46 protein-coding genes and 1 tRNA gene (2 of these 47 cut by a window edge) are annotated in these 57,671 nt (G+C 63.9%); 32 read left to right on the top strand and 15 right to left on the bottom strand.

What is annotated here, in order from left to right:
* The 7 genes from HMPREF0762_RS04270 to HMPREF0762_RS04240 form a co-directional block, all read left to right on the top strand.
* Window positions 1-741: the 3' portion of a sulfate/molybdate ABC transporter ATP-binding protein gene (locus tag HMPREF0762_RS04270; protein WP_006362236.1), read on the top strand. 363 nt of this gene lie to the left of the window's left edge; the window shows 741 of its 1,104 coding nt (coding positions 364-1,104); its start codon lies beyond the left edge, outside the window; its stop codon occupies window positions 739-741.
* 22 nt (window positions 742-763) lie between these two features.
* Window positions 764-1,765, top strand: a complete 1,002-nt coding sequence (moaA, locus tag HMPREF0762_RS04265) for a GTP 3',8-cyclase MoaA (protein WP_006362235.1) — start codon at window positions 764-766, stop codon at window positions 1,763-1,765.
* 231 nt (window positions 1,766-1,996) lie between these two features.
* A complete protein-coding gene (gene moaC / locus HMPREF0762_RS04260; RefSeq protein WP_040619265.1) occupies window positions 1,997-2,497 on the top strand; it encodes a cyclic pyranopterin monophosphate synthase MoaC in 501 nt (166 codons plus the stop codon).
* A gap of 355 nt (window positions 2,498-2,852) precedes the next feature.
* Window positions 2,853-5,237, top strand: a complete 2,385-nt coding sequence (locus HMPREF0762_RS04255; protein WP_006362232.1) for a molybdopterin-dependent oxidoreductase — start codon at window positions 2,853-2,855, stop codon at window positions 5,235-5,237.
* Window positions 5,238-5,251: 14 nt separating this feature from the next.
* Complete coding sequence (locus HMPREF0762_RS04250; RefSeq protein ID WP_006362231.1) at window positions 5,252-5,869, top strand: 4Fe-4S dicluster domain-containing protein; 618 nt, start codon at window positions 5,252-5,254, stop codon at window positions 5,867-5,869.
* Window positions 5,870-5,881: 12 nt separating this feature from the next.
* Window positions 5,882-7,114 carry an NrfD/PsrC family molybdoenzyme membrane anchor subunit gene (nrfD, locus tag HMPREF0762_RS04245; RefSeq protein ID WP_006362230.1) on the top strand — a complete coding sequence of 411 codons (1,233 nt, stop codon included), beginning with the start codon at window positions 5,882-5,884 and terminating at the stop codon, window positions 7,112-7,114.
* A gap of 82 nt (window positions 7,115-7,196) precedes the next feature.
* A complete protein-coding gene (locus HMPREF0762_RS04240; RefSeq protein WP_006362229.1) occupies window positions 7,197-7,901 on the top strand; it encodes a TorD/DmsD family molecular chaperone in 705 nt (234 codons plus the stop codon).
* Here the strand turns inward: HMPREF0762_RS04240 and pdxR are convergent.
* The 4 genes from pdxR to HMPREF0762_RS04220 form a co-directional block, all read right to left on the bottom strand.
* Window positions 7,898-9,331, bottom strand: a complete 1,434-nt coding sequence (pdxR, locus tag HMPREF0762_RS04235; protein WP_006362228.1) for a MocR-like pyridoxine biosynthesis transcription factor PdxR — start codon at window positions 9,329-9,331, stop codon at window positions 7,898-7,900. The two genes, HMPREF0762_RS04240 and pdxR, sit on opposite strands and share 4 nt — an antisense overlap.
* Entirely contained in the window at window positions 9,315-9,923 is a 609-nt protein-coding gene (locus HMPREF0762_RS04230) for a MogA/MoaB family molybdenum cofactor biosynthesis protein (protein WP_084779348.1), read from the bottom strand. The genes pdxR and HMPREF0762_RS04230 overlap by 17 nt, the downstream gene beginning before the upstream one ends.
* 202 nt (window positions 9,924-10,125) lie before the next feature.
* Window positions 10,126-11,394 carry a molybdopterin molybdotransferase MoeA gene (locus HMPREF0762_RS04225; RefSeq protein WP_174222052.1) on the bottom strand — a complete coding sequence of 423 codons (1,269 nt, stop codon included), beginning with the start codon at window positions 11,392-11,394 and terminating at the stop codon, window positions 10,126-10,128.
* Between the two features lie 82 nt (window positions 11,395-11,476).
* Window positions 11,477-12,439, bottom strand: a complete 963-nt coding sequence (locus HMPREF0762_RS04220) for a class I SAM-dependent methyltransferase (RefSeq protein WP_115314279.1) — start codon at window positions 12,437-12,439, stop codon at window positions 11,477-11,479.
* Window positions 12,440-12,651: 212 nt separating this feature from the next.
* Between HMPREF0762_RS04220 and argS the strand changes: the two genes are divergently transcribed.
* From argS to HMPREF0762_RS04200, 4 genes are all read left to right on the top strand, one after another.
* On the top strand, window positions 12,652-14,373 hold the full coding sequence (gene argS / locus HMPREF0762_RS04215) for an arginine--tRNA ligase (RefSeq protein ID WP_040619012.1): 1,722 nt from the start codon (window positions 12,652-12,654) through the stop codon (window positions 14,371-14,373).
* 130 nt (window positions 14,374-14,503) lie between these two features.
* Window positions 14,504-15,214 carry an ABC transporter ATP-binding protein gene (locus HMPREF0762_RS04210; RefSeq protein ID WP_006362222.1) on the top strand — a complete coding sequence of 237 codons (711 nt, stop codon included), beginning with the start codon at window positions 14,504-14,506 and terminating at the stop codon, window positions 15,212-15,214.
* A 10-nt stretch (window positions 15,215-15,224) separates the two neighbouring features.
* Window positions 15,225-17,660: an ABC transporter permease gene (locus HMPREF0762_RS04205; RefSeq protein ID WP_006362221.1), complete on the top strand. Its 2,436-nt coding sequence runs from the start codon at window positions 15,225-15,227 to the stop codon at window positions 17,658-17,660.
* Window positions 17,661-17,853: 193 nt separating this feature from the next.
* Window positions 17,854-18,528, top strand: coding sequence for an MOSC domain-containing protein (locus HMPREF0762_RS04200; RefSeq protein ID WP_006362220.1), 675 nt, complete (start codon window positions 17,854-17,856; stop codon window positions 18,526-18,528).
* A gap of 81 nt (window positions 18,529-18,609) precedes the next feature.
* Here HMPREF0762_RS04200 and HMPREF0762_RS04195 read toward each other — a convergent pair whose 3' ends face one another.
* A complete protein-coding gene (locus HMPREF0762_RS04195; protein WP_006362219.1) occupies window positions 18,610-19,794 on the bottom strand; it encodes a pyridoxal phosphate-dependent aminotransferase in 1,185 nt (394 codons plus the stop codon).
* Window positions 19,795-20,269: 475 nt separating this feature from the next.
* Here HMPREF0762_RS04195 and trpB point away from each other — a divergent pair, with 475 nt between their 5' ends.
* Complete coding sequence (trpB, locus tag HMPREF0762_RS04190) at window positions 20,270-21,484, top strand: tryptophan synthase subunit beta (RefSeq protein ID WP_006362217.1); 1,215 nt, start codon at window positions 20,270-20,272, stop codon at window positions 21,482-21,484.
* A 151-nt stretch (window positions 21,485-21,635) separates the two neighbouring features.
* Here the strand turns inward: trpB and HMPREF0762_RS04185 are convergent, their stop codons facing one another.
* Window positions 21,636-22,094, bottom strand: coding sequence for a nitrous oxide-stimulated promoter family protein (locus HMPREF0762_RS04185; protein WP_006362216.1), 459 nt, complete (start codon window positions 22,092-22,094; stop codon window positions 21,636-21,638).
* 171 nt (window positions 22,095-22,265) lie between these two features.
* Here HMPREF0762_RS04185 and HMPREF0762_RS04180 point away from each other — a divergent pair, with 171 nt between their 5' ends.
* The 4 genes from HMPREF0762_RS04180 to HMPREF0762_RS04165 all read left to right on the top strand — a co-directional run bounded on the left by HMPREF0762_RS04180 (window position 22,266) and on the right by HMPREF0762_RS04165 (window position 27,417).
* A complete protein-coding gene (locus tag HMPREF0762_RS04180) occupies window positions 22,266-22,781 on the top strand; it encodes a ferritin (RefSeq protein WP_006362215.1) in 516 nt (171 codons plus the stop codon).
* Between the two features lie 115 nt (window positions 22,782-22,896).
* Window positions 22,897-23,793 (top strand): DUF2797 domain-containing protein, encoded by an 897-nt coding sequence (locus HMPREF0762_RS04175; protein ID WP_006362214.1) that lies wholly within the window; start codon window positions 22,897-22,899, stop codon window positions 23,791-23,793.
* A gap of 164 nt (window positions 23,794-23,957) precedes the next feature.
* The gene (locus tag HMPREF0762_RS04170) at window positions 23,958-24,659 is read left to right on the top strand and encodes an ABC transporter ATP-binding protein (protein ID WP_040619254.1); all 702 of its coding nucleotides are present in this window, start codon (window positions 23,958-23,960) and stop codon (window positions 24,657-24,659) included.
* A 10-nt stretch (window positions 24,660-24,669) separates the two neighbouring features.
* Entirely contained in the window at window positions 24,670-27,417 is a 2,748-nt protein-coding gene (locus tag HMPREF0762_RS04165; RefSeq protein ID WP_006362212.1) for an ABC transporter permease, read from the top strand.
* Between the two features lie 265 nt (window positions 27,418-27,682).
* On the opposite strand, the gene ilvC is transcribed toward HMPREF0762_RS04165, so the two are convergent.
* The 5 genes from ilvC to HMPREF0762_RS04135 all read right to left on the bottom strand — a co-directional run bounded on the left by ilvC (window position 27,683) and on the right by HMPREF0762_RS04135 (window position 34,681).
* Window positions 27,683-28,684 (bottom strand): ketol-acid reductoisomerase, encoded by a 1,002-nt coding sequence (ilvC, locus tag HMPREF0762_RS04155; RefSeq protein ID WP_040619008.1) that lies wholly within the window; start codon window positions 28,682-28,684, stop codon window positions 27,683-27,685.
* Window positions 28,685-28,880: 196 nt separating this feature from the next.
* Complete coding sequence (ilvN, locus tag HMPREF0762_RS04150) at window positions 28,881-29,363, bottom strand: acetolactate synthase small subunit (RefSeq protein WP_006362209.1); 483 nt, start codon at window positions 29,361-29,363, stop codon at window positions 28,881-28,883.
* On the bottom strand, window positions 29,360-31,213 hold the full coding sequence (gene ilvB, locus HMPREF0762_RS04145; protein ID WP_006362208.1) for a biosynthetic-type acetolactate synthase large subunit: 1,854 nt from the start codon (window positions 31,211-31,213) through the stop codon (window positions 29,360-29,362). The genes ilvN and ilvB overlap by 4 nt, the downstream gene beginning before the upstream one ends.
* Window positions 31,210-32,874, bottom strand: a complete 1,665-nt coding sequence (gene ilvD / locus HMPREF0762_RS04140; RefSeq protein ID WP_006362207.1) for a dihydroxy-acid dehydratase — start codon at window positions 32,872-32,874, stop codon at window positions 31,210-31,212. Before ilvD ends, ilvB begins: the two co-directional genes overlap by 4 nt.
* 334 nt (window positions 32,875-33,208) lie before the next feature.
* Window positions 33,209-34,681, bottom strand: a complete 1,473-nt coding sequence (locus tag HMPREF0762_RS04135) for a polysaccharide deacetylase family protein (RefSeq protein WP_156784556.1) — start codon at window positions 34,679-34,681, stop codon at window positions 33,209-33,211.
* Window positions 34,682-34,966: 285 nt separating this feature from the next.
* Between HMPREF0762_RS04135 and HMPREF0762_RS04130 the strand changes: the two genes are divergently transcribed.
* The 10 genes from HMPREF0762_RS04130 (at window position 34,967) to HMPREF0762_RS04085 (ending at window position 47,081) form a co-directional block, all read left to right on the top strand.
* Window positions 34,967-36,256, top strand: a complete 1,290-nt coding sequence (locus HMPREF0762_RS04130; RefSeq protein ID WP_006362203.1) for an LCP family protein — start codon at window positions 34,967-34,969, stop codon at window positions 36,254-36,256.
* A 246-nt stretch (window positions 36,257-36,502) separates the two neighbouring features.
* Window positions 36,503-38,077 (top strand): LCP family protein, encoded by a 1,575-nt coding sequence (locus HMPREF0762_RS04125; protein WP_009077211.1) that lies wholly within the window; start codon window positions 36,503-36,505, stop codon window positions 38,075-38,077.
* A gap of 248 nt (window positions 38,078-38,325) precedes the next feature.
* Entirely contained in the window at window positions 38,326-38,961 is a 636-nt protein-coding gene (locus HMPREF0762_RS04120) for a hypothetical protein (protein ID WP_006362199.1), read from the top strand.
* A 105-nt stretch (window positions 38,962-39,066) separates the two neighbouring features.
* Window positions 39,067-39,687, top strand: coding sequence for a hypoxanthine phosphoribosyltransferase (gene hpt, locus HMPREF0762_RS04115; RefSeq protein ID WP_006362198.1), 621 nt, complete (start codon window positions 39,067-39,069; stop codon window positions 39,685-39,687).
* Window positions 39,684-42,068: an ATP-dependent zinc metalloprotease FtsH gene (gene ftsH, locus HMPREF0762_RS04110; RefSeq protein ID WP_040619007.1), complete on the top strand. Its 2,385-nt coding sequence runs from the start codon at window positions 39,684-39,686 to the stop codon at window positions 42,066-42,068. Before hpt ends, ftsH begins: the two co-directional genes overlap by 4 nt.
* Window positions 42,069-42,155: 87 nt before the next feature.
* Window positions 42,156-43,463: a dihydropteroate synthase gene (gene folP, locus HMPREF0762_RS04105; RefSeq protein WP_006362196.1), complete on the top strand. Its 1,308-nt coding sequence runs from the start codon at window positions 42,156-42,158 to the stop codon at window positions 43,461-43,463.
* A complete protein-coding gene (locus HMPREF0762_RS04100; RefSeq protein WP_006362195.1) occupies window positions 43,453-44,028 on the top strand; it encodes a lipoate--protein ligase family protein in 576 nt (191 codons plus the stop codon). Before folP ends, HMPREF0762_RS04100 begins: the two co-directional genes overlap by 11 nt.
* Before the next feature lie 86 nt (window positions 44,029-44,114).
* Window positions 44,115-45,560: an MATE family efflux transporter gene (locus HMPREF0762_RS04095; RefSeq protein ID WP_040619005.1), complete on the top strand. Its 1,446-nt coding sequence runs from the start codon at window positions 44,115-44,117 to the stop codon at window positions 45,558-45,560.
* The gene (locus HMPREF0762_RS04090) at window positions 45,557-46,336 is read left to right on the top strand and encodes an ABC transporter ATP-binding protein (RefSeq protein ID WP_006362193.1); all 780 of its coding nucleotides are present in this window, start codon (window positions 45,557-45,559) and stop codon (window positions 46,334-46,336) included. The genes HMPREF0762_RS04095 and HMPREF0762_RS04090 overlap by 4 nt, the downstream gene beginning before the upstream one ends.
* Window positions 46,329-47,081: an ABC transporter permease gene (locus tag HMPREF0762_RS04085; RefSeq protein ID WP_006362192.1), complete on the top strand. Its 753-nt coding sequence runs from the start codon at window positions 46,329-46,331 to the stop codon at window positions 47,079-47,081. Before HMPREF0762_RS04090 ends, HMPREF0762_RS04085 begins: the two co-directional genes overlap by 8 nt.
* Window positions 47,082-47,252: 171 nt before the next feature.
* Here the strand turns inward: HMPREF0762_RS04085 and HMPREF0762_RS04080 are convergent, their stop codons facing one another.
* Window positions 47,253-48,278 carry a sensor histidine kinase gene (locus tag HMPREF0762_RS04080; RefSeq protein ID WP_006362191.1) on the bottom strand — a complete coding sequence of 342 codons (1,026 nt, stop codon included), beginning with the start codon at window positions 48,276-48,278 and terminating at the stop codon, window positions 47,253-47,255.
* A gap of 6 nt (window positions 48,279-48,284) precedes the next feature.
* The gene (locus HMPREF0762_RS04075; protein ID WP_006362190.1) at window positions 48,285-48,977 is read right to left on the bottom strand and encodes a response regulator transcription factor; all 693 of its coding nucleotides are present in this window, start codon (window positions 48,975-48,977) and stop codon (window positions 48,285-48,287) included.
* Window positions 48,978-49,251: 274 nt separating this feature from the next.
* On the opposite strand from HMPREF0762_RS04075, the gene HMPREF0762_RS04070 reads away from it, so the two are divergent.
* The 3 genes from HMPREF0762_RS04070 to HMPREF0762_RS04060 all read left to right on the top strand — a co-directional run bounded on the left by HMPREF0762_RS04070 (window position 49,252) and on the right by HMPREF0762_RS04060 (window position 52,474).
* Window positions 49,252-50,919 carry a formate--tetrahydrofolate ligase gene (locus tag HMPREF0762_RS04070; RefSeq protein WP_006362188.1) on the top strand — a complete coding sequence of 556 codons (1,668 nt, stop codon included), beginning with the start codon at window positions 49,252-49,254 and terminating at the stop codon, window positions 50,917-50,919.
* Entirely contained in the window at window positions 50,919-51,536 is a 618-nt protein-coding gene (locus HMPREF0762_RS04065) for a cyclodeaminase/cyclohydrolase family protein (RefSeq protein WP_006362187.1), read from the top strand. The genes HMPREF0762_RS04070 and HMPREF0762_RS04065 overlap by 1 nt, the downstream gene beginning before the upstream one ends.
* A gap of 86 nt (window positions 51,537-51,622) precedes the next feature.
* Window positions 51,623-52,474, top strand: coding sequence for a bifunctional 5,10-methylenetetrahydrofolate dehydrogenase/5,10-methenyltetrahydrofolate cyclohydrolase (locus HMPREF0762_RS04060; protein ID WP_006362186.1), 852 nt, complete (start codon window positions 51,623-51,625; stop codon window positions 52,472-52,474).
* 82 nt (window positions 52,475-52,556) lie between these two features.
* On the opposite strand, the gene HMPREF0762_RS04055 is transcribed toward HMPREF0762_RS04060, so the two are convergent.
* Entirely contained in the window at window positions 52,557-54,002 is a 1,446-nt protein-coding gene (locus HMPREF0762_RS04055) for a Sapep family Mn(2+)-dependent dipeptidase (RefSeq protein ID WP_006362185.1), read from the bottom strand.
* Window positions 54,003-54,123: 121 nt separating this feature from the next.
* On the opposite strand from HMPREF0762_RS04055, the gene HMPREF0762_RS04050 reads away from it, so the two are divergent.
* From HMPREF0762_RS04050 to tsaD, 3 genes are all read left to right on the top strand, one after another.
* Window positions 54,124-54,209: transfer RNA gene (locus HMPREF0762_RS04050), tRNA-Leu, on the top strand.
* 98 nt (window positions 54,210-54,307) lie between these two features.
* Window positions 54,308-54,865, top strand: coding sequence for a biotin transporter BioY (locus HMPREF0762_RS04045; RefSeq protein WP_006362183.1), 558 nt, complete (start codon window positions 54,308-54,310; stop codon window positions 54,863-54,865).
* A 142-nt stretch (window positions 54,866-55,007) separates the two neighbouring features.
* Entirely contained in the window at window positions 55,008-57,431 is a 2,424-nt protein-coding gene (tsaD, locus tag HMPREF0762_RS04040) for a tRNA (adenosine(37)-N6)-threonylcarbamoyltransferase complex transferase subunit TsaD (RefSeq protein ID WP_006362182.1), read from the top strand.
* Window positions 57,432-57,559: 128 nt separating this feature from the next.
* Here the strand turns inward: tsaD and HMPREF0762_RS04035 are convergent, their stop codons facing one another.
* Window positions 57,560-57,671 carry the final stretch of an FMN-binding protein gene (locus HMPREF0762_RS04035; protein WP_006362181.1) on the bottom strand. 245 nt of this gene lie beyond the right edge of the window, so only the last 112 of its 357 coding nucleotides appear in the window; the start codon falls outside the window, past its right edge — the gene reads right to left on this strand; its stop codon occupies window positions 57,560-57,562.

Genomic DNA, 57,671 nt, shown 5'->3' with positions numbered 1-57,671 from the left:
TCGCTCGAGGGGCTCGAGAAGCGTTTTCCTTACCGCCTGTCGGGCGGCCAGCAGCAGCGTGTGGCCCTCGCGCGCATGATCGCCGCGCAGCCGGGCATCCTGATGCTCGACGAGCCGTTCTCCGCGCTCGACGCGCATCTGAAAAGCGAGCTCGAGCAGGATCTTCTTGCTCTCTTCGAATCTTTCGAGGGAAGCATCCTGTACGTGAGCCACGATATCGACGAGGCGTTCCGCTTCTGCGACCGCATCGCGGTGGTAGAGGAAGGGCATATTCGCGAAATCGCTCCGAAGCGCGATATCGTGAGCGACCCGCAGACCCTTGCGACCATTCGCCTTTCGGGGTGCAAGAACACGACCGAGGCGCAAAAGGCAGGCGATCACGAAGTGTTCCTCCCCTCGTTCGGCGTGACGGTCCGCTGCGCGCAGAACGTACCTGATGACGTGCGATTTTTCGGTGTCCGCGCATTCCGCATCCGACGCGCGCGGCACGAGGGGCGCAATGTCTTCCGCGTACGCGTGGACCGTGCGAGCGATTCGCGTTTCGAACGTACGGTCATGGTCTCGTTCCTGGACGGCGCACCGATCTCATCAGGTGCGGCGGACGAGAGCGAGCGGTTCGCCCAGACCCATCTCCAGTGGAAGGTAGACAAATTGGCGACATGCGAGGCCGATGTGCCTTGCAAGGGCGACGAGCTGCTGATAGAAATACCTGAAGAGTTCGTATACGTCGTCACGCGATGATGGCGGCGGGTTGGGGGCGCATATGGTCGACTCTCATGGCAGAGTCATCGATTACCTGCGGATATCGCTGACGGATCGATGCAATTTCCGGTGCATCTACTGCATGCCCGAAGAAGGCGTGTGCTCGCTGGGGCATGACGCCATCTTGAGGCTCGAGGAAATCGAGCGCATCGTAAGCGTCGCGGCCGGCATGGGCATATCCCATGTCCGTTTGACAGGCGGCGAGCCTTTGGTTCGCAAGGGCGTCGTCGACCTGATCGCGGCCATGAAGAAGACCGAAGGCATCGAAAGCATCGCGCTCACGACGAACGGCGCGTTGCTGCCGCTCATGGCGGACGATCTCGCGCGCGCGGGCCTTTCCCGCGTGAACATCTCGCTCGATACGCTCGACCCGGTGCAATTCCGCACGATCACGAGGCGCGGCAACGTGGAAGACGTGCTCGAGGGGATCGACGCGGCCCTTGCGGCAGGGCTCGATCCGGTGAAGATCAATTCGGTCGTCGTGCGCAGCCTGGATCAGGATCTGTACGGCTTCGCGCGGATGTCCTTCGATCGCCCGCTGCACATGCGCTTCATCGAATACATGCCGGTGGGGGAAAGCGCCGGGTCGGACGGCACGGGCTGGGGCCGGGATGACGTGGTTCCGAGCGAGGAGGTCATCGGGCTCATCAACGCCCGCGCGCGCGAGGAAGGCGTGGAAGAGCTGGTTGCGGCCTGCGCCCATGCGCCTACGGGCTGGGGCCCGGCGCGTTACTATGAGTTTCCGGGCGCGCTCGGCACCGTGGGCGTCATCTCGCCGCTGTCGAAGCATTTCTGCAGCACGTGCAACCGCCTGCGCATGACGGCCGACGGCAAGATCCGTCCCTGCCTGTTCAGCGACGTGGAGTTCGATATGCGCGCGGCCGTGCGCGAAGGGACCGACGACGACATCCGGCGCGTGTTCCTGAACGCGCTGGGCATGAAGCCCGACGATCATCACGACCGCGTCGGCACCGAACGCACGATGTCGCAGATCGGCGGATAGCGATATGCGATGCGACGCATCCCCGGGCCGGTCGGCGATGGGGCATGCGCGTGCTCAAACAGTCCTGGGCTCGCACGAACGTGCCGCCGGCACGTTCGGCTCGTGCGGAACTGCGCGCGCTGCATGCGCCATCGCCGACCGGCGCACGCGGTATGATAGGAAACCCGCATTGCCTCTGAAGACGTTCGATACGAGGCTTTCGAACGCAGCAGCTGAAGGATAGGAGTCATGATGGCCGATCAGAAGCTTACGCATATCGACGAGAAGGGCGATGTGCGCATGGTCGACGTATCGGAGAAGGACGACACGAAGCGCGTCGCGGTTGCCGAGGGGTTCATCGCCATGCACGCGGAAACGTTGGAGATGATCACGAGCGGCTCGGCGGCGAAGGGCGATGTGCTTGCATGCGCGCGCGTCGCGGGCGTGATGGCTGCGAAGAAGACGAGCGAGCTCATCCCGATGTGCCATCCGCTCATGATCACGAAAGCCAAGGTCGAATGCCTTCCGGTGGGTCCGGGCGAGCGCGAGGACGGACGCGTCGGCATCCATGTGACGACGACCTGCGGCGTCACGGGCAAGACCGGCATCGAGATGGAAGCGCTCACCGCGGCGAGCGTCGCATGCCTGACGGTCTACGACATGTGCAAGGCCGTCGACCGCGGCATGGAGATCATGGATGTCCGTCTGCTCAAGAAGGACGGCGGCAAGACGGGTCTGTGGCTGAGGGGCTAAGCTTGGGGTTTGTTGCGCACATGTCGGCGATGCGGCAGGACATATGCGTGCTCGAACGATCTTGAGCTCGCGCGGACGTGCTGGCGGCACGTCCGGCCCATGCAGAACCGCGCGCATTGCAGGCGCTGTCACATCGGCGGCTTTTCAGAGCCGAGGGCATGCCGCCTTCGCGCAGTCTTAGCTGTCGGCTTTCGCTATCCCCATATTTTCTTGAATCACTTAACAATCCCCATTGATATTGTCTGAAAACGTTATCAAACTATGGCTTAAGATTATTAATCCCTAACTCTGCTATCAAAATATATAAGAGATGTAGGGATTAATATGAGGCGAAAGACGTTAAAGGGGGATAGTCATGAGTCTCACACGTCGTGGTTTCCTGGGGACGGCAGGTGCCGCCACGGCCATCGCTGCAGGGGCAGGAGGCGCTGCATCGTACGCCACTTGGCTCAAGTCAACCGACGCAGCCTACGCCGGTTCGGCGCAGGAAAAAACCGCATACACGTTCCACCAGTGGCACTGCGGTGGAAACTGCTCGCTCAAATGCACGGTGCGCGATGGCCGCTTGGTGCAGGTCGAGCCAAACGACTGGCCGGGCGAGAAGCGCTTCAACACGGTATGTCTGAAGGGCATTTCCGAAGTCCAGCATATCTATGGAGATACCCGCATCCAGACGCCGCTCAAGCGCATCGGCGAGCGTGGCTCGGGAGAATTCGTTTCCATCAGCTGGGACGAGGCTTTTGAAGAGTGCGCCACGCAGATCAAGGCCGTGCAGGAGAAGTACGGCAATCAGGCGCTTCTGTTCGATACCTGCCTCGAGCCGCGCACAGGCTTCACCTTCATCGCCGATTTTTTGAAAGGCCAGATCCAGGATGAGGATATCGAGGGCGTCGACGTCGGCATCGGCAATGGTTTCGATCCGGCGCTGGGCCGCTACGATAACCAAGAGATGCTTTCCACTAACAGCGTCGGCGACTGGGATAAATCAAAGACCATCATCCATCTAGGCACCAACATCATCGAGACCAACCTGGTCTACAACCGGTGGTTCATGGATGCCAAGGAAGCCGGCGCGAAGATGTGGTGCGTCGATCCCAATCACACCTCGACGGCCACCAAGTGCGATGAATGGATGCCCATCCAGCCCGGCACGGACTCGGCGCTGCTTCTCGGCATGATCACGCTCGTGCTCGACAACAAATGGTACAACGAAAACTACTGCCTCAAATACACGAGCTTCCCGTTTTTGATCGACAAGAAAACGGGAATGCTCGAGCGCGATCGGCAGAGCAAGGGCGCTCCTGAGGAAGGGTCGGGCCTCACGAACAAGTTCAAGGTCTGGGATGGCGGCGTCAAAGACCATGACGCATCCGCAACTCCGCAACTGGAGTTCGAAAACGAGCAGTACATCACCGTATTTTCGCAGCTTAAGAAGAACGCTCGGAACTATCCGCTCGAGTGGGCGGCCGAGAAGACCCATCTCGATGCCGACCGCATAACGCAGATGACCGACGAGTTCGCCAACAATCAGCCGGCCGTGCTCTCCATGGGCTGGGGCGGCGGCGATAAGTGGTACAACGCCGATGTGCTTGGCCACTGCGCCGCGGTTCTCTCGGCGCTGTGCGGAATCTTCGGTACCCACCGCGGCTCCGGCGCCGGCGGCTTCAGCCAGTGGATACGTACGTATGGCTGCGAATACGGCACGTGGGAGACCCCCGAGGATTGGGGTATTTCCGAGGGCGTCGAAGGGAATTACGAGCGTCGCGACGACGAAGCCGGCGTGCATGCCTGCGTCGCATTGGGGGATGCCTTCCTCATGCATTACGCCAATACCAAGAAGACCGAGGAGTGGCTCAAATCCCTCGACTTCGTCATGGTCGTCGATATCTATCACAACATGTCCGTCGACTGGGCCGACATCGTCTTGCCCGCCTGTTCGAAGTTCGAGCTCAACGAGGAGATCGGCTCTGTCAGGAATGCTCGCGACTACGTCGAGCTCCAGCAGAAGGTCATCGACCCGCTCTTCGAATCCAAGCCCGACTATGAGATCGAGCTCGGCCTGGCTAAAGCGTTAGGTTGCGATCAGTACCTGCCTAAGACCCGTCGCGAGCTCGTCGAGGCCATGCTCGATTCCGACGACGAGGCGCTTGCGGGCATCACGGTCGACGCGCTCATCGCCAACAATGGGCTGATGAGGCTCAATGTGCCCAAAGAGTTCTCGTTCGACAGGATCGAGGACGGCCTTCCTTCCCAGACCGGTCGCGTCGAGGTCTTCTACGACTGGATGGTCGATGACGGGCAGACGCTTCCTCTCTATGAGGATCCGAACGAAGCCTACGAAGGCAATCCTCTTATGGAGAAGTATCCGCTGCAGCTCTCCCAGACCCGCTCCAAGTTCTTCGTCCATGAGCAGTTCGTCGATGCCGCGTGGATTCAGCAGTTCTACATGACCACGCTCGAGATGAACGAAGAAGACGCGAAGGCGCGCGGGCTTGCCAACGACGATATCGTGCGCGGCTTCAACGATCGCGGTGAATTCAAGTGCAAGGTTCGCATCAACAATGCGATCCGTCCCGGCACGGTGCGCACCATGGAAGGCCAGTGGCCCAAGTTCATGGCATCTGGCTCCGGCCCCGTGCAAAACGTCACCAACGATAGCCGCAATGAACGTTCGATCTGGCTCAACGCGGCGCCCGTCACACCGTTCAACGACACGCTGATCCAGGTGGAGAAGGCATAGAAGGAGGCAGCATCATGACCAAACTGGGAATGGCGATAAACCTGTCCCGCTGCGTTGGCTGCCAAACCTGCGCCAACGCGTGCAAGATGTCCAACAACGTGCCGATGGGCATGCTGTGGAACCGCGTTTTGACCGAGGGATCCGACGTGCTCGACGGCGTCCAGGGAGCGTATCCCAACGTGACGCGCAAGTGGGTGCCGCTTGCATGCCAGCACTGCGAGAACCCCGCATGTCAGAAAGTATGTCCTACGGGCGCTACCTACAAGGACGAGAAGGGTCGCGTGGAGATCGACTACGACAAGTGCATCGGCTGCCGCTTCTGCATGGCGGCCTGCCCGTATAACGCACGAGTCTTCAATTGGTCCGAGCCCGATCATGATCCCGATTTTCAAACGGGCTACAGCAAGGTCCCGGTACGCCTCAAGGGCGTCATGGAGAAATGCTCGCTGTGCAAGGAGCGCTGCGACGACGGCGAAGAGCCGATGTGCGTCGTGTGCTGTCCCGCCAGCGCGCGCGTTTACGGTGATCTGGACGATCCCGATTCCGAGATTTCCAAGATCGTCGCGAAGCAGGACGTGACCGTCCTGCTCGAAGGCAAGGGTACGCGTCCGCAGGTAAAGTACTGGGAATAGGGAGGAGCAGAGATGAGATCGTTCAAGGAAACGAGCAAGGGCGTCAAGGCCATCCTCTGCGCCCTCGTCGTTCTGATGGTCATCGGCTTCGGCTGCTGGATTGCCCAGCAGGTATACGGCCTCGGAATCACGGGCATGAGCAACGGTACCTCGTGGGGACTTTACATCTGCCTGTTCCTGCTGTTCGTCGGCCTTTCCGCCGGCGGCCTGATCGTTGCCGCCGCGGGCAGCGTCTTTCATGTCGAGGATTACGAGAAGGTTGCGTTGCCGGCTGTCGTGACTTCGATTTCCTGCATCCTTGCAGCAGGCGCGCTTGTTCTGGTCGATCTTGGCGGGGCATACCGTATATGGCGCATGTTCACCGGGCCGAACTTCATGTCGCCGCTGGTGTGGGACATGAGCGTGATTTCGCTCTATATCGCGATGAACGTCATCGAGCTGGCGTTCCTGGTTTCGAAGAAGCCTGATGCCCGTCGCAAGCAATGGATCGCAAGCTGCGTCGCGCTGCCTGTCGCCTTCCTCGTGCATTCGGTGACCGCTTGGATTCTTGGTCTGCAGATCGGCCGCGATTGGTACAGTTCCATCATGGCTCCGCTCTTCGTCGTGTCGGCCATGGACTCCGGTCTGGCGCTGCTTCTCCTCGGTCTGTTCGCCCTCAAGAAGAACGGCATCTTCAAGACCCCTCGACGCATCGTTTCCAAGCTTGCCGTGCTCCTGGCGACGACCATCGCCCTCGATGCGTATTTCGTTGGGTGCGAGCTGCTCTCGTCCGCATTCCCGCAAGAGGAGCATGTCCTTATGACCCTTCATGAAATGCTTGCGGGCGCAACCGCTCCGGCGTTTTGGATCGAGGTCGTCTGCCTGCTCGTCGCGTTCGTCATGCTTGCATCCAGAAAGCGTCGCGCGAACATGAGGATCGTCGGCTGTGCGTCGGCGCTCGTCGTACTCAGCGTTCTCTGCAAGCGCATCTGGCTGCTCTTCACGAGCTTCATCCATCCCAACATCGCCTACGGGCCGGGCATTTCCAGCGGCTCCCTGAGCGCGCGCCAATCTGCGGGAGACGCCATCTGGGCTACGGCCAGCACCTATATGCCGACCATTCCCGAGATTTTCGTTGCATTGGCCGTTGTGTCGTTCGGTGGATTCCTCTTCATCGTTCTGACGCATGTTCTGGTTCCGAAGTGGCGCGAGGCGCATCCTGCCGCAGCCGCATCGCTTGATGGGGAAGTCGCTGCCGAAGCGTAGCCGCGTGCAAGGCGGGAGGGGAGCCGATGATGCGCGTTCAGCGGCTCCCTGCCTATATGGTTCGGCAGAAAGGTGACCGCTCATGTCTATTGAAGTGCTCGACGTGCTCGATCCCGCATCTTGGCATGCCTACGGCATGGTGTACGGGTTTGCGGGAAACGAGCTGCTTACACCTATGAATCGCTCTCATAATCTTCAAGGGCTCGATCCTGGTTTCTGGGCGACGATGCCTCGGCCGGAAACTGCCGACGGCATCGATGGGCTTGCACGCCTGGAGGCATATGCCGCCAAGGCCGCACTGCATGCGGGCGATGTCGATGCAAGCGTTCCGGGCGAGCTCGCTGCCTCGGTCGAATACGTTCGCCTATTCATCGGGCCGCCTAGCCCGGCGGCTAACCCTTGGGAAACGGGCAACGATCCCTTGAACGGCGGTAAGGTCGGGTATGGCCGCGCCACCGTCGCCATGCAGCGGCTGCTTTCCGAGGAAGGCCTCGAGCTTTCAGGACGGAGCAACCAGTACGAAGACCATATGGGCGTTGAGCTGCTGTATCTTGCGGCGCTGTGCGAGAAAGCGGCATCGCGTCTTGCAGGGGCGGATCAACCGGGGTCCGAAGCGGCAAAAGAGGTGGCAGGCAAAGTCGTCTGGTTCATACAGGCGCACCCGCAGGCTTGGATCGGCAATCTTCGCAAGAACGTCGATGCGGAGCGTCCCGACGGGTATTATTCAGCGCTGCTCGAGTATGTCGACGGCGCCCTTCAGGACCATAGCGCGTCGATCGCCGCCTAATACCATGCATGTGCAAGCTTGCTGATCCCTGCGGGTATGAGCTCGTCTTGTATGCCGGAATAGCCTATAAGGACGAAGTTCCTCATCGGATGGCTTTCCTCGGCCCAAAAGCCGCTTGTGCCGTATACGCGGACATCGTTTTCGCGTGCGAGGTTTATGAGCTCGTTCTGGTCGCGTCCCTCGTTGTCGCCGAGCAAGAGATGCAATCCTGCATCGACGCCCATGACGGTGACCTTGTCCCCCATTTCTCTCTCGATGGATTTGACGAGAAGATCATGGCGCTTCTTGTACATGGCCACCGTCGTGCGGACATAGCGCCTCCAGGCGTCTGATGCCATGAACAGGGCGAGCGTCTTCTGGCTGAGCCAAGGAAGGGAGCAGAAATCGAAACGGCTGCTTGCGTCCCAGTGTCGCTGGAGCTTCTTCGGCAGCACTATGAAAGAGATGCGAATCGCCGGCGTGAACACCTTCGACATAGTTCCAAGATAGATCACGTGATCAGGGTCGAGCGAACGAAGGCTTGGAACGGGCTGCGAGTTGTAGCGAAACTCGTAGCAGTAATCGTCTTCGATGATATAGGCATCGGTTTCTCTCGCCCACTCGATGACTTTCAGACGCGTCGAGAGCGGCATGATGAAACCAAGGGGGAATTGCTTTGAAGGCGTAAGGAATACAAGCTTGGCGTTGCTTGCGCGAAGCGCGTCGATGAACGCATCCTGCCCCTTGCTTACGGGGATTGGCGTGATGGCTTCCGCGCGCTCCTCGAAAACCTTCCGCGCTGCATTGTAGCCGGGGTTTTCCAAGGCGATCGGGCGTTTGTCGTGCCTGAATACGGAAACGATCTTGTGAAGCGCCGCCTGGGTGCCGGGCTGAAGGATCACCTGTTCGTAGGAGCAGACGATGTCTCGCGTCTTATGCAGGTGGGATGAAAACTGTCGGCGCAGATCGGGTAGCCCGTAGGGATCGATGTAGGAAGCGGCTTCGGTGAGATCTTCCTGCGAGAGCGTTCGGTCGATCAAGGTTTTGAGCGTGGATATGGGCAGCTTGTCCGATGTGCGGTTTCCATAGGAGAAAACGTAGGTGCAGCCAAAGGAGTTGCCCAGCGGCTCGCGGCGCGGCCTCGCATCGCGGGACGAGCGGGGGTCGTCGTCGGCGTTTTCGGATGCCCTGCATGCGTCGAGAATCGAAAGGTTCAGCTCCTCGACTATGTAGCCCGTGCCACGTTTGCCGAACGCATACCCCTCGATCGATAGCTGCTTATAGGCTGCCTCGACTGTGTTGCGCGCTATGCCCAGATCATGTGCGAGGTCTCGTATCTTGGGGAGCTTGTCGCCCGCCTTGAGGGAGCCGGATTCTATGTCTTTGCGTATCTGCAAGTAGACCTGCCGATACGCAGGCGTCTTGCCGCTGCGGTCAATTGAAATATCCATGTTCGGCAGTATAGCGCGGCGGTAAAGCGACGGCTTCGTTCTCAGGATGCTTTCCGCCCGCCATCATCGAGACGGCATGGGGAAGCACGGAGGCGACGGCGTCCCAATTCTCGCGCGCGGCCTTCTCGCTGCCGGGGAGGTTGATGACGAGCGTCGAGCCGCGCTGGGCGCAGACGGCGCGCGAGAGCATCGCGCGCGGCGTGACGGCCATGCTGCAAGCGCGCATGCCTTCGGCGATGCCGGGAACCGTGCGGTCGCAGACGTCGAGCGTGGCCTCGGGGGTTACGTCGCGCGGCGAGAGGCCGCTTCCTCCGCAGGTCAAAACGATGTCGATTCCATCCATATCGGCGAGTCGCGCGATCTGGGCGGAGATGGCCGCACGGTCGTCAACGACGACGACGCGCTCGACGCAGGTCCATCCGCGTTCGGCTATGAGCTCCTCGAGCGCCGCACCGGCGCTGTCTTCCTTTTTGGAGCGCGTGTCCGAGCAGGTCAGAATCGCGAATACGGGGTTCGGTTCTTCGTGATGGCGATGGTCGTGGACAGGGCGGCTTTCGCGGCCTAGTCCGGTTGCGGCGGATCGTTCGGTCAAGGGAGTTCCTTTCAAGTCGGGTTCGGAAGGGCAGGCCGGTCTCAAGGGCGGAGCGGGTTCGGGCGACCTTCGTCTCGACCGGCGAGGCTTCGCGGTGCGGAATCAGGGGGCCCGGCGGTTCTGCGTAGAGCTCCGCGTCGCGGAATCGCGTCTCGGTCGATCGCGCGGAATCCTGCGCTGCGGGGCCGCCGGTACGGATATGTTACAGCGCGACCTCCTCGGGGACATCGAGCAGGATGCATTCAACCAGGTCGCCGGCATGGATGGGATCCGTTCCTTCGGGCATGACGGCGACGCAGTTTGATTTCTGAATGACGCCGAAAAGCCCGGAGCTCTGGTTCTTCGCGGGCGTCACGACACGCGCGCCGTCGGGCGTGCGCGTGAGGGTCGCGCGCAGGAAGATGCGACGCGGATCCTTCTTCTTACGATCGGATGCGATGGCGGCGAACACGTGCGGATGCTCGAGCGCGGCGTATCCCTGCATCGTGCGCAGTGCCGGACGGATGATGAGCTGGAAGCCCATGTACGCCGCGGCCGGATTGCCGGGCAGGCCGAATACCGGCGTGCCGTTCACCAGGCCGAAGGTCTGGGCCTTTCCCGGACGCATGTTCACGGTGGTCATGAGGAGGTCGCCAAGCTTTTCGACGGCGGGCTTGATGAAGTCGTAGTCGCCGTTCGAGGCCCCGCCGGTCGTGATCACGAAGTCATGCGTGGCGGACAACGCCTCGATGGCATCGGCGAGTGCATCGAAGTCGTCGGGCATGATGGGCTGCATGTCGGCGATGCCGCCGGTCTCGCGCACGCAGGCGGCTATGGCGTAGCCGTTGGAGTTGCGGATGCGGCCCGGACCGGGGATGGTGGGCGGTTCCACGAGTTCGCTGCCGATAGGGACGATCGCGACGCGCGGACGGCGGTGCACGGCGATCCGAAGCGCCCCGCATCCGGCGAGGAAGCCGACGCCCGCCGCGGAGATGACTTCGCCGGCCTCGATGATCGCCTCGCCCGCCCGCGCTTCTTCGCCGGCCTCGCGGATATTGTCACGCAGCTTGGGGACGTGCGTGAAGCGCACGCGGCTGCCTGCCTTGCCGTCGCCTTCGACGGTTTCCACGATTTCATACTTGACCACGGCATCCGCATCCCGGGGAAGCGCTGCGCCGGTCATGATGCGCACGCACTGGCCGTGCGCGATGGGGCCTTCGTAGGTGGCGCCGGCCGGCACGTCGGCGATCACGTCGAGCTCGACGGGCGCTTCGGCGCATGCCGAGGCCACGTCTTCCCGGCGCATGGCGAAGCCGTCCATCGCGGCATGCGCGAATGGGCTGACGTCGATATCGCTTGCGATCCGCTCGGCTGCGACGCGTCCGACGGCATCGAGCAGATCGACCTGCTCGGAGTCGAGCCTGCGCGCATGTGCGCAGGCGAGGGCGCGCGCGTCTTCGAGGGAGATCATCGAGGGTATGTTTCGTGCCATGGGGTTCCTTCCTTGTGCGAATCGTATGCTGCGCGCGATCGCCGCCTGCGACTCGATGGCGCGACGACCGCATATGCGGATTTCAATCGCCGAGGCGATCCTGTGCGGCCGCTTTGGCTGCCGGCCTTTCCGTCGAGCGCAAGGCCTCTCGTTCCCGATGCGCGTCGAGAAGCCAGGGGCCGTGCGTGCTCCATGAGATGAATGCCCATGCCACATCGCGTGGCGCGTCAAGGCGGAAGGCTTTCTGGGGCATGCCCTTGCTATCGGGGCATCCCGCGGTCTCGTTGGCGACCAGGTGCCGTTCGATCCAAGCGTCGAGCCTGCGTTCGGCGGCTTCGCGCTCGCCTTCGGCGAAACAGGCCCCGCTGCCGTCGATCATGCCCGAGAACTTCGCGAACGCCTCGTCGCGCGTGGCGAAGGTGTCGCGGCGCTGCGAATGGATGTAGGACAGGACGGGTTCGCGCCCGGCCGCGGAAAGTATTCCGACGGCGAATGCATGCGTGTGCATGCTTCGGGGCCTCACGCCGATTTCCGCGAGCAGTTTCTCATCGAGCTTGGGCGACGCGCCTGTGGCGACGGTGATGCAGCAGCGGGTGCGGGCGACGCGGTCGAGCTTGCGCAGCGCGGCTTCCAGATCGGGCGTGCTGAGCGATCGCGACGCCACGGCGACATCCACGGCATCTTCGCCCATGCCGAAATCGTCCCAGTCGTCTTCCCATGCCATGCGCATGGTCCGGGGACGAAGAGGAGCATCGATGGATGCAGCCTTCGCGTTCAGCACCTCCAGCATGCCTTCGCTGAAGTCGGCCGCGCATACCCGATGGCCGAGCCTTGCGAGCGGCAGCGACACGGCGCCGGTGCCGCAGCCCATGTCGAGCACCGCCGCCCCGGGGTCGATGCACGCACGTTCGAGGAAGGCATCCGCATAGGCGCTCTTCTCGTCGGTGTTGTCGAAGCGCTTCGCGCGGGCCGACCATGCGTCGGCGCTGTCCGTGGCGTTTCGCAGCTTCTGCCCGCGGCGCCATTCCTCGCCGAAGTCGATCATGCGTCCCCCTTCCTGCGCCGCGTGGCGCATGAATTATCCTCAACCCATAATAGCCTGTGCGGGCGTGCGTGGGGCGTACTTTGTGTAAGGGGCTTGGAGCTGCGGATAGGCGAATTCCGTATGCTACAATGCAACGGTTTACGAGGAAGGATGCCGCATTCCGCAACCTCGGCGGTGCCTCTCCTTCCACCTATCTGCGAAAGGGATCGACCATGCAACCACGTGAGGATTTGGGTAAGCTCGTCCAGTCTGCCCTGAGTGCATCCATTGCCTCGGGCGCCATCCAGCTCGAAGAGGTTCCTGAGATCCTCCTCGAACGCCCTCGCGATGTCGGGCACGGCGATTGGTCCACGCCTGTCGCGCTGCGCTGCGCCAAAGCCGCCCATAAGAACCCGCGCGAGATCGCCCAGACGATCGTCGATGCGCTGCCCGAGGCCGATTTCGTCGAGCAGGTCGAGATCGCGGGGCCCGGCTTCATCAACTTCTATCTGAAGGACGGGGCGCTCCAGAACGTCATCGCCGACGTGCGCGCCCAAGGCGCCGACTACGGCAAGGGCGAGATTCCCGAAGGCATGCGCAAGGTGCTGATCGAATACATCTCGTCCAACCCGACGGGCCCCATGCACGTGGGCCACGGCCGCTGGGCCGCGCTCGGCTCCGCCATGGCCAAGCTCATGCAGCATGCCGGCTACGAGGTCGATGAAGAGTTCTACATCAACGACCATGGCGTTCAGATGGACAAGTTCGGCCAGTCCATCGTCGCACGCTACCTGACGCAGCTCGGGCATGAGACCGAGGTCCCCGAGGGCGGCTACAACGGCGGCTACGTCAACGACATCGCCCGCGCGCTCATCGAGCGCGACGGCGATCGCTGGGTGAATGCCGACGAGCACGAGCGCATGGTCGAGTTCCGCGAGTTCGGCTATGCCGCCCTTCTCGAGAACATCCGCAAGGTCTGCGACGAATTCGGCACCGTGTTCCAGTACTGGCAGTCCGAGCGCGAGCTCTACGTGCCGAATGAGAAATGGGACGGCATGTCGCCGGTCGACTACTGCCTGTCCAAGCTGCGCGAGAACGGCGATGTCTACGACAAGGACGGCGCGGTGTGGTTCCGCTCCTCCAAATACGGCGACGAGAAGGACCGCGTCGTCATCAAGAGCGACGGCGAATACACCTATTTCGCATCCGATGTGGGATACCACTACATCAAGAAGCTTCGCGGCTACGACAAGCTCATCGATATCTGGGGCGCCGACCATCACGGCTACATCCCCCGCGTCGCCGCCGTTCTGGCCGCCATGGGCTATCCGGGGGCCCTCGAGGTTCCTCTGGGCCAGCTCGTCAACCTGTTCCGCGGCGGCAAGCCGGTCCGCATGTCCAAGCGCACGGGCGAGATGATCACCTTCGAAGAGCTCATCGAAGAGGTGGGCGTCGACGCCACGCGTTGGAAGATGCTCGAGCGCTCGACCGACCAGCCGATCGACTTCGACATCGAAGAGGCCAAGAAGCAAGACGCGTCCAACCCGGTCTACTACGTGCAGTACGCGCATGCGCGCATCTGCTCGCTCCTGCGCAACGCCGCCGGCCATTCGGGCGAAGACAACCTGGACATGTCCGCCGTCGCCTCCGAATGCATTCCGGCCGACGTCGATCTGTCGCTGCTCACCGAAGAATCCGAGCTCGCGCTCATGCGCAAGATGAGCGAATTCGGCGACCTGGTGGCGCTGGCCGCCCGCGATCGCGCCCCGTTCCGCCTGACGCATTACGCTCAGGAGCTCGCCGGCATGTTCCATCAGTTCTATACGAACTGCCCGGTGCTCAAGGCCGAGGACGAATCGCTCAAGCAGGCGCGCCTCGCGCTGGCCGACGCGACGCGCATCGTGCTCGAGATTGCGCTCGGCATCATGGGCATCTCCGCTCCGCAGCGCATGTAGGCTGTTCGAGCGCCACCGTTACCTGAGACTAACGCGCTCGGGATGTGTGCTAAAGTTCCTTGCGAACATATGCATGCATCCCGGGCGCGTTCTATTTCCATGAAGCGCCCTTTTCGGAAAGAAGGCGCCGATGGCCGCGCAGCCGTATCTGTCCGTCAAAGGACTCCGGAAACATTACGGGTCAGGCGATACGCTGACTCAGGTCTTGAAAGGCATCACTGCCGACGTCATGCAGGGCGAGACCTGCGTGCTGCTCGGGCCTTCGGGTTCGGGCAAATCGACGTTTCTGAATCTGATCGGCGGGCTCGAGCCGGCCGACGGCGGATCGATTCGCGTGGGCGGGACCGAACTTACGGATCTTTCGGATCGCGATCTCGTGGAATACCGCAGACGAGAGCTTGGCTTCGTCTTCCAGTTCTACAATCTCGTGCCCGATTTGACGGTGCAGGAGAACATCGAGGTCTGCCAGTTCCTGAGCGACCATCCTCTCCCGATGGGCGATTTGCTGAAGTCGCTCGGGTTGTGGGAGCATCGGCATAAGTTCCCGAACCAGATTTCGGGCGGCCAGCAGCAGCGCTGCGCCATCGGGCGCGCGCTCGTCAAGGCGCCCGGCCTGCTGCTCTGCGACGAGCCGACCGGCGCGCTCGACTATAAGACCTCCAAAGAGATCCTCGCCCTCTTCGAACAGGTGAATCGTGAGTACGGATGCACGATCGTCATCGTCACGCATAACGATGCCATCAAGCGCATGGCGCATCGGATCCTGCGCCTGCGCGATGGCGAGCTGGTTGAAAACGAGATCAACGATATGCCGATCCCCGCATCCGATCTCGTCTGGTAGGAGGGGCCGCATGCGATCGCCCCTGAATAAGCGCCTTCCGCGCGAACTGCGGAACAATCTGGGAAAATACCTCGGCATCTTCCTGCTCATGGGCATCGCCATCGCGATGACCTCGGGATTCCTTGTCGCCGCATCGAGCATCCAGAGGATCGCCGAGGAGATGCCCGAGAAATACCATGTGGAGGACGGACGCATCACCACGAACTTCGAGGCCGACGACGCGACGCTTGCCGCGGTAGAGGAGCTCGGCTGCACCGTGTATCCGAATTTCTCGTGCGACCTTCCGCTTTTCGTTCCGACTTCCGACGACGAGCTGACCGTGCGTCTGATCAAGAATCGAACCGATGTGAACCTTGCCGTCTATGCCGAAGGCGAGGCTCCTGCGTCGAGCGACGAAATTGCGCTTGACCGGGCGTTCTGTGCCAACAACGGCCTGTCCGTCGGAGACGAGGTGAAGGTGGCGGGAAAGAGCCTCGTAATCTCGGGCATCATGACGCTGCCCGACGACGTCGCGTCGTTCATGAACAACAGCGACCTGGTATTCAACGAGCTTACGCTTGCGTACGCCCAGGTCACGCCTGAAGCATATGACGATTTGGCCGCCGGAGGCTCCATCTTCACCTATTCGTTCGTGCTCGACGACCGCGACATGTCGCTTCCCGACCGCGTGAACTTCGAGGAGGATGTCGCAGAGACCCTCGCCGACCATGGGGCCGTCGTGACGGACCTTGTGGACAAGGATGCGAACCAGGGTATCACCTACGCGGCCGACGACGTCAAAGGCGACCAGGTCATGTGGCAGGTCTTGCTGGTCATGCTTATCGTGATCATGGGGTTCGTCTTCGTGGTGCTCACGAACGCGACGATCGAATCGGAGAGCGCGATTATCGGCACGCTGCTGGCGAGCGGGTATCGCAAACGCGAGATTCTCCGCCACTACCTCGTGCTTCCCGTTGCGGTGGGCCTGCTCGGCTGCGCGATGGGCAACCTGATCGGACGCGTTCTGCTCTCCGATCCGATGAAGGGCCTGTACTACAACAGCTACAATCTTCCGCCCTACGTAGCATCGTGGAGCACGCGCGTGTTCGTCATGACGACCGTCGTTCCCTTCGCGGTGCTTGTGGGCATTACGATTATCGGCCTGCTCGCGCGCCTTCGCCTCACGCCTCTGCAGTTCCTTCGCCACGAGCTTGGGCATGCGGCTCATGGAGGAGGTCTGCGCCTGCCTGATGCGCTGGGATTCGTCACCCGATTCCGTCTGCGCGTCTTCGTGCGCAACTGGTCGCATTTCCTGACGCTGTTCTTCGGCATATGCTTCGGAAGCCTGCTCCTGGTCTTTGCGTTCTGTCTGATACCGACGATGACGCATTACGCCGAATCGCGCGCGGCGGACATTCCCGCGAATCATATCTACGGCCTGAAAGCTCCGCTCGAACTCGATGGAACGGCTTCGCAGCGCGAAGCGTACGAGGCGGCCGAGACCCTAGCCACTACCAAAGACCTGACGAGCATCGCGCCTGAGCGGCTGCTCTCTATGATGCTTCAAGCCCAGACAGTCGACCGGGATGCGCATGCCGTGAGTACGCGCGAAAACGATTCGGATGCCGTAGCTCAGGCCGAGAAGGTGACGATCGAGTCTCTTCAAACGCCGAGGAACTTCTCTGATTCCAATGAAGACGTCTCGGTCTACGGTATTCCCGAGCATTCGAGGTATTGGACCGGCGTGGATGTGTCGGATGGCCGCGTGGTCGTAGGCGGCGGATTGGCGCGCAAATGCGGCGTCGCTGCCGGGGAGGACCATGATTTCACGGACAAGTACAGCGGCAAGACCCATACGCTCCATGTCGACGAGGTGAACGATTCGATTACCGATACGTCGATGTATATGTCTATCGATGCGTGCAACGAGCTGTTCGGGGAGGATGCCGACTACTTCAATGCCTACGCATCCGATGCGGCGCTCGATTTGAACCCGCGGTATCTTGCGACCGAGGTCACGCCTGAATCCATGGACGCCATAGCCGACCAGATGCAGAATTCGATGGGTTCGATCGCGCGCGTGATCGGCTTCGTCGCCGTTCCCATCTATCTCGTTTTGATGTATCTGCTGACCAAGACCGTGATCGACCGAAGCGCGCGGGCCATCTCGTACATGAAGGTGTTCGGGTACGAAGACCGGGAAATCGACCGTCTCTACGTGCGCTCCATTTCGGTCACCGTGGTCGTCTCGATAATCTTAGCGTTGCCGCTGATCATCGCGTCGCTCGGAGGCATTCTGAGCGTGGCCATGTCATCGTACGGAGGCTATATGCAGGCGTACGTTCCGCTTTCGAGCTTCCTCGGGGAGATAGCGCTCGGAATCGCGGTCTATACGGTGGTGGCATTCCTGCATGTACGCCGCATCCGTCGCGTGCCGCTCTCGCTTGCAATGAAGGTGCAGGAGTAACGATTCACCGCGCCTTCGTTATGCTAGCATTGGGCGGCGGTAATGCGCCGGGAATGCGGGCGGCAATGCGCCGGAATGCGCGGCGGTCGCGCGATTCGGCGCCGCATCGAAGCGCGGTTCGGACGGTGCGCGGCCCGATGCCGCATCGAAGCGCGCTCTAACCGCGTGGGGCGCGATATCAAAGGGGGAAATCGTGGCGAATAATGAATGCGTCGTCGTGTCCGACGGCGCCGTTGACACGAAGACGGACGACGCGCTCGACGAGGCCGTTACCCGCGATGCGCAGCGGATATTCGGGGGCATGCCGTTCGAGCGTGCCGAAGCTGTTGCGGCGGCGCAAGGAGCGCAGGCGCGCGTGCGCTCCATCAACATATCGAAGCGCAAAGGGCAACGCAAAACGCCGCTCGATTCGAATGCGCAGGTCGAAGTGCGTGAGCAGTTCGGCGTCGCGGGTGACGCACATGCGGGCGACTGGCATCGCCAGGTATCGTTTCTCGCGCATGAATCCATCGAGCGCGCCCAGGCTGCGGGTCTCGATGTGACCATCGGCGACTTCGCCGAGAATTTCACCACGGACAACTTGAACTGCATGGACCTTCCCATAGGCACACAGCTTGCCATCGGCGACGAGGTCCTGGTGGAAATCAGTCAGATCGGCAAGGTGTGTCACACGCGCTGCGCCATCTACTACATGGCCGGCGATTGCATCTTCCCGCGCGAAGGTATCTTCGGCATGGTGCTGCGCGGCGGCACGGTGAAGGCCGGGGATGCGATCGACATCGTGAAGACAGGGGACGGCACGTGTGCGTTCTCGCCTGATGAGGCGCTCGCCGAGGTCGAGGAAGCGCGTCAAGCGGGCACGTTGTAGGCGAAAGTTCCGGCCGCGCATCCGATATCAAGGGATGTCGAGGCGGCAAGGCACGTCAGACGGGCGCGCTGCAGACGGCCTCTAGCCCCGATACTCCGCCATGAGCTCCGCGAAGGCGGACATGGAACCTGCGATGACCTCGGGCGCGACGCAGTAGCCGATGCGCACCCAGCCCTTCGCCCCGAAGCTGTCGGACGGCACGATGAGCAGCTCGTGCGCGCGGGCCCGCAGCGCGAAGGCTTCGGCGTCGTCCTCGAGCGCGCGCACCCATAGGTAGAAGGCGCCTTGGGGTTCGACGCATTCGTAGCCGAGGGCGGTCAGTCCCGCATAGAGGGCATTGCGATTCTTCCGGTACGCCTCGACGTCGCTCGGCTCGTCGGCGCAGCGCTCGATCACGCGCTGGAGCAGCGCCGGGGCGCAGACGAATCCGAGCGCGCGTCCGGCGCCTGCAATGGCGGCATAGACGTCGCGCGCGCAGGCGACGGCCGGCGGCACCAGGATGTAGCCGATGCGCTCGCCCGGCAAGCTGAGCGATTTGGAATACGAATAGCAGACCAGCGTGTTCTCATAGATGCTCGGCACCCAGGGGACTTCGAGCCCGTCGTAGACGATTTCGCGGTACGGCTCGTCGGCAAGCAGGTAGACGTCCCGTCCTGTGCGTTTCTGGGCCATGCGCAGTTCATCGGCCAGAGCCTCAAGGTCGCCTTTCGGGTAGACCGACCCGACCGGGTTGTTGGGCGAATTGACGATGACGCCCGCCGTGCGCCCGGTGATCGCGCCCGCGATGGCGGGCACGTCGAGCTGGAAGTCGTCCGCACGCGCCGGCACCTCGATGCAGGAGCATCCCGCGTGCTCGATCCATACGCGGTATTCGGGGAAGTACGGGGATATCACGATGAATTCGTCGCCCGGGTTCGCAAGCGCGGCGATGCAGATGCTGAGCGAAGCCGCGGCTCCGCAGGTGAGATACAGATCGTCGGGGCCGTAGGAGGTCGCATGGCGACGGTTGAGCACGCGGGCGATCGCATCGCGCGCAGCGGGCAGCCCCTGGGCGGGCGTGTACCCGTGCACGTCCTGAGGGGGCAGCTCCGCGATGTCGGCGATGGCTCTGCCCACGGCGGCCGGCGCGGGGATCGACGGGTTGCCCAAGCTGAAGTCGAATACCTTGTCGGATCCGATCTCGGCTTTGCGGGCAAGGCCGTAGGCGAAAAGCTCTCGAATGGCGCTCGGCTCGTTTCCGAGCGCATGCATCCGCTGGTTGTACATGGATCACCGCCTTATCGCGCGTTTCGCTGCGTATGAACGTCAAGTCTAATGCGTCGCGGCGCCGCCCCGCGGAAATTTCGGATGGATGGAGAAAAACCGCTTGCATTTCGCATACGCCGGATGCATCATGCTCGCCAATGAAATACCGAAACCTGTGACGCGGAAAGTAGATGTCCAAGCGCGCGAAGAGAATCCGGGGCGGTGGGATCCGGGTCGAGATGCTGTTCATCGAATGGGCCGCGGAGGGCGCACCGAAAGAGCGATCGAGTAGGCTGCGACGTGAAGGCATACGTCAGTTGCCGGGGATGTGACGGCATTCCGCAAAGGGCACGGCCCGGTCGGGTCGTGAATCAAGGTGGCACCGCGGGTCTTCGAGCCCGTCCTTGACGCATACGGCAGTCAAGGACGGGCTTTTTCGTTCCTTGACGAAGACGAGCCGTTTGGGTTTTCCAGACGGGGACAAGGAGGAACGACCATGATGGGTGCGATGACGAACGCGGCGATCGACGAACGGGGATTCTTCGGCGCATACGGCGGACAGTACGTCCCTGAGACGCTGATGGATGCGCTGCGCGAGCTTGAAGAAGCATACGGTCGGGCAAAAAACGACCCGACATTCCGTGCGGAGCTCTCGGCGCTGCTCGATGAGTACGCGGGGCGTCCCTCGCGTCTTTTCTATGCTCGGCGCATGACCGAGGATCTGGGCGGGGCGAAGGTCTATCTCAAGCGCGAGGATCTGAACCATACCGGTGCGCACAAAATCAACAACGCGCTCGGCCAGTGCCTGCTCGCCAAGCGCATGGGCAAGACGCGTGTCATCGCCGAGACCGGCGCCGGCCAGCATGGCGTGGCGACGGCGACCTGCGCCGCGCTGCTCGGTCTCGCATGCACCGTCTATATGGGCGTCAAGGACATGGATCGCCAGGCGCTCAACGTGTACCGCATGCGCCTGCTCGGTGCCGAGGTTTGCGGCGTGACAAGCGGTACGGGGACGCTGCAGGATGCGGTTTCCGAGGCCTTCGCCGCATGGGCTTCCTGCCTTGACGACACTCACTACGTCGTCGGCTCGTGCGTGGGGCCTCACCCGTTCCCTGAGATGGTAAGGGATTTCCAGGCCGTGATCTCCGCCGAGAGCAGGGAGCAGATCCTCTTGCGCGAAGGCCGCCTTCCCGATGCGGTCATCGCCTGCATCGGCGGTGGATCGAACGCGATCGGCTCGTTCTACCACTTCATCGAGGACGAGGGTGTGGAGCTTATCGGGTGCGAGGGGGCGGGCCACGGAGCGGATACGCCCGATACGGCAGCCACGCTCACGGCGGGCGCTCCTGCCGTCTATCATGGCATGAGAACCTATTTCTGCCAGGACGATCAGGGAGGCATCGCGCCGGTCTACTCGATATCGGCCGGACTCGACTATCCGGGCGTCGGCCCCGAGCATGCGGCGTTGCACGATGCGGGACGAGCGCGCTATGTGCCCGTCACCGACGACGAGGCGGTCGATGCGTTCGAGTATCTGTCGCGCACCGAGGGCATCATTCCGGCGATCGAAAGCTCGCATGCGATCGCCTACGCGCGCACGCTTGTGCCGACGATGAGGAAGGATCAGATCGTCATCGTGACGGTTTCCGGCCGCGGAGACAAGGACGTGGCGGCCATCGCCCGGTACCGGGGGGAGCGTATCCACGACTAGCGCGTCGCACGCGAGGCCTCCCATCCAAGGCGTTTCGAACGCCGATGTGCATGGATACCGCGCGCGTGCACCGCATGCGGCGGGACGCGCGCGGGGCGTGCATGGAGCATGCGCCGAACGGTGCGTGCGCACCGGGCATCGCGCAAGGTCCTTACGAAAGGCGCGTCTGAAGAAGGTGGCGAATCGCGTTTCGTGCCTGGCCGCGAAAGATGGCGCGCGGTCCCGCGTAGGCCATCGACTCTTGCTGCCAGGCGCGCTCTTCGGGCGTGTAGCAGTGGACGGCGCAGGTCTTGCATGAAGGCCGGGGCTCTCTCGTGCAGAGCGCACGTCGCGCCTCGCCATAGCGTAGGTGGGCCGCGCATGCGGGGCAGAGCCGAGGAATCCTGCGTGCAGGATAGAGCCCCATGTCCGTCGAAAGGCCTCGGTACGGCACGCGCATGCTTTCAGGATGATGGTCGGCGCAGTAGATTTCGGTCATGCCGCCGAGCGTGACCACGTCGCGTGCAACGTCGGGATCGGCGAAGCGCGCGCGGATGCGGCCTTCGAAGCGTTCGTAGAGGAGGTCGGCCGCGCCTGCCGAAGCCGCGGCTTTGTCACGCGTTTTCTTCATCGGTCAAGCATACCTGAGCTTCGGGTTCGTCCACGAGGTATCCATGGAGAATCCGATGTATCGGTCGCGTGTCTTTCACCTCGGAAAACCGTCGCCTTCGTGCGTGCGCGATATAATCCGAGCGATGAAAGGCTTCGAGCGTCGGCCGTGGGGGCCGGGGAAGGACGCATCATGGACGCGAAGGTCGCAAAGCTGATAAACGAGCAGATAAACGCAGAATTCTACAGCGCTTACCTGTACCTTTCGTTTGCCGATTATTACGAGGAGGCCGGTCTTAAGGGCTACGCCAACTACTACATGATCCAAGCGAAGGAAGAGCGCGACCATGCTCTTATCTTCCGCAACTACATGCACGACAACGGCGAGAAGATCACGCTGACCGCCATTGCCGAGCCCGAATGCGCCTTCGAAGATTATCTCGCGCCGCTTACCGCCGCGCTCACGCATGAGAAGTATGTCACCGCGCTCATCAACGGCATCTATGCCGCCGCCGAAGACGTCAAGGATTACCGTACGATCAACTTCCTCAAGTGGTTCGTCGACGAGCAGCTCGAAGAGGAGGCGAATGCCGACGACATGATCACCCGCATGAAGCTCTTCGGCGGCGATGCCAAGGCGCTCTACGATCTCGACCAGGAATACGCGTCGCGCACCTATGCGACGCCGGCGCCGCTGGTCGTCGCGTAACCGCACGGTCGGAGCCGCGGGCTCCGGATTCGTTTCGAAGAGGGGGGGGTGATGCCTGCGCTCAGGCGTCGCCCCCGCATGTTTCTGCACATGATTTTCGCACGAAGGAGGCGGAATGCCGCGTATCGCAGCCGACCGCACGCTGATTCTGTCCAACCTCGGCTTCGACGCGCGCGGGCCGTATCTGGAATTCAACGACGTATTCGGAAAGACCCAGCACCGCATGCCCATCCTCGGCCGCACGTTTTCGCTGCGCCGTCTGCCGCACCGGTACTGCACCGGGTCGTTCGACTTGATCTCGTATAGGTCCGCCGCCTGCGAGCTGTCCGCCGAGCTGCTGCTTAACCCCGATCAGAAGGACATGAACATGTGCCCGCATTGCCAGGAGCTCACCGGGTTCGACCCGGCGTTCTACAATGCAAGCACCATATCGCCGCAGCAGCGCGCCTATAACAAGACGCCGCATTTCGTGTATATGGCCTACTTCTCGCCCCAGCATCTGAAGGTCGGCATCTCGTCCGAGACGCGCGGCATCGACCGTTTGCTCGAGCAGGGCGCACGCGTCTGCGCGATTCTCAAGCGCTTCGAGAACGCCGACGATGCGCGCAGCCTGGAAGCCGACCTCTGCGCCCGTGCCGACACGTTCGAGTCGATGCGCCTGTCCGCCAAGGTGAAGCTTCTATCCGAGTATTTCAATCCGCATGAGGCCATCGAATCGCTCAAGCGGCGCTGTGCGCTTCTGGGCATCGAGCCTGAAGGCGGCTACCTTGACCTGACACCCTACTATTTCGGCGAGGGCGTGGCATGCCCGGCGCTCGTGCAGGTGCCCGACGGCGAACCCGACGACGTCATCGGCGGCCGCTGCATCGGTCTGGTCGGCGGCGCCATCGTCTTCGAGCAGAACGGCAGCGCGTTCGTCGCGCCGGTGAAGTCGTGGGAATCCTTCGAGACCGAGATCACCGTGGGGGAAATGCTCGTCGAATACGAGCCGCAGCAGATGGGGCTCTGGTAAGCGGCGCGTAAGCCGGCCGCATGCAGGGCTTCGGAGCGCGCACGGCGGTTGTGCGGGCCCGTGATTCGCAGTTCCTTGCCAAGCCGTCCTTCCGCCCCGGCGGACGGGATGGAAGCGCGGCGCACGGTATAATGGCGGTCCCTCTTCAAGAATCGGAGCGCGCCATGGCATTCGTCGAGTTCCACGACGTCACAAAGGTCTATCGGATGGGCGAGGTCGACGTGGCCGCGCTCGACGGCATGTCGTTTTCGATCGAGGCCGGCGAGCTTGCGGTCGTCGTCGGGCCGAGCGGATCGGGGAAGACGACGCTGCTCAACATGCTCGGCGGCATGGATTCTCCTACGTCGGGCGATATCCTGCTCGACGGGCGCCTCGTAAGCGCCTTCGACGAGAGCGCGCTCACCGCCTACCGCCGCTTCGACATAGGCTTCGTCTTCCAGTTCTACAACCTCGTGCAGAATCTGACGGCGCTCGAGAACGTCGAGCTCGCAAGCCAGATCTGCAAGGATCCGCTGCCGGCCGACGAGGCTCTTGCACTCGTGGGGCTTACCGCCCGCATGGACAATTTCCCGTCGCAGCTGTCCGGAGGCGAGCAGCAGCGCGTGGCCATCGCGCGCGCCCTGGCGAAGCGTCCGAAGCTTCTGCTCTGCGATGAGCCGACCGGCGCGCTCGACTACAAGACCGGCAAGGCGATCCTCGAGCTCCTGCAGAACGCATGCGAGCGTATGGGCTGCACGGTGGTCCTGGTCACGCACAATACCGCCTTTGCAGGCGTCGCGGATCGCGTCATTCACGTCAGGGGAGGGCATGCGGCCGCCGTCGAGACGAACGAGCATCCGCAGCCCGCCAGCACCATCGAATGGTAGCGGCAACGCCATGTCCCGCGCGTTTCTCACGGAATTCATTCGATCGATCTCGCATGGCGCGGGCAGGTTCGTCGCCATCGCCGTGATCGCCGCGCTCGGTGCGGGCTTCTATGCCGGGCTCCGCATGACCGCGCCTGACATGAAGCAGGCCGTGGATATCTATTTCGATGCGACGAACATGCACGATCTGCGCGTCGTGAGCTCGATCGGCTGGGACGACGAAGCCGTGGATCGGATCGCCGATATCGAGGGCGTGGAGGCGGTCATGCCCGTGCATGAGGCCGATGCGGTGATCGATGTGGACGAACGCCCCTACGTCGCACGTGTGACGGGCCTCGATGTCGATGCGGCCGAAGCGTCGGACACGACGGGCGGGGCCCGGGCGCTGTCGGACGATGCGTCCTATCTCGACCGTCCTATCCTCGTCGAGGGCTCATGGCCTGCGTCGCCGAACGAATGCGTGCTGGCGGAAAGCGCGACGCTCGATTCCGAGCCGCGCATCGGCGACACGATACGCGTGACCGGCGCCGCCAAGGACGTCGACGACGTGTTCTCGGAGACGGAATACACCGTGACCGGGTTCGTGCGCTCGCCAACCTATGTGTATACGGGCGCGTTCGGCTCGTCGTCGCTCGGGCGCGGCCTGGTCGATGAATACCTCTACGTTCCCGACGGAGCCTTCGTCGAAGGGCTTCCCTATGCCGACGTGCGCGTTTCCGTCGAAGGCGCGCGCGATCTCGACGCCTGTTCCGATACGTACGACCGGACGGTCGATGAGGTCGCGCACCGCATCGAAGAGGATGCGGGCGGCATCGCCGAGGCGCGCCTGGAGCGCTTTCGCGCGAAGGCGCAGGCCGATATCGATGCGGCGCGCGATACGCTCGAAGACGAGGAATACCGGTCCAAGAGTTTGGCGAACACCCTCGCCTTCATGCTGGAGAACCGCGATGAGGGAGCCGCCGGCCTCGAGGATCGGCGGGCGGAAGGCGAGCGGGAGCTTGCCGAGGCGCGCGAGGCGATCGATCGGTCCCAGGCGGATCTGGACGCGATGGCCGCGCCCGATGTCTACGTGCTCGACCGCTCGAAGAACACGGGTGCCGCAAGCTTCACATCCGATGCCGACCGCGTCGATCATATCGCGCAGGTCTTCCCTCTGATGTTCTTCCTGGTGGCTGCGCTGGTGTCTCTCACCACCATGACGCGCATGGTCGAAGACGAGCGCGGATACGTCGGCACGCTCAAGGCGCTCGGATACGCTCAGAGCGCGATAGCGTCGAAATACCTGGTCTATGCCGTGCTTGCGGCAGGCGTGGGCAGCGCCGTCGGCATCGCGGCGCTCGGACGCTTCCTCCCGTGGTTCATCATGAAGGCGTACGCGGTCGTCTACGACATGCCGGTCATGCCGACCCCGATCGATCCCGGCATCGCGCTTCTATCGGGCGTGCTCTGCGTCGGCATCACGCTTGCGGCCACGGGGCTCGTCGTCCGCTCGACGCTTGTCGAGACTCCGGCCGCGCTTATGCTGCCGCGCGCGCCTCGGGCCGGCAAGCGCATCCTGATCGAGCGCATCCCGCCTTTGTGGCGGCGGATGTCGTTTCTCTGGAAGGTGACGGCGCGCAATATCTTCAGGTACAAGCGACGCTTCCTCATGGCATGCGCGGGCATCGCGGGATGCACGGCGCTGCTGCTCACGGGCTTCGGCCTGCACGATTCGATCAACGACATCATCGCGAAGGAATTCGGCCCCATCTCGCACTACCAGACGACCATCACGGTGGACGAGGATATCTCGGACGAATCGTCGGAGCGGCTCGAGGCGCTGCTCGACGACGCCGACGTCTTCACGTCGCATACCGCTGCGCACACGGAAACCCTGATCGCGAAGACCTCAGACGGCGCCGACCATCGCGTCTCCCTCGTCGTTCCGCAGGACGTGGACGAATTCGAATTGGAATACCTGACGCTGCGCGAGCGCGTGGGCGCCCGTCCTCTGCCTTTGGGGGATGGCTCGGCCATACTCGGCGAGAAGCTCGCGTCCATCCTGGGCGTGCGCGCAGGGGATACGGTCCGGCTCTTCGAAGAGGACGAGACCGGCAACGCCGTGGGCGACGGCTTCGACGTCACGGTAGGCGGCGCATCCGAGGGATACGTGTGGCTGCCGGCGTACATGAGCCCTGCGTATTACCGGGAGGTATTCGGCAAGGATCCTGCGTTCACGACGATCTACGCGCAGGAGGCCGATGCGTCGGGCGAGGCGCTCAGGGAGGCAAGCGCAGCCATCCAAGCCATCGACGGCGTGAACACCGTCGGTTCGATCGACGACACGATCGAATACTACGAGACGGCGCTCCAATCGGTGAACGCCGTGGTCGTCGTGCTCATCGTGGCGGCGGCGCTCCTGGCGTTCGTCGTGATCTACAACCTGACGAATATCAACATCGAAGAGCGCATGCGCGAGGTGGCGACGCTCAAGGTGCTCGGGTTCACGCCGCACGAGGTCAACGCCTATATCTATCGCGAAACGCTCATCATCGCCGCGATCGGGTCGGCCGTAGGCCTTGCGCTGGGCATCTGGCTCGAAGGGTTCGTCGTCGCGACGGCCGAGGTGGATGCGGTCATGTTCGGGCGCGACATCCATGCTGCAAGCTTCGTGCTCGCCTTCGTGCTCACGATGGCGTTCGCCGGCATCGTGAGCGCCTTCATGAAACGCAAGCTCGATGGGATCGACATGGTCGAAAGCCTCAAGAGCGTCGAGTGACGTGGAGCGCGGCATCGTTTCGATCGCGTCCCGCTCCCGTATCCACCGCCGCCGTCGGACGCATGGCATGCGCATGCCGCATCGACGCCGGGCGTTCGTCCCTTTTGCGCGCCGAGCTGCGCCGGCGCGCGGGTTCTCCTTCTTCGCCGAGTCGTACCGGCATCCGAGGTCCTTACGTACGAAAACGGCCCGCGCGAGGCGGGCCGTTCGGGGTCGGCGATGCACCGGCTGGAGCCGGGCATGCGCACGCATGGATGCCGAGAGGCTAGTCTTCCTTCTTGATCCAGGAGAACATGCTGCGGATCTGGGCGCCGGTGGTCTCGATGGGGTGCGTATTGATCGCTTCGCGCTGCTCGAGCAGGCGCTTATGGCCGTTGTTGCAGTCGTCGACGAATTCCTGGGCGAAGGAGCCGTCCTGAATGCGCTTCAGGATCTCCTTCATGGCCTCGCGGGACTGCTCGTTGATGACCTTCGGGCCGGCGTAGTACTCGCCGTATTCGGCGGTGTTGGAGATCGAGTAGTTCATGAAGTGGATGCCGCTCTCGTACATGAGGTCGACGATCATCTTCATCTCGTGATAGCACTCGAAGTATGCCAGCTCGGGCGGATACCCTGCCTCGGTCAGGGTCTCGAAGCCGGCCTTGACCAGCTCCACCAGGCCTCCGCAGAGCACGGCCTGCTCGCCGAAGAGGTCTTCCTCGGTCTCCTCGGCGAAGGTCGCCTTGATGATGCCGGAACGGGCCCCGCCGACGCCCCAGCAGTAGGACAGGACGATATCCCAGGCGTTGCCGGTGGCATCCTGCTGGACGCAGGCCAGGTCGGGCACGCCGGAACCTTCGGTGAACTGACGGCGGACGATGTGCCCCGGGCCCTTGGGAGCGCACATGATGACGTTGACGTCCTCGGGCGGCACGATGTAGCCGTAGTGGATGTTGAAGCCATGGGCGAAGGCGAGCGTGTTGCCTGCCTTCAGGTGCGCGGCGATGTGCTCCTGGTAGACCTTCGGCTGGATCTCGTCGGGGACGAGGACCATGATGACGTCGGCTTCTTCGGCCGCGGTGTCCATGTCGGTGACCTTCAGGCCGGCCTCTTCGGCGGTCTTCCAGGAAGAGGATCCTTCGCGCAGGCCGACGCGCACGTCGACGCCGGAATCCATGAGGTTCAGCGCATGGGCATGGCCCTGGGAGCCGTAGCCGATGATGCCGACCTTGAGGCCCTGTATGACTTTGGGATCGACGTCCTGTTCGTACAAGATGGTGACAGCCATTTCTTTCTCCTTAGTCTTGACCGACACGTCCTATGCTCAAACCGCAGGCCGCGAACGGCGGCGGGAATCGCTTTCGTATGCAGGGCCTTTACCTGGCCGTAAGGTTCTCTCATGCTCCGGATGCCCGGCATCGCGCTTCAGCGCGCATCGACGTTCGTCGACGGCGCGGAGCGCGGGGCGGCCGGCACCGGGTTGATCAATCGTGGGTGCCGCGGTTGATGGCGATCTTGCCGGTGCGCGTCAGCTGCTTGATCCCGTAGGCGCGGAACAGGTCCTCCATCGCCGAGAGCTTGCTTTCGTCGCCCGTCGCCTCGACCGTCATCGACGCGCGTCCGACATCCAGGATGTTGGCGCGGAAGACGTTGGCGATCTCGATGATCTCGTGGCGCTTCTCCGGCGCGACCGATACCTTGAACAGCGCGAGCTCGCGTTGGATGGCATCGCCCTCGGTGAGATCGGCGATCTTATACACGCTGATGAGCTTGTGAAGCTGCTTGGTCAGCTGCTCGAACGCCACGGCATCGGCCTTGACGATGATGGTCATGCGCGACATCGTCGCGTCTTCGGTCGGGGCGACGGTCAGCGACTCGATGTTGAAGCCGCGGCGCGAGATGAGCCCGGTCACGCGCGAAAGCACGCTGGGCTTGTTCTCTACGAGAACCGAGAGGATGTGGTTCATTCCCGGCCTCCTTCCTCGTCTGCGCCGGCATCGTCGACGCGCACGCCTCCGCGCGTCATATCGATGACGCCGATCGGGCGAGCGAGGTTTCCGCCGGCAGGGACCATCGGGAAGACGTTCTGGTTTTCGGAGATGGCCACGTCCAGCAAAAACGGGCCGTCAGCGGCGAGCATCTCGTCGATGGCGCCGTCGATCTTCGATGGATCGGACACGCGCGCGGCCTGCCAGCCGTAGGCGTCCGCAAGCTTCACGAAATCGGGCACCGGATCGAGCACGGTCTCGCTGAAGCGGCCGTCGTAGAAGAGCTTCTGCCACTGGTGCACCATGCCGAGCGCGCGGTTGTCGAAGATCATGACCTTGACCGGCGCCTTCTGGATGGCCGCGGTGGCCATTTCCTGGCTGCACATCTGGAAGCTTCCGTCGCCCGTGACGAGCACGACCTTGCAATCGGGGGCCGCGATCTGCGCGCCGATGGCGGCGGGCAGGCCGAAGCCCATCGTGCCCAGGCCGCCTGAGGTGAGAAACGAACCGGGATGGCTGCGGTCGATGTGCTGCAGCGCCCACATCTGGTGCTGCCCCACGTCGGTGGCGACGACGGACGCATCCTGGTCGAGGCGGTCGGACAGGTGCTTCATCGCGATTTCCGGAACGATGGTGCCGGGCTGTTCCTGCGCCTCGATGCCCGCGCCGTACAGGGGCCAGCGATCGCGCCATGCGGCGCACGTCGCGGCCCAGGCGCTGCCGATGTCGCAGAGCTTCGCCTTCGCCGCCTGCTCGTTGATGCCGGCGAGCACGATCTGCGCATCGCCGACGATGGGGATCTGCGGGTCGCGGATCTTGCCGATCTCGGCCGGGTCCACGTCGATATGGATGACGGTCGCGTCGGGCGCGAAGGTGGCCAGGTTGCCGGTCACGCGGTCGGAGAAGCGCGCGCCCACGCAGATGAGCAGGTCGCATTCGCTCATGGCCTTGTTGGCGTACTTCGATCCGTGCATGCCGACGTTGCCGAGGTTCAGCGGGTCGTCGGCCTCTATGACGCCCTTTCCCATGAGCGTGGTGACCACGGGGATCTGCTGGGTATGGGCCAGCGTGAGCACTTCGGCCTCCGCAAGCGAGCGCACGGCGCCGCCGCCGACGTAGAGCAGCGGCCGTCGGGAACGCTTCAACGCGTTCACGGCCTGGCGGATCTGCTTGGCGTTGCCCTTGTAGGTCGGCCGGTAGCTGGGCAGGTTCACGCCGCCTGGGTAATGGAAGGCCATCTCGGAGCCGGAGATGTCGGCCGGCACGTCGATGAGGACGGGGCCGGGGCGTCCGGTAGAGGCGATGTAGAACGCCTCGCGCACGGTGGCGGTCAAGTCATCGGTGGATTGCAGCAGGAAGCTGTGCTTGACGACGGGCATCGTGATGCCCACGATGTCGGCTTCCTGGAATGCGTCGGTGCCGATGACGGCGCGCTGCACCTGGCCGGTGATCACGACCATGGGCACGCTGTCCATATAGGCGGTGGCGATGGCGGTGACGACGTTCGTGGCGCCCGGCCCGCTCGTCACGAGGCAGACGCCGGGTCGCCCGGTCACGCGCGCGTAGCCGTCGGCCATATGGGCCGCGCCCTGCTCGTGGCGCGCGAGGATGTGGCGGATGGGCGAATCGTAGAGCGCGTCGTAGATTTTGATGACGGTGCCGCCGGGATACCCGAAGATCACGTCGACGCCCTCGGCCTCGAGGGAAGCGACGATGGCGCGCGCGCCGGTCATCTTCTTCCCCTCGTACGGGGTCGCGGTCCCGGGTCCGAGCGGCGCGCCGGCGACGGCGGCGCGTTTGAGCTCGAGCTCTTCGGTCAGATTCATCATGCGAGGTATGCTCCCTTGTCTGCGCTGGTCACAAGCTTTGCATAGCGGGAAAGGACTCCCGTCGTGTATTTCGGCGCCGGCGCCTGCCACGCGGCGCGCCGGCGATCGAGCTCTTCGTCGGAGATGCGCGCATCGAGCGTGCCCGCCTCGATGTCGATGTCGATGATGTCTCCTTCATGGATGAGGGCGATGGGGCCGCCCGCGGCGGCTTCGGGGCTTACGTGCCCGATGGCCGGGCCTTTGGTGGCGCCGGAGAAGCGCCCGTCGGTGATGAGCGCGACCGACGTGTCCAGCCCCATGCCGCAGATGGCGCTCGTCGGGGTGAGCATCTCGCGCATGCCGGGGCCGCCCGAGGGGCCTTCGTAGCGGATGACGACGACGTCGCCGGGGTTGATCGCGCCGCCGAAGATGGCCTCGCAGGCCGCATCCTCGCTATCGAAGACGCGCGCCGGTCCGGAATGCCTGCGCATGCCTTCGTCGACGGCCGACTTCTTCACGACGCCGCAGTCGGGCGCGATGTTCCCGCGCATGACTTTCAGGCCGCCGGTCTGCATGTAGGCGTTCTCTTTGGTGCGTACGACCTCGCCGTCGACAGGCGGGCATTGGGCCAGCCATTCGGCCATCGTGCCGTGGCACGTGAGCGCCGTCTCGTCGAGGAGTCCCGCGCGGCCGAGCTCGCCCAGGATGGCGGAGATGCCGCCCGCGGCGTCGAGGTCTTCGATATGCAGCGGCCCGGCGGGCGCGATGCGCGTGAGGTTCGGGGTCACGTCCGAGACGCGGTCCCAGTCGTCCATCGTGATGGGGCAGTCGGCTGCATGCGCGATGGCGGTCAGGTGGAGCATCGTGTTGGTGGAACCGCCGAAGGCCATGTCGAGCACCATGCCGTTATGAATGGATGCGGGCGTGATCAGGTCGCGCGGGCGGATGTCCCTCTCGAGCATCTCCATGACCTTCATGCCGGCCCGCTTGGCCATGCGGATGCGCTCGGAATAGACCGCGGGAACGGTGCCGTTGCCGGGAAGCGCGATGCCCAGGGCCTCGGAGAGGCATTGGATTGAATTAGCGGTGAACATGCCCGAGCAGCTGCCGCAGGTGGGGCAGGCGGTGTTCTCGAGGTAATTCATCTCCTCCTCGGTCATGGTGCCGGCGGTGACCTGGCCTGCGGCATCGAACAAAGTATTCAGGTCGGTCTGGCATCCGTGCCTGTCGTGGCCGGCGAGCATCGGGCCGCCCGAGATCATGACGGTGGGGATGTTGATGCGGCAGGCCGCGATGAGCATGCCGGGAACTACCTTGTCGCAGGACGGGATGATGACCATGCCGTCGAAGGCGTGCCCGTTCACGACGCACTCAACGCTGTCGGCGATGACCTCGCGGCTCGTGAGGGAGTACTTCATGCCTTCGTGGTTCATCGCGATGCCGTCGCATACGCCGATCGTGGTGGCCTGCAGCGGCGTGCCGCCTGCCATACGGATGCCCGCCTTCACGGCTTCGGCGATGGTGTTGAGATGCAGGTGGCCGGGGATGATTTCGTTCTGAGACGAGATGACGGCGATGAGCGGACGCTCCAGCTCTTCGTCGGTGAGTCCGTCGGCCTTGAGAAGGCTGCGGTGGGGCGCGCGCGCCACGCCCTTCTTTATCGCGTCGCTTCGAAGCTGCATTCCAGTGTCTCGCTTTCCCTCTTTTTGACGAACCTCAAAAGAATGCGAGCAGGAGCATAAGCCTCTCTGGACGCCGATAACGGTGGCTGCCGGCCCGCCATAGTGACCCGTCGCGGCCGAGGAGGATCGCTCCTGGCGCGACGCGCGTTCAAGCGCGCTGCTCGAGGGAGTTTCGGAGCCGTCCAACGCAGGCTTGCTCACCGCCTGCTTTCAGGAGAAGGATTCGTTCCTATTGCCCTGTCGTCGCATGTATTCGAGTTGTTCGGATTATAGGCGCGTGCGCGGCGGGCGACGGGGACGGCGCGCCTCCTCGCACGGTTTCTTCATGTTTGCCTTACGAGACGTCCTCGACCTTGGCTCCGGGTTCGTCTGCAGGGGGATATTTGAGCAGCTCGTCGATCGTGATGAAGCGATATCCCTGTTCCTTGAGGTAGGGCAGCGCCGTCTTGAGCGCCTCGATGGTCTGAGAGCGGTCGCCGCCCCCGTCGTGCATGAGGATGACGTCGCCGGGTCTCGCCGATTCGATCTGGGAGACGATGTGGTCGACGCCGGGGCGCGACCAGTCCATCGTGTCGATGTTCCATCCGATCTGCGCGGTGATGAGGTCGTCGACGTTGACCCAGACGGAGTCGGTGGGGAAATTGCCGCCTGGCGCGCGCAGCACGGGCGAGACCTCGTGGCCGAGCGCGCCCGCGATGCCGGAAAGCCCCTTGGTGATCTCGTCGCGCTGTTCGTCGGCGGTCATATACGAGAGGTTCACGCCCTGCCCGCTTCCCGCCGCATGGTCCCAGGTGTGGGTGGCGACCTGATGGCCGTCCTTCTCTTCGCGCACGACGTCGTCGGCCGCCGTTCCGGTGATCTGCGCCCCGATGGTGAAGAACGTGGCCTTCGCGCCGTTGTCGGCGAGCACGTCGAGCAGCTCCTCGGTCTGTTTGGCCACCGGGCCGTCGTCGAAGGTCAGCGCGATCACCTTGTCGTTGCCGACTTCGGGATAGTAGCGCAGGTACGTGGTGTCGACCGGGTCCTGCTTGACCTCTTCGACCACCTGCTTGCCCGAAACCGAGCCGGTCTTGATGGATGCGACGCCGTCATGCCCGTCCTGCTTGACGCACAGCGGTCCCGACCCCTTGGCGACCCGCTTGCTCGGGAGCGCCGCGTTCTCGTCGATCGTGGAATCCTCTTCGACGTTCGTGCCGTCGGATACCTGGACGACGGCGCCGTTCTTAAGCGTGCGATCCGGATCGTCGACGGCCGCGCCGTCGACCGTGGCGGTGTAGCGCGTACCGCCTCCTTCCGTCAGCACATCCCCCTCGACATCCACGAGGTCGCCGGGCTTGACCTTGACGCCGCTCAGATCGAAGGCTGCATCGATGGTTCTGTCATCTTTGAGCTGGACCTTCGCATCGTTGATCGTGACCGTGATCGGACGGTGCGCCGACCAGGCCGAAAATCCCGCGACGATGGCGATGAGCACGAGGGCGAGGGGAAGCGCCCTCGTGAAGAGCTTGCGGATGCGGAATTCCCGGCGCAGGGCGCTCTCATGGGTGGAATGCGGCGTGCTGACCGACGCGCGGACGTATCCTTCGCGTCCGCTGCGCGCCGTCGCCCGCGACGGCGTCCTCGCATGGTCGTGGGCGGGCGTGGGCCGGCGGGAGGCACGGGAGGCACGGGAGGAGCGCGCCGGGCCGTCGGCGCGGACGCGCGTGCGGTCCTCGCCCAGGCGAGGCGCGTGCGACCCTGCGGACGTCGGCTTCGATGCATGCGCATGGGCGCGGCGGGAATCGTGTACGGACGGACGCTCTTGCATGGTGTGCTCCTCGGTGCCCGCGAGCGGGTGCATGACGCACGGCTCGGGCGGGCCGCGATCGTATCGTCAGGGTTGCGCGCCATTATATCTTCGCGGCGAAGATGTCTGGTGATATTGAAAGATTCCCTACGTTACGTTTACGCATGCGGAGCATCGCGGGCGCGCGTGGTATGTTGTGACGCGTGCGTGCGCCCGGACGGATCTTTCCGAAATCGCGGCTGCACGCGCGCGGCATGCACTCCTCGCAGCCCCCCATGGGGTTGCTCTGACGCGAACGGTACCTATATGGGATTGAAGAAGAGCGGCAAGCACGGGTCCTCGGGCAACGCAGGGGGCTTCGTTCCCGCATCGACGGTGAGGCCGGCGTCCTATTCCTCGAAGTTCGATTCCCGCCAGGCGTCTTCCGGGGCGTATGTAAGCGATGTGAGCTCCGTCATGCCCGATAGGAAGCGCGGGCGCATCGCGCGCATCGTCGGCATCGTCATCGCCGCCCTGGTCTTCGTCGGCGCCATCGCGGCCGTCGCGCTGTACCTCTACACCGATTCGATCAATCAGAAGCTTCGCGCGGGCGTCGACGACGATCTGATGGATTCGCTGAGCGAACAGGGTTCGACCGACCCCGGAGAACCGTTCTACATGTTGGTCATGGGCGTCGACCGTTCCGAATACCGCGAAAGCACCGGCGACGACAAGTTCCGCAGCGACTCGATGATCCTCGTGCGCGTCGATCCGCGCCAGAAGACGGCGACGCTCGTCTCCATCGAGCGCGACACCTACGTCAACATCGACGGCGTCGGGGCCGACAAGATCAACGCAGCCGCTGCATACGGCGGTGCCGATCTGGTCGTATCGACGGTCTCCGAATTCGCGGGCGTGCCCATATCCCACTATATGGAAGTCGACTTCGACGGCTTCGAGGCGGCGGTCGACGCGCTCGGCGGCATCGACGTCGACGTTCCCATCGATATCGACGACGATCGCGCCGGCGGCTCGCTTTCCGCAGGCGAGCAGACCCTCGACGGCGAGCAGGCGCTCATCCTGTGCCGCTCGCGCCACGCCTACGATTCCTACGGGACGGGAGATTTCTATCGCATGGCGAACCAGCGCCTGGTCATGGGCGCCATTGCCGAAAAGGTGCTGAGCTCCGACGTGGCCACCATGGCCGAGACCATCAACGCGATGTCCGGCTACATCACCACCGACATGTCGGTGGAGGACCTCATCAAGGTGGCCGAATCGATGCGCGGCATGGATATGGACAACGGCATCTATTCCGCCATGAACCCGACCTACGGCGCGCAGATCGATGGCATCTGGTACCAGTATTGCGACCTTGCGGCATGGCGCAAGCTCATGACCCGCGTCGACGCGGGGCTTCCTCCCTACGAAGACAAGGCGCAGAACTCCAATGACGGCGGCATCGTCGGTTCGGCGAGAAGCTATTTGGGGGCGACCGCCGACCAGACGGCCCGATCGGAGGCATCCGGCGAAGGCGACGAAACCGAAGAGGACGCGGGCGGATCCCGCACGGGCGCATCCGGAAACGCCCGGGGTTCCGCGGCGGGTGGGCGATAGGCGCGCGTACTCGCGCATTCCCACCCATTTCAGAAGGCGGTTCGAGGCGTTCCGCACCGCGTCGGCGCATATCCTCGGGGTAACGCGGCGATGTTCATTTGGCTGATAGGGAAGCTCCGTACGGCGTCTTGTTGTATGATGCGAGCCGCATATAGAAGATCGAGCGGCCGTCGCGCGCCGTGAGCGCGCCGGGCCGGGCATCGTCGTCCATATGCAGGGGCGGCCCATTCACAAGGAGAATGCCGAATGGCACGAAACCGACGAGAACCCACGTCGCAGCCTGATTCTCGCGGGCTCGACGTCCATATCAGCGGTGCCCGCAGCGCACAGGACTATTCTCGCGCCAACTCCCAATACTACCGGGAAAGCTCCCAGTCCTATCGCGGCGGGGCGCAGGATCGCGTCGACGAACCGAATCCTGTGGATCAATTCTCTCGGCGTTCCACGCAGGCCGAATACAGCAAGAAGCGCAAGCGCGGATCACGCATGCGCAAGGTGCTCATCGGCGTCGCGTCGACGTTCGCCCTCGCGCTCGTCGCCGTAGGGGTCGCGGCGGCCGCATATCTCTGGCAGGTGAATTCGAACCTGCATTCCAGCGCCGATCCGAACGCCTCGAGCGCCTTGACCGAGAAGGCTTCGGCGCAGGATCCCTTCTACATGCTGCTCATCGGCATCGATCGTTCCGAGTACCGCGAGGAAACCAACGAATACGACGGGGCGTATCGCAGCGACACGCTGATCCTCACGCGCGTCGACCCTAAGAACAAGAAGGTCACGCTCGTATCCATCTACCGAGACACCTATGTCAACATCGAAGGCCACGGTCCCGGCAAGATAAACGCCGCCTATGCGTTCGGCGGCGCCCAGCTGGCCATATCCACGGTTTCCAAGTTCGCGGGCGTGCCGATCTCCCATTACGCGATCGTCGACTTCGACGGTTTGGAAGCCGTCGTGGACAGCGTCGGCGGCATCGACGTCAACGTCCCGCGGGACATCGACGACGATCGTGCCGGCGGCTCGCTTTCCGCAGGCCAGCAGACCCTCGATGGTGAACAGGCGCTCATCCTGTGCCGTTCGCGCCATTCCTACGACGACGTGGGCGACGGCGACGCGTATCGTGCCGCGAACCAGCGCATGGTCATCGGAGCCATCGCGGACAAGGTTCTGCAATCCGATCCTTCGACGATCCTCTCGACCATATCGACGCTTAGCCAGTACATCGAGACCGACATGAGCGCGACCGACATCGCGGGCCTGGCCGTCAATATGAAGGGCATCGACGTCGAAACCGACATCTATTCCGCGATGAACCCGACCACCTCCGCCTACGAAGGGGGCGTGTGGTACGAATACAGCAATCAGGACGCGTGGGCGGCCATGATGAAGCGCGTGGATCAGGGGCTCTCGCCCCTGCCTAACGAGGCCGACACGACCAACGACGGCGGCGTCACCGATGGCACGCTCAATTCGGAATACGTCATCCAGCAGCTCATGTCCGAGGCGGATTCGTCGTCGGCCTCGTCGGGCGCGTCGATTTCCGGAGCGACCGTGACCGTGCTCAACGGCAACGGAGTGGACGGCGCCGCGGCCCGCGCGTCGTCGATGCTCACGCCTTCGGGGGCGAAGGTGGTCTCCACGGGCTCCGCCTCGTCGTTCGATCACGGCACGACGCTCGTCGTCTACGGAGAGTCGGGCAACGAGCAGGTGGCGCAGGCCATCGTCAAGAGGCTGGGCGTGGGAACCGCCATGCGCGACGACGGCAGCTTCGGATCGTTCTCGTCGTCGTACCTCGTCATCGTCGGAAGCGATTTCAACGACTAGGCGTTTCCAGCCGATCCGTCGCGCGTGCACGGCATGAAAGGAATGCCTTCCGCAGGCGCTCCATACGGTGCGCCGCGGTCGCGGTCGATCGGAGGCATGCGGGATTTGCCGCGCCTTTCGGGCAGTGCGAGTATGTCGGTACGGCAACGGCCGCGTGGTCAAGCGAAGGCGCACGGCCGTGCCGCCCGCCATCCACGTATAATCGTGGTCTGACAAGAGGCATACGATATGCGAATCGAGGCCACCTTATGACGAATCAGACGTTCAATCATGAGCAGGGCACGTCGGCGCAGCCTACGACCCCTCTCGTCCCGTCGGCTGAAGGCGCGGATCCCGCGACCTCGTCGCCGACCCAGCCTTTCGATCGGTTCCAGGCGAACGGCACAGCCCAGGACGGCGCGGCGCCGTTCCAACCGCAGGCATTCCATGGCGACGGATGGCGGAACGGCCCTGCAGCACCGGGCGCGCCGTACGCGAACGGTCCTGCGAACGCGCCCTATGCGCAGCAGATGCCCCTCGACGACAACGCACCCGGCCAGCCGCTGCGCGAGCTTTCGGGGGGCCAGAAGTTCGGGTGGCTCGTGCTCGGCTTCTTCTTCGGGCCGTTCGCCGCGCTCATCGCCGTCTTGACCGGGCATGCCAACTGGAAGAAGGCGCGCAGCCAGTCGATCACGTGGTCGTTCGTCGGCTTCGGGATCGCAGTCGGCCTGTTCCTGGTCACATGCCTGTTCGCCGGGCTCATCTCCGCGATGCTCGGCCCGGTTCCGTACGATCCGGGCTACTATTACGGGCCTGGATACGGGTACGGCTACGGGTACGGCGGTCCGTACGACGGGGACATGCTCTACGATGACGATATGCTGTATGACGGGGAATGGTATTAGCGCAGGACGTGTATTCCCGATGCGCGGTGACCGAATCTGCAGGCGAGGTGCGAAGTGATGGTACACTGCACGTTCGTACGCATCGTTTGAAAGAGGGCAGTCAACATGAGCGAGATGCAGACGCGGGATTCGTCGGAATCGTCATGGTACGGAGACGACGATATCGCCGAAGTGCTCTATTCGCCTGATTTGATCCAGGCGCGCGTTCGAGAAATCGGACAGGCCATCACCAGGGATTATGCTGACAAGGCATACGAGCCGACGCACGATGGATCGCCGGCCGTGCTGGTCATCAGCGTGCTGCGCGGCGCCGCCATCTACATGTCCGATCTGGTCCGGTCGATAAACCTGCCCCTCGAGATGGACTATATGGCCGTGTCGTCGTACGGCAGCGGAGTCAAGAGCTCGGGCATCGTGCGCATCCTGAAGGATCTGTCCACGAACGTCGAGGGCCGCCACGTCATCATCGCCGAAGACATCCTCGATTCCGGCCTGACCCTCAAGTACCTCATGCGCGTCCTCGAGTCGCGCAAGCCCGCGTCCATCCAGATCGCTACGTTGCTGCGCAAGAAGACCGAGGTCCAGGCTCCGGTCGACTGCGCGTACGTAGGGTTCGAATGTCCGAACGAATTCATCGTCGGCTATGGGTTGGACTACGCGGAGAACTATCGCAACCTTCCCTATATCGGCGTGCTGAAGCCCGAGGTCTACCAAGGAAACTCATGAGCGACCAATCCAACAACGAATCGAACAGCAACGACAACCGTCGCGACGACGACCGCCGCGACGGCGGCCGTCCCGTCCCCCCGCCCTCGTTCGGCGGCGAGCGTCCCGACTACCGTCCGCCTGCGCGGTCGGACGAAGGCCGTCCTTCGCGCGACGACCGCCCTTCGTGGACGAATCCCTTCGACGAGCTCGGCGGGTCGTCGTCCGATGGCGGCCCTCAAGGGCGCCCGCCTCGCCGCACGTCCATGCTCACCGCCCTGATCCTGTTCCTGTTCGCCTTCTTCGTCGGTAGCCAGATGATGACGATGATGGGCAGCTCCGAACAGCCCGATAAGCTTGTCACCTCGGAATTCGTCCAGGCGGTCGAGCAGGGCCGCGTGGAAAACGTCGTTTACGATGCGGGGAAGTACACCGTTTCGGGCTCGTACTATCCGGCTGCGACCGCAGGATCGTCCGCGGCCGATGCCTACAACACGGCGTTCGAATCCATCAACGTCAAGCTCGGTGCGCTCCTTTCGCCGTCCGATCCGACGGCGCTCGGCGTGAAGACGAAGGCCCTTGACGAGAAGACGCTGGGCGCGAAGTCGTCCTACGTGTCCACCTATGTGGGCCAGGATTCCCTCATGCAGCTCATGAAGGAGCATCCTGAGATCGAATACCAGGTCAAACTTCCGAGCGGCATTGCCAATGCGCTTCTGAGCCTGGTGCCGATGCTCGTGCTCGCGGCGCTCATGATCTTCTTCTTCGTCCAGTTCTCCAAGGCGAACAACTCCCAGATGTCGTTCGGTCGCGCCAAGGCGAAAAAGACCGTGGAAGAACGCCCCGACGTGCGTTTCTCCGACGTCGCCGGCGAGGACGAGGCGGTCGAGGAGCTTCAGGAGATCAAAGACTTCCTGATGGATCCGGGCAAGTACCAGAAGCTCGGCGCGAAGATCCCGCGCGGCTGCCTGCTCGTCGGACCTCCGGGCACGGGCAAGACGCTGCTTGCGCGCGCGGTCGCCGGCGAAGCCAAGGTCCCGTTCTTCAGCATTTCCGGCTCCGAGTTCGTCGAGATGTTCGTCGGCGTGGGCGCGAGCCGCGTGCGCAGCCTTTTCGAGCAGGCGAAGGATGCGGCGCCGGCCATCATCTTCATCGACGAGATCGATGCCGTCGGCCGCCAGAGGGGCACCGGTTTGGGCGGCGGCCACGACGAACGCGAGCAGACGCTGAACCAGCTGCTCGTCGAGATGGACGGTTTCGAGAAGAACGACGCCGTCGTGCTGATCGCGGCGACGAACCGCGTCGACGTGCTCGACCCGGCGTTGCTGCGCCCCGGCCGCTTCGACCGCCAGGTCGTCGTCGATGCGCCCGATGTGCGCGGACGCGAGAAGATCCTCGAGGTGCACGCCAAGAACAAGCCGCTCGGCTCCGACGTCGACCTTGTGCGCATCGCCAAGCTGACGAGCGGCATGACCGGCGCCGATCTCATGAACCTCATGAACGAGGCCGCGCTCCTCACGGCTCGCCGCAACAAGGATTCCATCGGCATGTCCGAGGTCAATGAATCGTTGGAACGCCTGATGGCAGGACCTGAGCGCAAGAACCGCGTCCTGACCGAGGAGACGCGCCGCACCATCGCGTACCATGAATCCGGCCATGCGCTGGTCGGGCATCTGCTCGAGCATGCCGATCCGGTCCATAAGATCACGATCGTGCCGCGCGGCATGGCGCTCGGCTACACGATGTCCGTTCCTGACGAGGACAAGTTCCTCGTCAGCCGCGCTGCCATGATCGACGATCTGGCGGTGTTCCTGGGCGGTCGCGTCGCCGAAGAGCTGTTCTGCGGCGATATCACCACGGGCGCCTCGAACGACCTGGAGCGCGCGACCAAGCAGGCGCGCAAGATGATCGTGAACTACGGCATGTCCGACGAACTGGGGCACCAGACGTTCGGCGAGCCGAATCACGAGGTCTTCCTCGGACGCGACTACGGCAATTCCGCCGATTACTCCGAGAAGACGGCCCAGGCCATCGACGCCGAGGTCGCGCGCCTGATGAAGCAGGCCTACGACACGGCAAAAGAGGTGCTCTCCGCACACGCGGACCAGATGCACCTGATGGCGTCCGTTCTGCTCGAACGCGAGACGGTCGACGGGCCTGCGTGCGATGCCCTGCTGGACGGCACGTGGGACGAATACCTCGAGAAGGAGAAAGCCGGGCTCATCGCCGGCGAAGGCGTTTTCGCCGAGATCGTCGATGCGGGCTCGGCATCCGGGCAAGATTCCCCCGCCGTCGAGGCCCCCGCTTCGGCCGGTGCGGCCGAGACGGCATCCGAGCGCGCGACGGAGGATGTCCTGAAGCGCGTCGATGGGGATTCTTCCCAAGAAGGCCGCGACGCCTGAGCGGCAGACGTTTTGCGAGTACCATGGATGGGACCGCGCTTCGGCGCGGTCCCGTTCGTTTCATAAGGATCGAAGGAGCGTGCGGCCATGGAATGGCGCTGCGGATCATATGCGTTCGACCCCCGGACGCCCATCGTCATGGGCGTGCTCAACGTGACGCCCGACTCGTTTTCGGACGGCGGCGCGCATGCCGACCTCGATTCGGCCCTCGCGCACGCACGTGCCCTGATCGACGATGGCGCGCAGATCGTCGACGTCGGCGGCGAATCCACGCGTCCCGGCGCGGCGGAGGTTTCCTGCGAAGAAGAGCGTGCGCGCGTCGTGGATGTCGTTCGTCGTCTTGCCGACCAGGGAATCTGCGTCAGCATCGATACGCGCCATGCCCCGGTCGCCCAAGCCTGCGTCGATGCGGGCGCCTCGATCATCAACGACGTCTCGGGCTTTTCCGATCCCGCCATGGTGCGCGTGGCTGCCGATGCGGATTGCGGCTGCGTCGTCATGCATATGCGCGGCACTCCCGCGACCATGCAGCGGAACACCGCCTACGACGACATCGTCGCCGAGGTGAAAGACTACCTGTCCCGCCAGGCCGCGCTGCTGGAATCCCATGGCATCGATCGTGCACGCATCTGCATCGATCCAGGTCCTGGATTCGGGAAGTCGCCCGAGGAGACGCTCGTCATGATGCGCAATCTCCAGGAATTCGCGCGGCTCGGCTATCCGGTCATGTGCGCTCCCTCGCGCAAGAGCTACGTAGGCCGCGCCTACGGCATCGACGAGCCGTCCGAGCGCGACGAGGCTTCCGCCGCCGAGGCGCTGCTCGGCTGCGAGCTGGGCGCCACGGTGCTGCGCATGCATAACGTCGCGACCACGATGGAGGCGCTCAAGGGCCTGCGTCCGTACGTGTTCCTCGGGCTCGGCGCCAATGTGCCCCTGGTCGCGCATCCCGGCGAAGAGACCGAGGGCAAGATCGCGAACCTCAATCAGGCCATAAGCGCGCTCTGCACGCTTCCCGACACCCAGATCGTCGACATCTCCCGCTTCTATGAAAGCGAGCCCGCGTATCTCGAGGATCAGGATCCGTTCGTGAACGCCGTGGTGCTTGCGCGAACCGGCATCGCGCCGAAGGAGCTCCTCGGCTACCTGCATGCGATCGAGCGCAGCCTCGGACGTGTGCGCGAGATCGAAAACGGGCCGCGCACCTGCGATATCGACATCCTCGACTATCAGATGCATGTGATCGGCTCCGATGCGCTGACGCTCCCGCATCCGCGGATCCTCGAACGGGATTTCGTCGTGAAGCCTCTGATGGAGCTTGCGCCGACGCACGTTCTGGCCGATGGCACGACCATGACTTCCGATCAGGTGAAATACGGGGCGGCCCATGCGCTTTAGGGTGACATGGAAGGGCACGACCGCTTCCACGAACGATGATGTCTGGGCGCTCGCGCGCGCAGGCGAGCCGGCAGGCGCCTGCGTCGCTTCGTTCGCGCAGGAATCGGGGCGGGGCACGTGGAAGCGCGTGTGGGAGAGTCCGCGCGGCGGGCTGTACTTCTCCTTCCTGCTGCGGCCGCGCACGCCCCAAGCCATCTGGCCCGAGTCGAGCATCCTGCTCGCTCAGACCTGCGCCCAGGTCATACGTGACTTCTGCGGCGTGGCTGACGGCATCGTGCGCGTGAAGCCGAAAAACGACGTCGTCTGCGATGCGGGCAAGCTCGCCGGCATATCGCTCGAGGCGCGCGACGGCTGTCTGAACGTCGGCTGCGGCACGAATGTGTTCAAGCCCGAAGGCGGCATCCGGACCGATGGGCGCAACGTGCCCGCGTATCTGGAAGACCTCTGCGTCCAAGGGGCGCGCGGGACGCTGGGGCCGTTTTCGGAAGAGACGATCGAAGGCTTGCTGGATGCCTATCTCTCGGCGATCGGGCGGCTCATTGACGTGCGGTCCGACGTGTTTTAGAACGGTGTGGCGATAGCCCTCGCATGCGAGGGCTAAGGTTGATGGCGGGCCTCCGCTGCACGGGGGTCGAAGGAGCGGCGAACCATATGGCGCAACGGCATGACGAACACGGGGAAGCGGCCCGGATCTCCCGTCTCGGCACGGGCGATATCCGAGCGCTCGTGGTGGAATTCGCCGTCCCCGCTGTCGCAGGCATGATCGTCAACGGCGCCTACAACCTGATCGATTCGGTGTTCCTGGGCAATTTCGCCGAGGATCTGGCTCTTTCGGCGATCACCGTCGCATCGCCCGTCATGCTGATTACGATGGCGCTGTCGATCTTCGTTGGCGCCGGCGGCAACGCCCTGTGCGCGCTGCGTCTCGGTGAAGGACGGCACGAGGAGGCCGAGCGCGTCTTCGGCAACACCTTCGTTCTCGGGCTTGTCGTGGCCGTCGCGCTCGGCGCGCTTTCGCTCTGCCCGCCGGTGATCGAATTCCTGCTCGACCTGTCCTCCGCGACCGACGAGACGCGACCCTATGCACGCGCGTTCATTCAGATCCTTTGCGTAGGGAGCGTATTCCAGCTGGTCGGGGCCGGTCTTAATAATTTCATCCGCACGACGGGCGCGCCGAACCGCGCGCTGTGGACCATGGTGATCGGCGCGGTCGGTTGCACGGCGTTCAACGCGCTGTTCGTGGCCGGCTTCGGCTGGGGCGTCCACGGCAGCGCGCTCGCGACGGTCGCCGGCACCGCGCTTTCCGCCGCAAGCGTGCTGTGGTACTTCCTGAAGACCCCGGACGTGCCCATCCGTTTGCGCGTGCGTCATTTCCCGTTGAAGGCGAAGATCGTCGGCGCCATCCTGTCTCTCGGCGCCGCATCGTTCGCGGTCCAGGCCGGAGCGGCGCTCGTGAGCTTCGTCACGAACTATGTCCTGGTGACGTACGGATCGGCCGATCCGATCGGCGCCGACGGGGCGCTTGCGACGATCGGCGTCGTCAGCCGCGTGGGGATGTTCGTCATTCTTCCGCTCGTCGGCATGGCGATCGCCGTGCAGCCGATCCTCGGATACAACTACGGCGCCAAGCTCTGGAGCCGCGTGCGCGAGACCTTCCGCACGGGCGTCGTCGGCGCGACCGCCACCGCCACGGTCATGTGGGCGTTGCTCATGGTCTTCGCACGCGAGATCGTCGTCTTCTTCGGCATCGACAGCCCCGAGCTCGTGGATTTCACGGTGCGCGCCCTGCGCATCAATCTGGTGCTGCTCCCGTTCATAGGATTCCAGATCATGGGATCGAACTATTTCCAGGCGACGGGCCAGCCGGCGAAGAGCATCGTCCTGTCCCTCTCGCGCCAGATCCTCTTCCTCGTTCCGGCGCAGGTGGGGCTGCCTCTCGTCATGCCGCTCGTCTTCGACGGCATGACGCCGCTCCGTTCGATCTTCTTCTCGTGGCCTCTGTCCGACTTCCTTGCCGTCTTCACGGTCGGCATCTTCGTCATCGTCGAGATGCGCCGTTTGAATCGTCGTATCTCCGCTCAGGAACAGGAGGCATGAGGCGTATGCCCGAAGGAGCCGGCCTTTCTTGGTCGAACGTCTGCAAGGTCTACGAAGGCGCCCAGGGCGCGACGCAGGCCCTCGACGGCTTCACGCTCGATGTGGGTCCCGGCGAATCGGTCGCCGTGCTCGGGCCGTCCGGATGCGGGAAGTCGACGGCGCTGCGCATCGCGAGCGGGCTTGCGGCGCCCACGTCCGGCTCCGTCGCGGTGAACGGGCGGCCGATCGCATCGCCGCGCCGTGCGACGGCGCTCATCCTGCAGGATTTCGGCCTGCTGCCGTGGAAGACGGTCGCGCAGAACGCGGGCCTGGGACTGCAGATCCGCCATGCGTCCGCGTCCGTGCGTCGGGAGCGCGTCGCGCAGGCGCTTGCGACGGTCGGGCTTGCCGACTTCGCCGATGCGTACCCGTCCGAGCTGTCGGGCGGCATGCGCCAGCGCCTTGCCATGGCGCGGGCGTTGACCTGCGATACCGACGTCCTTCTCATGGACGAGCCTCTGTCGGCGCTCGATGCCTTCCTGCGCGAGGAGATGCAGTCCATGCTGAAAGGCACGTGGGAAAAGGAAGGGTATTCCCAGGTCATCGTCACGCATTCGGTCGAAGAGGCGGTCTTCCTCGGGCAGCGCGTCGTCGTCGTCTCGCCGCGTCCCGGACGCATCGTCTATGCGCTCGAAAACTCCGAGATGACGGATGCGGCCTGGCGCGATTCCGATCTCTTCTTCGAGCGGTGCCGCACGCTGCGCGCCGTGCTGCATGGGAGGGGGAACCATGCATAGAGAAGCCGTGCGCAAGATCGCAGGATACGCGCTTGCGATCGCGTTCATATTCGCCGGATGGCATATCACGGCGATGCTCGTGGGAAGTCCCGCCCTGCCCGAGCCGCTTCCGGCCGTGCGGCAGCTCATCGCCTACGGGGATGAGATCCTGCCCGCGTTCGGCACGAGCCTCTATCGCGTCGTCATCGCCATGTTCGCAGGCACGGTGCTCGCCATACCCCTCGGCCTTGTCTGCGGGCGCTCTCCGCGCCTCGACGCCGTCTTCGCGCCGGTGCTCTATTTCCTCTACCCGCTTCCGAAGGTGGTCCTGCTTCCGGTGCTCATCGTGCTCATGGGCCTTGCCGACGCGCCCAAGATCGCGCTCATCGCGCTCACGATCTTCTTCCAGGTGCTGGTCACCGTGCGCGATGCAGCGAAGGCGGTTCCCGAGGACAGCATAGAATCGGTGCGTTCGCTCGGCGCCGGGCGTCTTGACGTCTATCGCCACGTGGTCGTGCCGGCCACGCTGCCCGAGCTCTTCACCGCATTGCGCATCTCATCGGGCACGGCGGTCGCCATCCTGTTCTTCGCCGAAAGCCTCGCCGGCTCGACGGGCCTCGGGTACTTCATCGTGAATTCCTGGGCGTTGCTCGATTACCCGCGCATGTTCGCGGGCATCATCGCGATGGCCGTGCTGGGCGTGATCCTCTACGAGCTGTTCGACGTGGCCGAGCGCCGTTTGACGCGTTGGAGGAGGCCGGCGTAGCCGACGCGTATCGCACGCGAATTCCTGCAGGCCATGGCTGGCTTCCGTAAGCCGTCGTTCGGGATGCCGATTCGGTGCCCCGTCCCATGGTCTTGCGCCCGTCTTCCGTCGGGCGCGGTCGATATCCTCCCTGCCGCATGCATGCGATAGGGCAGGCGTTTCGGATCCTCGTCAGTGCACGCTAGGCAGGGAGACGCTGAAGCAGGCGCCGCCCCGAGGGACGTTGTAGGCTTCGATGGTGCCGTCGTGCGCATCGACGATGCTCTTGGCGATGGCGAGTCCCAGCCCGGACCCGCCGGTCGTGCGCGCGCGGGAGTTATCGCCGCGATAAAAGCGCGTGAACAGGAGTTTCGGGTCGATATCGCCGAATCCGGGCCCGTCGTCCACGACGCTTACGATCGAGCGGTCGGCGAATCCTTCGAGCCTGATGACGACGTGCCCTTCCTGGCCGATGAAGCGGCAGGCGTTCGCCGCCAGGTTGTAGACGACCTGGTAGAGACGGTCGGGATTGCCGAGCACGTCGGGGGCTTCGCCGATCACTTCGATCGTGCCGCCCCGCTCGTCGATCAGGGGTTCGAGCGCGTCGGCGACCTCGTTCGCCACGCGATGCAGATCGATGCGCTCGAGCGTGGCGCTGTCGGTGCCGTCTTCGATGTGCTGCAATGTGAGCAGGTCGTTCGCAAGGCGCGTGAGGCGCTCGGATTCGCTCATGATGGTCTGGCAGAATCGGGCGCGCATCTCGGGCGGCATATCGGGGTCGAGCATGGTTTCGGCGCTTCCATGGATGGCCGTGAGCGGCGTGCGCAGCTCGTGGGCGACGTCGCTGATGAATTTCGTCTGGCGTTTCTGCTGGATGTACAGATCGCCGAACTGGGATTTCGATTTCTTGAACAGCGTCGCGAAATCATGGGCGAGCAGGTCGGCCTCATAGAGGCGCCCGTCGGGGGCAACCTCGGCGTCCGGTTCTCCGCGCAGGAGCGCCTGCGCTTTGCCATGCAGGTCTTTCAGGGGTTCGGCGATGTAGTAGCCGATCACGAGGCTGACCGAGAACGTGATGAGCGTGCCGGAGGTCGCCATCCAGAACACGGGCACGGGCCCGAACGCGTTGACCAGCACGAGCATGCCTGTGAGCAGGGCGCCCGTCGTCGCGAAGATGACCGTCAGGATAGCGAAGTATGTCTGAAGGCGCTTGGGCACGCGCGTTTACGCCTTGAAACGGTACCCGTAGCCGCGGACCGTCTCGATGACGTTCTGGTCTATGCCGGCGGCGGACAGCTTGTCGCGCAGACGCTTGATATGCGTGTCGACGGTCTTGGTCTCGGTGATGTATTCCCAGTCCCAGGCTTCTCTCAGGAGCTCTTCGCGCGTGGCCACCTTGCCGGCCACCTTCATAAGGGCGGCGAGCAGCTCGAATTCGCGCGGCGTGAGGTCGATCGGGCCGTTGGGGCCGTCGGCGGAATGGCGGCCTTCGTTCAAGGTCACGCCGCCCGCGGAGATGGACTGGTCGGTCGGGGAATCCTCCAGGCGGCCGCGACGCAGCAGCGCGCGGACGCGCGCGATGAGCTCGCGTACGCCGAAGGGCTTCGCCAGGTAGTCGTCGCCGCCGATTTCCAATCCGACCACCTTGTCGAGCTCGGTGTCGCGGGCGGACAGGAAGAGGACGGGCGATGCGGTGCGCGCGCGCAGGCGGCGGCAGAGCTCGTAGCCGTCCATGCCCGGAAGCATGATGTCGAGGATGAACAGGTCGTAGTCTTTGCGCATGGCCGCGGCCAGGCCCTCTTCGCCGTTCGCGGCGGTATCGACGGAGAAGCCCTCTTTCTTCAGGCTGTACGAAACGAAGTCGGTGATGGACTGCTCGTCGTCGACGATCAGGATGGATTCGGGAGCATCGCTCATGGTGGCCTCGGAATTCCTCGGGGACGATTCGCGCCGGCGCCGCCGCGCAGCATGCGGACGTGCGCCTGACGTGGCTTTCGTTCGTATTCTAGCACGTGCGCATCCGACCTCTGGATGGCTCCGTTCCGCTGATTCCTTCCCGTCAACAATCGATTCGCGCCGCATGGGGATGAGTGCTCCGCCGCATCGGACGCGCTCCGTATAATTCTGCTTCATACCCCGCATGAACCATGCGCGCCTCTTCGGACGTGCGCGACGAAGGAAGGGAAGGCCCATGCTGTCCGATATCGAAATCGCCCAGTCCGTGACGCCTCGGCGCATCACCGAGATAGCCCGTGCGGCGGGCATTCCCGAGGAATACCTGGAGCAGTACGGCGGCAGCAAGGCCAAGGTCGACTACAACCTCCTGCGCGACAAGCCGCGCGAAGCCGGCAAGCTCGTGCTCGTGACGGCCATCAATCCGACGCCTGCCGGCGAAGGCAAGACCACGACGACGGTCGGCCTCGCGGATGCCATGCGCCGCATCGGCAAGAATGCGCTCGTCGCATTGCGCGAGCCTTCGCTCGGTCCTGTCTTCGGCATCAAGGGCGGCGCTGCGGGCGGCGGGTATGCCCAGGTCATTCCTATGGAAGACATCAATCTGCATTTCACGGGCGACTTCCACGCCATAGGAGCCGCCAACAACCTTCTCGCCGCGATGATCGACAACCACATCAAGCAAGGCAACGCGCTCGGCTTCGATGTGCGCAAGATCGCCTGGAAGCGCGTCGTGGACATGAACGACCGCCAGCTGCGCAGCATCGTGGACGGCTTAGGCGGCCCGGCGCACGGCGTCCCGCGCGAAGACGGCTTCGACATCACGGTCGCATCCGAGGTCATGGCCGTGTTCTGCCTGGCGACCGATGTGTCGGACCTCAAGTCGCGCCTGGCGCGCATCGTCGTGGGATACACCGCCGCCGACACCCCGATCACGGCGGGCGAGCTGCATGCGGAAGGCGCCATGTGCGCGTTGCTCAAGGATGCGCTCAAGCCCAATCTGGTGCAGACGCTCGAAGGCACGCCGGCGTTCGTGCATGGCGGCCCCTTCGCCAATATCGCGCATGGCTGCAACTCGCTCATATCCACGCGCATGGCCCTCGCGCTGGGCGACTACTGCGTCACCGAAGCCGGCTTCGGCGCCGATCTGGGAGCCGAGAAGTTCCTTGACATCAAATGCCGCCTGGCGGGCCTTGCGCCCGACGCGGTCGTCGTCGTGGCCACGGTGCGCGCGCTCAAGAACCATGGAGGCGTGGCGAAGGCCGATCTGGGCGAAGAGAACCTCGACGCCCTCAAGGCGGGCCTGCCGAACCTGCTGCAGCATGTCGAGAACATCACGCAGGTCTACCATCTGCCCTGCGTCGTGGCCATCAACCGCTTCCCGACCGACACGGAGGCGGAGCTCGCCCTCGTGGAGGAAACCTGCAAGGAGCTCGGCGTGAACGTCGCTCTGTCCGAGGTCTGGGCGCGCGGCGGCGCGGGCGGGACCGCGCTGGCCGAAGAGGTCGTGCGCCTGTGCGAGCAGCCGAACGATTTCGATTTCTGCTATGAAGGCGGCGCTCCGGTCGAAGAGGCACTCGGCTCCATCGCCGCGCGCGTCTACCGCGCCGACGGGGTCGAATTCACGCCGGCCGCCGCGAAGCAGCTTGCGCGCCTCAAGGCGCAGGGATTCGACGGGATGCCGGTCTGCATGGCCAAGACCCAGTACAGCTTCTCCGACGACCCGAAGCGCCTCGGCGCTCCGCGCGGCTTCACGATCACCGTCCGCAACCTGCGCGTGGCGGCGGGCGCGGGCTTCGTGGTCGCCTTGACGGGCGATATCATGACGATGCCCGGTTTGCCGAAGCATCCTGCGGCCGAGCGCATCGACGTCGACGAAACGGGAAGGATCACGGGACTGTTCTAATGCCTGCCATCGACGAAACATTCCTCAACGAACTTGCATCCGACGCCCCCGCGCCAGGCGGGGGCGGGGCCTCGGCGTACGTCGGGGCCCTTTCGGCCGCCCTTGCGAGCATGGTGATCGCGATCGCCGGACGCAAGCGCGCCTACGAGAGCATCGCCGGCAAGCTGCAGGAGCAGACCGATATGCTCGCATCCTGCCGCGAGGCGCTGGTCGGGCTCGTCGAAGAGGACGCCGTTGCATTCGGTGCCCTCGCGGCCACCTGGAAGATGCCCAAATCGACGCCGGAAGAACGCGTGCGGAAGAGCGAAGCCCAGCAGGAAGCGCTCGTCGGCGCCTGCGAGGTGCCCATGCAGATCATGCGCATCTGCGCGAAGGTGATCGAGATCGATCACGACCTGATCGGGCTTGTGGACAGGATGATCCTGTCCGACGTGGGTGCCTCGGTCATCATCGCCCTCGGCGCCATGAAGGCGGCCGCGCTCAACGTGCGCGTCAACGCGGCGTACATGAAGGACGCCGATGCAGCGCAGGCCTATCTCGGCGAAGTCGACGACATGATCCGTACGTTCGAGTATTCCGCCCAGGTCGTGTACGACTTCGTGAAAGACAACGTGTAGGAAGCGTCTTCCGGCGCCGCGCCCGTTCCCGCACAAGGGGGTTTCGCGCGCCACTGGAAGAGGGTTTCGATCAGATAAGGAGTTCCATGGGACGCCTTCTTGTGGGGAAAGACGTATCGGCCCGCATCGCCGCGCGTGCGCGCGAAGGCGTGGCCGAGCTTGCGGTGCGCGGCGTCGTGCCGACGCTCGCGATTCTGCGCATCGGGGAACGCCCCGATGATCTGGCCTACGAACGCACGGCGGTCAAGCGCGCGGAAGCTCTCGGCGTCAGCGTGCGCCAGGTCGTCCTTCCGGCCGACGTCGGAACCGATGAGGTGCTGAAGGCCGTGCATGCGGTCAACGGCGATCCGACGATCCACGGATGCCTGATGTTTCGTCCCATGCCTGCCGGCGTGGATGAGAGGGCGGTCTGCGCTGCGCTCGCTCCCGAAAAGGATGTCGACGCGGCGGGAGAAGCCTCGCTTTCCGGGGTGTTCACGGAATCGGGCGTCGGATTCGCGCCGTGCACCGCGCAGGCCTGCATCGAGATGCTCGATCATTACGAGGTGCCGCTCGACGGTGCGGATGCGGTCGTCGTGGGACGAAGCCTGGTGATCGGGCGGCCCGTGGCGGCATTGATCCTTTCCCGCAATGCGACCGTGACCGTCTGCCATTCGCATACACGCGACTTACCTGCGAAGATGCGCGCGGCCGATGTGGTCGTCTGTGCTACGGGACGTGCGAAGGCGTATGGAGCCGCATGCTTCGCACCCGGCCAGGTCGTGATCGACGTCGGCATGAACGTCGACGAGGCGGGGGCGCTCTGCGGCGATGTCGACTTCGCGGCCGTCGAGCCCATCGTCGATGCTATCACGCCTGTTCCGCGCGGCGTGGGAGGCGTCACGACGCAGGTTCTGCTCGATCACGTGGTCCAGGCTGCGCTCAAGGCGACGGCGTAGCCGGGAGCGCTTTCTGTCTCGAATAAGATGACGAACGGCGGGCGCGTCCGACGGGGCGCACCCGCCATCTCGTATTCCCGGACTATGCGGACAGGTCGTTCAGATCCATTCCCATCAGGCGGTCGATGGTCAGGATGTAGACGCGCATCGCGCGCTTGAGCGTTTCTTCCGCAACGCCTTCGTCGGCGCCGTGCATCTGGCCGACCCAATCGGGGTAGTCGTCGTGCGGATCCAGCACGCCGAAGCTCGCGGCGCAGGGGAAGGCGCGTGCATAGGTTCCGCCGCCGATCGTGAAGGGTTCGCCTTCCAGTCCCGTGGCGTCGCGGTACGCCTGCGCGAGCGTGCGCACGACCGGGCTTTCGGGATCGAGGACGAAAGGATCGCGCCCGCTGACGAAGCGCGCATCGGCGCCTGCGGCCGCTGCGACGGACCGAAGCGATTCCATGATCGCATCGGCCGTGGTGGCGGTGGGGAAGCGGATGTCGAGCGTCGCCACGACGCGCGCTCCTTCCGTGCGGACGGTTCCGATGACGCCGGTCAACGGATCGAAGTGCGCATCGGAGCAATCGATGCCCGCGGCGGCGCCGTCGGTGGATGCCGCGAGCGCCGATACGAGCCGAAGGAAATCGGCCTCGGCGCCGTCGACGAGCCTATGTTCAAGCGCGTAGTCGCAGGCGAGCCCGATGGCGTTGACGGTGCCTTCAGGCATGGATGCGTGCCCGCCCCTTCCGTGCGCGACGATGCGCGCGCAGGGGATGCCGTCCACGTTTTCCTCGGTCACGGTCACGCGGTCGGTATCGGGCAGGCCGCTTCCCTCGTGCCTCACCACGAGCGCGGCCATGCTGGGCACGGCATTCAGAGACGATTCGCCGGTCGTGAAATCGACGATCGCGCCGTCCTCGAAGGCCGGCGAGACGATTTCGGCGTTGACGCAGCCCTTTTCCCCATAGCAGACGGGGAACATGTCGTCAGGCGTGAACGTGAATGCGGGAGCTCCGTATTTCTCCAGATAGAAGGCGACGTCCTGCATCGTGCCGACCTCTTCGTTCGCACCCATGATCATATGCATCGTATAGGGCAGGCGAATGCCGCGGTCGGCGAAGAACTTCATGCAGTACAGGGATATCGCGAGCGGGCCCTTGTCGTCGACGACGCCGCGCCCGATGAGAAAGCCGTCGCGCCGCACGAGCGTCCAGGGGTCGACCGTCCAGCCGATGCCTGGCTGCACGACGTCGGCATGGCAGATCATCGCGAGTGTCTCGGGGCGCTCTCCCGGCAGCACGGCGACGCCGACGTTGCCGTCGTTATCGGTTGCCTCGAAGCCCAGGCGGCGGGCCAAATCGACAGCGGCATTCAGACCGTCGTGGGCCTTTTTTCCGCTCGGATGCTCGGGCGTCGCGGCATCGAAGTCGACGACGCTCGGCACGGCGATGAGCCGCCCGATCTCTTCGACGATCTCTTCCCAATGGGCATCGATGAATGCGTCGGCTTCTTGCAGGATCGAAACGTCGGGGACGTATGCGGCCATGGCGTCGGCCTCCTTGGCTCGTAGGCAGGAACGGGTGCGGAACGCCGCCTACGATAGCAGACGGGCATGCCCCTTCGCCATCTTGGAAGGACTCGGGCGTTCAGGTATAATTCGCCACTGCGCCCGAGTGGCGGAATGGCAGACGCGGCGGTCTCAAAAACCGCTATCTTCACAGATGTACGAGTTCGAATCTCGTCTCGGGCACCATCCGTCTCAAACGGCATCGTGCCGTTCGCGGCCCCTCGTCGAGGGGTCGTTTCTGTTCAAGGGAGCGTTCGCCTCGCGCGCTTCCGGAAAGGACCTCCATGTCTCGAAGCCGTTCCGTCGCATTCTGCGGACTTTCCATCGCGCTGCTCGCGGTAGGCGCATGGGTCACGGTGCCGCTCGGCCCCGTGCCGTTCACGCTCCAGACCATGATGATGGTCTTCGTGCTGCTCCTGCTGCCGTCGCGTGAAGCGCTCATCAGCATATTCGCATATGTCGCCATCGGTGCGCTCGGCATTCCCGTGTTCTCGGGCATGCGCGGCGGCATGGGGGTCATGCTGGGCACGTCGGGCGGATTCATCTACGGGTTCGCCTTGGGCGCCCTGCTCGCCGTCGCTGTCCTCCGATTCTGGCCCGAGCCTTCTTCCAAAGCGGCGTCATACGCGCGGGAAGGCGTGGCGGCCGTCGCGTTCCTCGCCGTTTCATACCTGTGCGGATGGGTGCAGCTCATGGCCGTTGCAGACCTGGGTCCCGCCGCGGCGTTCCTTGCCGGCATCGCGCCGTTCATCCTGCTCGACGCCATCAAGCTTGCGATCGGCGTCGCGCTTGCCCATTCGGTGCGCCAGGCGGTTCCGGAGCTGCGCAAAGCAAGGGCTTGAGCTGCGAATCCCTCGTAACGCATGCGTGCCATGCGTTACGAGGCGGATATCCTCTTTGTGAGTGACTTGACGAACGCCCGGGCGTGCCCGGGCGTTTTCGCTGCTACTATGGCAGCGTTCATATGAGGGAAGGCGAAACATCATGGGATACGTCCTCGCATTCGATACGGCGAACGAGGCCGTCGTCGTCGGCATAGGATCCGTCGATGCGGATGGAGCAGAAGCGGGTCGCATCGTGTTGAAGGAGGCCCCTGCGCGCCTCGTTGCCGGAGAGGCGCGCGCCGCCCATCGCGCGAGCAACACCGTGCTCATCCCTATGATCGATGAGCTGATGGCCGGGGAGAACATCGAGAAGGACGACATCGCCGCCGTCGTGTGCGGCCGCGGTCCGGGCAGCTTCACGGGCGTGCGCATCTGCATGGCCGCCGCCAAGGGAATCGCGTCGGGTCTCGAGGTCCCGCTGTTCGGCGTTTCGACGCTTGATGCCGTGGCTTGGGGCGTGTGGGAATCGGGGTACCGGGGAGCGATGATCGTCGCTGCCGATGCGATGCGCAAGGAGGTCTATCCGGCGCTCTTCATGATCGATGGCGCAGGCGCGCACCGCCTGACGTCCGACGCCGTCGTGTCCGCGCGCGCGGTGCAGGACTGGATCGACGAGGCTCTCGCCGTCGCGCTTCCCGATGCGACGCCTGCTCGCTCCGACGTGCTCGTCTGCGGCGATGCGCTCGCGAAGTATCGGGGTTCCTTCGCCGAAGCGGGTTTTCCCGTCGCCGACGATGCCCTCTGGGCTCCGAGCCCCGAAGGCCTTCTGCGCGCCCGCCGCATCGGAGGCGACGCGGCGACGCTGCTTCCGGTATACACGCGGCTGTCCGATGCGGAGGAAAACGAGCGGGTAAGGCTTTCCGCGCCGGAGGTGCGCAACCTCGCGTCGGGCGTGCAAGCCGAGGGCGCGCTCACGTTCCGTCCCCTCGATGCGGCGCATGCGCCCGATGTCGCGTCGCTCGAATCCCGCGCGATGGGCACGGACGCCTGGAGCGAGGCGTCCGTGCTCGATGAGCTTCCGCGCAAGGATCGTACCTGGTGGGCCGCGTTCGTAGGGGAGCGGCTCGTCGGATATTGCGGCGGTCTTGTCGTAGACGGCCAGGTCCAGGTGCTGAAGATCGCCGTCGAAGACGATATGCGCCGTCGGGGAATCGCGCGGCACCTGATCGGCCTCGTGGCTTCCGATGCGCGCGACCTCGGCGCGATCGAGATGACGCTTGAGGTGCGTGCATCGAACGAAGGCGCGCAGCGCTTCTATGGGGCGCTCGGGATCGAGCGCATCGGGGTCCGTCCCTGCTATTATTCCGATCGCGAGGATGCCGTCATCATGACGGGGCCGCTTCCGATGGTCGCGCGCGATGTCGCCGGCATGTCGCTTAAGATCGACGAGATCTCTCCTGCGGGGCATGCGGGCGCTTCGAACGGCGACGTCTCGGAAACCGATTCGGCCGCAGATGCCGCAGTGCCTGCGACCGTACCCGTTTCTACTCCTCTCATCTGCGCATTCGAAAGCTCATGCGACGAAACGGCCTCATCGATCATCGCAGGAGACGGCACGATCCTTTCGGATGTCGTGGCGTCCCAGGTCGATTTCCACGCACGGTTCGGCGGGGTGGTTCCCGAAATCGCGAGTCGCAAGCATATCGAAGCCATCTGCGGTGTCGCGGACGAATGCCTCGAGCGTGCGGCAGTCGCGCTCGGGCGTCCGTCTTTGCGCTGGCGTGATCTGGACGCGATCGCCGTCACCTATGCGCCGGGGCTTGTCGGGGCGCTCGTCGTGGGCGTCTCCTTCGCCAAGGGCCTTGCCTGGGGATCAGAGGTTCCTCTCGTCGCGGTCAACCATCTCGAAGGCCATCTGTACGCCAACAAGATCGCCGATCCCGCGATCGCTCCTCCGATGGTCGTTTCGCTCGTGAGCGGCGGACACACGATGCTCGTGCACGTGAAGGACTGGGCGAACTACGAAACGCTCGGCTCGACGATCGACGATGCGGCGGGGGAAGCGTTCGACAAGGTTTCCAAGGCGCTCGGCCTCGGGTATCCGGGCGGCCCTATTATCAGCAGATACGCAGCGAAAGGCAATCCACGCGCCATCGATTTCCCCCGCGCGCTCATGCATTCGGGCGATCTGCGCTTCAGCCTGTCCGGCCTGAAGACCGCGGTCATCACCTATATCCACAAGCAGCAGGAGGCGGGCATGCCGCTGAACATCCCGGACATCGCGGCCAGCTTCCAGCAGGCGGTTGTGGACGTCCAGGTGGCGAAAGCCCGTACAGCGCTTATCGAGACCGGTTCGCGCACGTTCTGTCTGGGCGGCGGCGTCGCCGCCAATCCCGCCTTGCGTGCGGCCTACGAGAAGATGTGCGCGAAGAACGGGTTCCGTCTGGTCATGCCTCCGCTGTCGGCCTGCGGCGACAACGCCGCCATGATCGCGGAGGTCGCGCTCGACCGCTTCGCGCAGGGCAAGCTCGCCGATTTCACGCTCGACGTGAAGGCCCATGCTCCGCTCGATGAGGCGTATTAGGCGCGTCCGCCATGTCAATCTGATGCCACGGCCTATCGCCTCGCATCAGATCTTCCGCCATTTGGTCAAAAGAAGAAGGGACCCGCTCGATCGAGCGGGCCCCTTCGCAATCTCGGATGAGATCGAAGTTACTTGAGCTGGGAGAGAGCGTCGTCCACAGCGGCCTTGACGCCGTCGGTGGTGATGGTCGCGCCGGAAACGCCCTCGATGTCGGAACCCTGGGCCTTTTCGATCTGGGCC

This window comes from Slackia exigua ATCC 700122, assembly GCF_000162875.1.
Lineage (GTDB): Bacteria > Actinomycetota > Coriobacteriia > Coriobacteriales > Eggerthellaceae > Slackia > Slackia exigua.
The sequence above is the reverse complement of the archived record's forward strand: the minus strand, read 5'-3'. Positions and strand labels throughout refer to the sequence as shown.

Bases quoted from the DNA above. Each gene is read 5' to 3' on its own strand.
- moaA (WP_006362235.1), top strand. From the start codon at position 764: ATGGTCGACTCTCATGGCAGAGTCATCGATTACCTGCGGATATCGCTG.
- moaC (WP_040619265.1), top strand. From the start codon at position 1,997: ATGGCCGATCAGAAGCTTACGCATATCGACGAGAAGGGCGATGTGCGC.
- HMPREF0762_RS04255 (WP_006362232.1), top strand. From the start codon at position 2,853: ATGAGTCTCACACGTCGTGGTTTCCTGGGGACGGCAGGTGCCGCCACG.
- HMPREF0762_RS04250 (WP_006362231.1), top strand. From the start codon at position 5,252: ATGACCAAACTGGGAATGGCGATAAACCTGTCCCGCTGCGTTGGCTGC.
- nrfD (WP_006362230.1), top strand. From the start codon at position 5,882: ATGAGATCGTTCAAGGAAACGAGCAAGGGCGTCAAGGCCATCCTCTGC.
- HMPREF0762_RS04240 (WP_006362229.1), top strand. From the start codon at position 7,197: ATGTCTATTGAAGTGCTCGACGTGCTCGATCCCGCATCTTGGCATGCC.
- pdxR (WP_006362228.1), bottom strand. From the start codon at position 9,331: ATGGATATTTCAATTGACCGCAGCGGCAAGACGCCTGCGTATCGGCAG.
- HMPREF0762_RS04225 (WP_174222052.1), bottom strand. From the start codon at position 11,394: ATGGCACGAAACATACCCTCGATGATCTCCCTCGAAGACGCGCGCGCC.
- HMPREF0762_RS04220 (WP_115314279.1), bottom strand. From the start codon at position 12,439: ATGATCGACTTCGGCGAGGAATGGCGCCGCGGGCAGAAGCTGCGAAAC.
- argS (WP_040619012.1), top strand. From the start codon at position 12,652: ATGCAACCACGTGAGGATTTGGGTAAGCTCGTCCAGTCTGCCCTGAGT.
- HMPREF0762_RS04210 (WP_006362222.1), top strand. From the start codon at position 14,504: ATGGCCGCGCAGCCGTATCTGTCCGTCAAAGGACTCCGGAAACATTAC.
- HMPREF0762_RS04205 (WP_006362221.1), top strand. From the start codon at position 15,225: ATGCGATCGCCCCTGAATAAGCGCCTTCCGCGCGAACTGCGGAACAAT.
- HMPREF0762_RS04195 (WP_006362219.1), bottom strand. From the start codon at position 19,794: ATGTACAACCAGCGGATGCATGCGCTCGGAAACGAGCCGAGCGCCATT.
- trpB (WP_006362217.1), top strand. From the start codon at position 20,270: ATGATGGGTGCGATGACGAACGCGGCGATCGACGAACGGGGATTCTTC.
- HMPREF0762_RS04185 (WP_006362216.1), bottom strand. From the start codon at position 22,094: ATGAAGAAAACGCGTGACAAAGCCGCGGCTTCGGCAGGCGCGGCCGAC.
- HMPREF0762_RS04180 (WP_006362215.1), top strand. From the start codon at position 22,266: ATGGACGCGAAGGTCGCAAAGCTGATAAACGAGCAGATAAACGCAGAA.
- HMPREF0762_RS04175 (WP_006362214.1), top strand. From the start codon at position 22,897: ATGCCGCGTATCGCAGCCGACCGCACGCTGATTCTGTCCAACCTCGGC.
- HMPREF0762_RS04170 (WP_040619254.1), top strand. From the start codon at position 23,958: ATGGCATTCGTCGAGTTCCACGACGTCACAAAGGTCTATCGGATGGGC.
- HMPREF0762_RS04165 (WP_006362212.1), top strand. From the start codon at position 24,670: ATGTCCCGCGCGTTTCTCACGGAATTCATTCGATCGATCTCGCATGGC.
- ilvC (WP_040619008.1), bottom strand. From the start codon at position 28,684: ATGGCTGTCACCATCTTGTACGAACAGGACGTCGATCCCAAAGTCATA.
- ilvN (WP_006362209.1), bottom strand. From the start codon at position 29,363: ATGAACCACATCCTCTCGGTTCTCGTAGAGAACAAGCCCAGCGTGCTT.
- ilvB (WP_006362208.1), bottom strand. From the start codon at position 31,213: ATGATGAATCTGACCGAAGAGCTCGAGCTCAAACGCGCCGCCGTCGCC.
- ilvD (WP_006362207.1), bottom strand. From the start codon at position 32,874: ATGCAGCTTCGAAGCGACGCGATAAAGAAGGGCGTGGCGCGCGCGCCC.
- HMPREF0762_RS04135 (WP_156784556.1), bottom strand. From the start codon at position 34,681: ATGCAAGAGCGTCCGTCCGTACACGATTCCCGCCGCGCCCATGCGCAT.
- HMPREF0762_RS04130 (WP_006362203.1), top strand. From the start codon at position 34,967: ATGGGATTGAAGAAGAGCGGCAAGCACGGGTCCTCGGGCAACGCAGGG.
- HMPREF0762_RS04125 (WP_009077211.1), top strand. From the start codon at position 36,503: ATGGCACGAAACCGACGAGAACCCACGTCGCAGCCTGATTCTCGCGGG.
- HMPREF0762_RS04120 (WP_006362199.1), top strand. From the start codon at position 38,326: ATGACGAATCAGACGTTCAATCATGAGCAGGGCACGTCGGCGCAGCCT.
- hpt (WP_006362198.1), top strand. From the start codon at position 39,067: ATGAGCGAGATGCAGACGCGGGATTCGTCGGAATCGTCATGGTACGGA.
- ftsH (WP_040619007.1), top strand. From the start codon at position 39,684: ATGAGCGACCAATCCAACAACGAATCGAACAGCAACGACAACCGTCGC.
- folP (WP_006362196.1), top strand. From the start codon at position 42,156: ATGGAATGGCGCTGCGGATCATATGCGTTCGACCCCCGGACGCCCATC.
- HMPREF0762_RS04100 (WP_006362195.1), top strand. From the start codon at position 43,453: ATGCGCTTTAGGGTGACATGGAAGGGCACGACCGCTTCCACGAACGAT.
- HMPREF0762_RS04095 (WP_040619005.1), top strand. From the start codon at position 44,115: ATGGCGCAACGGCATGACGAACACGGGGAAGCGGCCCGGATCTCCCGT.
- HMPREF0762_RS04090 (WP_006362193.1), top strand. From the start codon at position 45,557: ATGAGGCGTATGCCCGAAGGAGCCGGCCTTTCTTGGTCGAACGTCTGC.
- HMPREF0762_RS04085 (WP_006362192.1), top strand. From the start codon at position 46,329: ATGCATAGAGAAGCCGTGCGCAAGATCGCAGGATACGCGCTTGCGATC.
- HMPREF0762_RS04075 (WP_006362190.1), bottom strand. From the start codon at position 48,977: ATGAGCGATGCTCCCGAATCCATCCTGATCGTCGACGACGAGCAGTCC.
- HMPREF0762_RS04070 (WP_006362188.1), top strand. From the start codon at position 49,252: ATGCTGTCCGATATCGAAATCGCCCAGTCCGTGACGCCTCGGCGCATC.
- HMPREF0762_RS04065 (WP_006362187.1), top strand. From the start codon at position 50,919: ATGCCTGCCATCGACGAAACATTCCTCAACGAACTTGCATCCGACGCC.
- HMPREF0762_RS04060 (WP_006362186.1), top strand. From the start codon at position 51,623: ATGGGACGCCTTCTTGTGGGGAAAGACGTATCGGCCCGCATCGCCGCG.
- HMPREF0762_RS04055 (WP_006362185.1), bottom strand. From the start codon at position 54,002: ATGGCCGCATACGTCCCCGACGTTTCGATCCTGCAAGAAGCCGACGCA.
- HMPREF0762_RS04045 (WP_006362183.1), top strand. From the start codon at position 54,308: ATGTCTCGAAGCCGTTCCGTCGCATTCTGCGGACTTTCCATCGCGCTG.
- tsaD (WP_006362182.1), top strand. From the start codon at position 55,008: ATGGGATACGTCCTCGCATTCGATACGGCGAACGAGGCCGTCGTCGTC.